The sequence below is a fragment of the Methylomonas defluvii genome (genome assembly GCF_033949435.1).
GTDB classification, from domain to species: Bacteria; Pseudomonadota; Gammaproteobacteria; order Methylococcales; family Methylomonadaceae; genus Methylomonas; species Methylomonas defluvii.
The window spans coordinates 114,414-171,194 of the sequence record NZ_JAXARY010000009.1; the positions used below are offsets into that span (position 1 = coordinate 114,414).

Sequence of the window (56,781 nt, forward strand, 5' to 3'; positions counted from 1 at the left end):
GTAATCGGCTTTTTTCAAGCGCTGCAGCACTTTCAGGGCGTTTTCGCTGATTTGTGCACGAGAAATGCAATGCTCTGATCGCGGATAAATCTTCACGGCACTCGACCCTGCCGATTCATTAACCGGTTCGGCAATTTGCTCAACCGGTGAAAAGATTTTTTTGAAGAAACTAAAAATGACTTTATCCCTTAATTTAGAATGACGTGTGCCAGCTTTTTCGAGGCTTCGGGCGCGAACGTCCTAGCGGTCTTATCATAACACCTCGCCAGATTTAAGCTCAATCCAGCACATTCTTTTACATTCCCTTGGGTTAAATGTAGAATTTCGCCATTCGCCGAATATTTTGGTGTAATAACATAAAAATTGGCTGTACTTGTCGCCCTTAGGCCGGTGACGGGGAATTTATATCGGAGAGTGGAGCGTATGTTTAAAAAAATTTTACTGGGTTTTGTAGACCAGCCTGTATTTACTAGTCTATTCGTCGCCGATTTCGCATTATTGGTTTTCCATAGACCGCCCTTTTTATTTTCAATTGTCATGATGGGCGCGCTGGTGGCCATGAGCATGTACATGGGGCAAAAACTGGCGATTTTCGACAAATAATTGCGACAATCCGCTAAAGCAAGCACTCCAAAACCCGGCGTGGATTTACCGTCCCCTCCGGGTTTTTTGCGTCGGCTGGCGGCTGCTGGTTACGATGCTTTCTTACTGCTGGCGATATGGTTTTTCGCCACGGCCATCGCTCTGCCTTTTAACGCCGGCCAAGCATTTGCCAGCGATCAGTTTTTTTATCCACTTTATCTGCTCGGCATCAGCTTTGTTTTCTATGGCTGGTTTTGGACCCACGGCGGCCAGACCCTGGGTTTGCGCGCCTGGAAAGTTAAAGTCAGCGCCTTGGATGGTCGCTCTCCCAATTGGCAGCAAGCCAGCGTCCGCTTCGTTGGCGGTTTATTATCCTGGGTTTGCTTGGGGCTAGGGTTTTTCTGGTGTCTATTCGATAGAAACGGCCAATGCTGGCACGATTACCTGTCAAAAACCCGGCTGGTTTTTCAGGAAGAAAAGCGCTGACGGCAAAAGCGGATATGCTATATTCCAGGCTCGATCAACCTACCAGCCGGGAATATACGATGAAAACAATAACAATACTTTTCTCCCTGTTTGCCGCCGTTGCCGCCGGCACCGCCAATGCCGAAGTCAAACTGGCGGATAACTCCAAATTACTGGGTAAATGGCAGGTCACTCACGAAGCCCTGGCTCTCGACCGCGAAAAGAAGCCCTTGCACGTCACTTGGGAATTTCAAAAAGACGGTACCTTGATAACCACCGGTGAAGATGCGCGTAGCGGCATCGGGGAAATGACCATCCCAATCAAATATAGCGTGGCCGACGGCGTGATAAAAAAGCAAGTCACACCTGGCCGGGAAAAATACGAAGATTGCGCGGTGGTGGAAATGGACGAAAAAGATGCGATTTTGAAATGTAAGTTTCTTTATTTGTTCATGACGCGCAAATAACCGCCGTCATAACGCTCCACGGAACGGAAGCAAGGGTTTTCCGTTCCGTGGAGAGGCAACTATGCCGCCTAGCTGACCCGCTTAACCGCGATCAGCGCGCCTAAAAACACCAAAGCACTCGGCAACATCGCCATCAACATCGGATTCATGTCGTAAACCAAACCGACATGGCCGGCAATCTTGTCGAAAATGTTAAATGTCATCCCGATCACGATGCCCATCATGATCCGCGCGCCGGTGCTGGTGCCGCGACCGATGCCAATCACAAACGGCGCCGACACCATCAACATCACAAAGGTCACAAACGGGTTGATTAAACGGCTCCAAAATGCCAACTCGTAACTTTGCGACTTTTGATTGTTCTGCTTCAGGAAATCGATGTACATGAACAAATCGTAAAGCGACAGGTTGTCGGATTTAACGACAGCCACTTTCAACAAATCCGAGTCGATGCTGGATTTCCAGCTTTGTTCTGCTTGAGTGCCGGCATAAATTTGCTGCCGATTGATTTCGGATTGTTTGACGCTTTCCAAGCGCCATTGTTTGTCGCCTAAAAACTGCGCATGCTCGGCCTGAGTGATGCGGTTGAGTTTATGTGCATCGTCGACATCGTAAATGCGTACATCGGCCAGCGAGCCGTCGTCGAGAATTTTGCGGACGTTGATAAAGCTATTGCCTTCTCTCAGCCACATCCCGTATTGCGAGCGCATCACCACGCCGTCGTGCAGCGCCGTGGTTTTCAGCACTTGTGCGGCGCGCTCGCAAGACGGCGCGACGAATTCGCCCACCAGCACGGCAACGCTTACCAACAGCAAGCCTGCCAGCATAATGGTTCTGATAATCCAGGCGATGGATAAACCGGCGCCGCGCATCGCCACAATCTCGCGGTTATTCGCCATCGAGCCCACGACGAACAAGCTACCCAGCAACGCCGCCGACGGTACCAATTCGTAAAATACCCGCGGCGAGGTTAAGGTCAAAAACCATAAAATCTGTTTCAAGCCGTAACCGCCTTGCCCCAAATCTTTTAACTCGTCGCTGAAGCTGAATAGATTGAACAGCGTCAATAACAATATCACCGCAATTAAGGAGCCCTTGACGACTTCTTTGACGATGTAAATGGTTAATACGTTGATCATGACAGCTTCTCCTTAAGACTTTGCGACAACCATTGCCAACCGTACAAACGCATCAACATTAACAAACCCAAGACCAGTAACAAGGCGTCCACCCAGAAATAGCCCAGCCAGGAGGGCAGCGCCCCGCTGATTACCCAACTGTGGTTGACCCGCTGCAAATTGCCGTAAACGAAATAAATCCCAAAAGCTACCAGCATACTGCCGTATATACCGCCGCGCGGCGACAGCTTAGCTAAGGGCACTGCCAGAAAAGCCAATAAAATAACCCCTAACGGCGTGCTGAAACGATCCTGCAACTCGGCGACATCGCGCAGTTCCGGAGACAGCCATAAATTCTCGGTAGTAGTAGCCTCGCGGCCCAAATTCAAAATGGTGACCTTTTTTTCGATCAGCACGGCATATTCTTTAAATGTCTCAATGGTGAAGTCCTTGTTGCCTGGTACGCCTTGAATCCGTTCGCCATTTTCCAACACCAGATACAAGCCGCCGGGCAAATTTTTCAACCAACCGTATTCGGCGTTTACCACGCCGGCTTTGTCGCCTTGTTTGTTTTGCACGAACACCTTGTGCATGCGGCCTTCGTCATCGACGTTTTCGGTGTAAAAAATCAACTCGCCGTCGCTGTACTCGCTGAAGCGGCCGGCAGCGATGCCGCGAATATCGGCATTTTGTTTATCCTGATGCATCAACTGCTCGGTTTTGGCCTCCGCCCACGGCGAAGCCAGCATGGATAGCGCCATACCCGCCAGACTTAACGGTATGACCAGCATAAATATCGCCCGATAAATGGTAAACACGCTGCCGCCGGCCGAGGAAATTGCCGCCATCTCCTGCTCGCGGTACATGCGGCCCAATACCATCAATACCGCCATGAACAGCGCGGCGGGCAGGAAGGTGGTCGTGGCGACGACGATTTTCAAACCCAGTAAGGTCATCACCGTATCGTTGGCGATATTGCCTTCGATGGCCTGCGCCAATACCTTGATAAATTTGCGGCTGACGATGATCACCACCAACACGACCAACACGGCGGTGACGGTGTGAAACAGCTCCTTGATTATCATTTTATCCAGCACCGTCAACAGCCGGAAAGGCCGGCCCGCGCTGGGTAATCCTCGCTCAATGCTCAACAACTCACTCCTAATTTCTAAGGTATAATCGAACCACAGACCGCTGCATCCGGCGCAAACCCTCAATCCCAGATACTTACAGACTACTCTCATGGACTATTCTATAGAAAGCTCACCCTTAGACAAACTGCAAAGCGACTGTCTGCTGGTCGGAATCTACGAAAATCAACAACTCAGCCCGGCGGCAACCCAATTGGACAGCCAATTCGGCGGTTTGTTGACCAAGCTAATCGGCCGCGGCGACATCAGGGGCAAAAACGCCGAAACCTTATTGATCAATAACCTGCCCGACGGCAATATCGCCCGCATCGTGCTGCTCGGGTTTGGCGAGCGCGGCAAAGTCACGCGCAAGCAATACCGTAAAGCTTTGGCGGCTGCGATTAAAATCGTCAAGGACAGCAAAGTCAGTGCCGCCAGCTGCGCACTGCTGGATATAGACGTCAACGGTGCGGATAGCCAATGGAAAGCCCGCCAAGTGGTGGAAGTATTCAACGATGGTCTGTACCAATATAGCGCCACCAAAAAAGTCGACGACAAAAATCCGCTGCAAAAGCTGGCTGTAGTGGCCGACGATAGTCAACAAGGTTTGGCCGAATCGGGCCTGCAACAAGGTATCGCCATCGCCAGAGGCATGGAATTGGCCAAACACTTGGCCGACCTGCCCGGTAATATCTGTACGCCTACTCACTTGGCCGAACAAGCCCTAGCTCTGGCCGGCGAGCACGACAAACTCACCTGCGAGATTTTGGAAGAAAGCGACATGGAAGCCCTGGGCATGGGCTCCTTTCTGTCGGTATCGCGCGGCAGCCGCCAGCCTGCTAAATTGATTTGTCTGGATTACCAAGGCGGCGACAGCAACGCCAAACCCATTGTCTTGATCGGTAAGGGCTTAACTTTCGATGCCGGCGGCATTTCCTTGAAACCCGGCCTGGGCATGGACGAAATGAAATACGACATGTGCGGCGGCGCCAGCGTGTTGGGTCTGGTGCGCATGGCGACATTGTTGAATCTAAAATTAAACATCGTCGGCTTGATTCCGGCCTCGGAAAACCTGCCGGATGGCGCGGCCAACAAACCAGGCGACATCTGGACCAGCATGTCCGGCAAAACCATCGAAATCCTGAACACCGATGCCGAAGGCCGCTTGATTTTGTGCGACACGCTCACCTACGCAAAGAAATATAACCCGGATGTGGTCATTGATATGGCGACCTTGACCGGCGCCTGTATCGTCGCCTTGGGCCGGGTACCGAGCGGCTTGTTCGGCAACGACGACAAACTCTGCAACGATTTGCTGAGCGCCGGCGATGCCGCCTGCGACTTGGTTTGGCGCATGCCGATCTGGGAAGAATATCAGGAGCAACTAAAATCCAACTTCGCCGATCTGGCCAACATCGGCGGCCCGGACGGCGGCAGCATCACGGCAGCGGTGTTTTTATCCAAATTTGCTGAAGAATACCGCTGGGCGCATATCGACATCGCAGGCACCGCTTGGCGCACCGGCGCCAACAAAGGCGCCACTGGCCGGCCGGTCCCGCTGGTAAGCCAGTATTTGCTAAACCGCGCCTCGGCTTAAGGCCGAGCGTAACAGAGGCTTTCGCGGTGATCCGGTGTCGCGAAAGCCTCTGCTACTTTCCGCAGGCTTAAAACGACATGACCGACCCCAGTCATTCGCCATCCCTCCCCGAAGTCAGCTTCTACGTGCTGGCGACCCACGACCAGCAACAACGCCAGGATTTTGCCTGCAAGCTGATCGAGAAAATCTACCGCAGCGGCCATTTTCCCTATGTGCTGACCGACTCGGCGGAGCAAGCCGAGCAAATCGATAAAGCCTTGTGGACCTTCCGGGCCGGCAGTTTTATTCCGCACCAAACCTATCGCGGAGAAATCCCGGCATTTACCGGCACCATCCTAATTGGTGGCGAAAACATTCCTGAGGGCTGGCAGAATATTGTCGTCAACCTATCCGGTTTGTACCCGCCGACCACCGCCCCGACCGAGCGCATCCTGGAAATATTGGACAACAGCGAAACGTGCAAACAGGCCGGCCGCCAGCGTTACCGGCATTACCAGCAAGCCCAACTGGCGATTACTACCCACAAAATGTAGGGTGGTCACGTGGCGAACTAGAAAATGCAACGAGGACTTCGCCCCGGTTATCGCCAGCCAAAGCAAAGCTCAGAAAAGTGGAATCCCAATTTGCACAACGCATCCGCCCTCTCGCGCCATGAAAAGTAAAACGCTGATTGTTGCCGCCTTGCTTATAGCTGTCACCGCACTATTTCTCTATAGCCGCCGCCCGCAGCCGGTGGCAGTGGAGGCTTACACTTTGGCGGAAGGCGAGGTGCGGGCGACGGTAGCGAATACCCGGGTGGGTACGGTCAAAGCGTGTCGGCGGGCCTATCTGGCGCCGGCGACCGGCGGGCAAGTGGCGCAGCTGCGGGTTAAGGAGGGCGACAAAGTCAAGCAGGGTCAGGTGTTATTGGAGGTTTGGAACCAGGACTTAAAAGCTCAGGTTGAACTGCAAAAAGCCCAGATCAATGCCAGCCGAGCCAGCGCCGAACAAGCTTGCCAATTGGCCGGTGGCGCGGAGCGGGAAGCGGCCAGGATGACGCAATTGCAAAAACACAAAAACGTGGTGTCTGTGGAGCAAGTCGATAAATCAGTGACGGGTGGCAAGTCGCAGCGCGCGGCATGCCGGGCCGCGCTGCAAGCCATTGAGGTGGCAGAGGCGCAATTGGGCGTGGCGGAAGCGGCGGTGCTGCGTACCTTGGTGAAAGCGCCGTTTGACGGCACGGTGGCGGAAGTGAATGCCGAATTGGGTGAATTTGTTACACCGTCGCCGCCGGGGATTCCAACCTTGCCGCCCATTGACTTGCTGGATGTCAGCTGTTTGACCGTTTCCGCGCCTATCGATGAAGTGGACGCAGCCAGCATCAAGACCGGCATGAGTGCTTGTGTGTCGCTGGATGCGTTTCCGGATAAGCGTTGTTCCGGCATTGTCACCCGCGTCGCGCCCTACGTGTTGGAAAAGGAAAAACAGGCGCGCACGGTGGAAGTGGAAGTGACCTTGCGCGATCCCAAAGATCTCGCGGAGCTGTTGCCGGGTTACAGCGCCGACATTGAAGTGTTGCTCAGTCAAAAAGAACGCACGCTGCGTTTGCCGGCCGAGGCGATTCTGGAGAATCATCGCGTATTGTTGATAGACGCAGACCATGTATTGCATGAACAGAGCTTCCAGCCCGGTTTATCCAACTGGAGTTTCACCGAAGTACTGTCCGGGCTGAAAGCGGGCGACCAAGTAGTAACGTCAGTTGGCAAGGAAGGCGTGGCGGCCGGCGTAACGGTCAGCGTCAAGCCATGATTCAGCTCAGTGGCATTCGCCGGGTATTTCAGGTTGGCGAGCAGACCGTACAGGCTTTGAACGGTATAGACCTGTCTATCGGGCCCGGCGAATATGTGTCGGTGATGGGGCCGTCCGGATCGGGCAAATCGACGCTGTTAAACATTGTCGCGCTGCTTGATCAGCCCTCGGCCGGCCAATACTTATTAAACGGCACCGATGTCACCCGGCAAAGCGATGACGAGCTGGCGCGGATTCGCCGCGACAATATCGGCTTTGTGTTTCAGTTTTTTCATTTGATTCCCAGGCTCACCGCAGCGGAAAACATCGAAATGCCGATGATTCTGGCTGGGGTCGATAGTAAGCAGCGCAAGCGGCGGGTGTTACAGGCGCTGACGTCCGTGAGTTTGCTGGAGCGTGCCGAACACAAGCCCAATCAATTGTCCGGCGGCCAGTTGCAGCGCATTGCCATTGCCAGGGCGATGATCATGCAACCTGGTATTTTGCTGGCCGACGAGCCAACCGGCAATCTGGACAGCAAATCCGGTCGAGACATCATCGAGCTGCTGGAGAATTTAAATCAGCAAGGTGTGACGTTAATCATCATCACTCATGATCAAAATATCGGCGGTAGAGCCAAGCGGCAGTTGCGCATTGTGGACGGCCGTTTGGCGGACGGCGCGGTTTAGTTTTTCATTTAGAACGGTGCTAAAAAAGCTTGGCGGCCATAACTTTGTCGTTAGAGTTTTCCTGGTTGTGCGATACTGTCAACAGAGTTGACACGCCAGTAGGCTGAGGAGGGATGATGGAGCGATATAGATTAAGTTTTTGTAATGCCATCAAGCTGGATGATGACTTGGCGGAGTTTATTGTCGATGAGGGAGTGGAACTCAATTTGGCGCTTGTCGACGAATATCATGCTTGGATCGTGGCGCATTTGCAGAGGCCCTATCTGCTGCTGGTGCACAAAGTAAACGCCTACCACTATGACTTCGCCTCGCAAACTGCTATGGGTACTTTGCTGGGTATTAAAGCGGCGGCATTTGTGGTGTATACCCATATTAGTCAGCTAACCACCCAAGTTATGTTGTCAATGCCGCGGGATGCCGATTGGGTTTATCGGATTTTCAATAATCGTGACGATGCGTTGATGTGGTTGGGAATGCAGCGGGAATCGAACGATCACGACGGAAAAACTTTAAAATCTACCTCTAAGTCATTAATTCGTTAGAATCTGTGTTTTCAGCCACAGATTGGGAAGTTTTTTGTGACTCAGCTCAAATATCGTTCTATTTTTACGCCAGCCAGCGACGAGCAACGGCAGGAAAATTTTGCTGATTATTGGCTGTTTACCCAACAACACGGCGGTGAGTTATTGGAAGCGGACCGGGATTTGGCTAAAAAGCGCGAACGATTGGCGTATTTTCAAAATAATCCGGTGCGCTTGCACAAGCCCTTAGAGGACCCGGAAGCATTTTATCGCAATTATGTGCAGATGGTGGACGATCCAAAATCCTTGGACAGGCTGACCTTGTTACTCTGCGGTATCTATAAATTTGCTCGCCACGAGTGGGTAGGTATCAAAGGCGCTTGGGATGTGGTGCCGGATATGGCTAATTCGCATAGCGTGGAAGACAAAATTTCCCGAGTGCATCTGGCCGAAGAGTTTTGCCATTGGCGTTTGTTTGATGAAATGCTGAAAACCTGCGGCTTAGAGCGGGTGGTATGGGAACCGTTGACCCCGTTTAAGGAAATGATCTACGAACAATTTCCCAAGTTGCCGGGGGTATTGATGGATACGCCGGCCTTCGTCACCGAGTTAATGGGCGTCAGCTTCTATTGTCATTTGTATCCGTTATTCGACGAGTTATTGGCCGACGAGCTGGAAGTTAGAGATCGTCTGAAAGCCTTGCTGGACGAAATCACCATCGACGAAGTCGCGCACGTCGGGCAACGCCGTAATTTCATCGGGCCGTTGGGCATTAAGATTGCCCGCTACCTGGTTAAGCCGTTTTACATACTGTTTTATCAGGACATTCCGGAAGTGGGCGAATTATTCGATGTCAAGCAAATGATCGCTCACGGCGAAGCGTTTGATTTTAATCAATTGCCGGACTACATGGTCGCCCGCAGTTGGGTTCCTTCTTATTGCAAGGTTGCCGCTTAAAATCTGGTCTCGAAAGCGACTGCCAATTCAGCAATGACATACCTTTGGTCAGGCGTTGCAAGCAACCCGGTATCTGAAGAACAGGCGTTTAGCCAGTTTGGCTTAACGCAGAAACGGCAACATCACCCCAAACACCAAAATCAGCGTAGTGCCGATCAGGGCGGTTTGGCCGGGAATTTGTTCGAATAGCAAGACGCTCCAGGCTAGGCTTAATACCGGGGCCAAATACCCTATGGAGCTCACCAAGGCTGCTGGCGCGGCTTGATAAGCCCGAGTCATATAATGTTGGGCACCGCTGCCCGACACGCCTACCAGGAGCAATAAGCCCCAACTTTCCGCCGAGCCCGGCAGGCGATAGCCATACCGCGCAAAATAAATGCCGTGTAACGCCAAGCCCACCAGGCAAAAATAGAAAATTACCGTTTGCGGTGTATTGCTGCGCCCGGCACGCGCCACCATCAAATAGGCCAGCGCCGACAACAGGCCGGCCAGCAAGGCCATGGCTTGTCCGAATAAGTTGTGGCTATTTTCGAAATCAAATAGCAGCGATACCCCACTGAACGAGCCGATAATGGCCAGCCAAACCAATAGCGAGTTTTTTTGGCCCAAAACCAGTGGCCCTAACAACATGACGAACACACCGCTGCTGGCGGTAAGAAACGCGCTTTCGCCGGGACCGATGCGGACGATGGCCGCGAATGACAGCATCAAGGCCGTGCTACCGAACAAGCCGCGCAACCACAGCGAGGGGCGGGCGTCGCCGAACAGGCCGAGCAGTCGGCCGCCGATCAGCGCCGGAATTGTCAGGATCAAGAAATTGGCCAGGATGCGGATAAAGCTGATCATGCTGGGCGGCAAGCCGGTATCGAATAGGCCGATGGCGTATGCGCCGGCGTTCATCACCGAAAACAACACACAAGCGACCAGCATATAACTCAGACCGAGGCGGCTGTTAGGCAGCGGCAAGATAGGCGTGGGAGTTTGGATGGTTTGCGGCTGATTAGTGTCGGCGGGCACTGGTGGCTTGGCTTAAGAGCGTCGGTAAGGGCGAATAGGTTGAGGATAGGGCCGTATCGGTTCGGCCTGACGGCTTGCGAGTCCAAAATGCACATCATTGCGCCGGCTACCGACGCACGGATTTGGTCAGCGTCGCAGGTATATTAACCTCTTAAGGTTTGGATGTGTGGTTTTTGGCGATATTGCCGGGGGATATTCCGAAATATTTGCTAAAAGCAGTGCTGAAATTGCTGGCGTGATTGTAGCCGACATAGGCGGCGGCAACATCGATTTGACAGCGGCTGGATTCTAATAACTGATAGGCGGTTTTCATGCGAATCTCTAATAATAAGCCGTACGGCGTCGTATTAAAAAAGTGATGAAACAATTGTTTTAATTTAAATTGATTGGTGCCGACACGTCTGGATAATTCGGCAACCGATGGCGGGTTTTTATATTCATTTAACAGAATGTTATGCGCGGCTTGGGCAATGGATTGGTCTTTTTTTGAAAATACCGGCGATGTCTTTCGATTATCTTGCCATAGATGGGTCATTTCCGCGGCTAATATCGACAAGGCTTGACCGTGCATAAATACATGTCTTGCCGGATTATTCGGGTCGCAATTTAATAGCTGTCGCGTGGCTATTAATGCCGTATTTGAAATGGGTTTATAACTTATTAAACTAATGCCGTTCTTATTAAAAAATCGCGTTGCGGTATTTTCGCCGAAGTATCGACTCAACCAAGATTTACTCATCGAGAACCGCACTTGGGCCATTGGATTATTGGCTTGATATTGGCGCTCGCCAATACTGGAGCTGAATGCGGTGATCGACGTATAGCCTTCATTAAAAGTAATTTCCTGGCCCTGCGCATCAACGAATCGCGATTGCCCTTGCATGCCCAAAGTCACCACCAGGCGAGGGTTATGCTGATCCATTCGGGTCAGAATGGCTAAATCCTGACTGGGCTGATAATGGGTTTCGATATAGTTCAAGTCTGGGTCGAGCGGAAATAATGTCGAGTAGCCTTTGCCTATGTCATCCGGCAGATACTCAGTCAGGCAATTGCCTTGCTGGCGGGATTGCAATTCGTCGTTTTTGATGCGCCAGCGTCCCGCCGTTTTCTTCGTCATGGCAATCCCTGTGTTGGTGCTAATAAGCAATTTTTATTTAAACTATGTTATTTGGCTTAATTAATAGTTGCTAAATAGGCCGCTGAGTTTTTTTGGATGAGGTAGTCGAAAATTCGGATATTACCGGCTGCTACTTATAGCATAAAAAATATTACTTTTAGCATATGAAAGTAACTCAGGCGGTTGCGAGTGATTCGTTAAAATCAGCATTGTGATAAACGCTTTCCATATTCGAACATTCAGCGATAAATGTTCGGTGGATAGGGTTTTATTTTTGCCGAATGTTGACTGGAATGATCATGAAATACGCCGTGCTGCCCTTACTGAATTTACCCAAATCCTTGCTGGTTTTTTTTGCGCTACTGCAAGCCGGTACTGCCGTCCTGGCAGAGGAAAAGACTGACCAGCTCGATTCCACCGAGGTAGTCGCCAACCCTGTTATCGAAGAAAATCATGTGGACGAGTTCTCCGGCGTATCTGCGGTCGTCACTGAAGAACAAATCCGCGACCAAAATGCATTGGATCTGGCGTCGGTCCTGAAACGAACGCCGGGCGTGCAGATCTCGCGTTACAACCCCGTCGGTGCGTTCGGCGGCGACCAGGGCGGTGCGGTGGCGATTCGTGGCCAGGGTGCCGGCCGGCCTGGTAGCGAGATCAAGACCTATATCGACGATATTCCTATGTATATGGCTACCTGGAACCATCCTTTGCTGGATTTGTTGCCCGTCAACGGCATGCAATCGATTACGGTTTACAAGGGCCCGCAGCCGGCTATCAACGGCAACAATTTCGGTTCGATCAATCTGCAAACCAAGGCTGCGGCGGAGGACGGTTTGCACGGTAGCGGCCGATTGTCTGGCGGCTTTTTCGGCACGATTACCGAGCAAGCCGATGTGCAAGGCAAGTACGGTGATTTCGATTTCTCGTTGGCACAAGGCTACGCCAAATCAGACGGCCATCGCCAAAATGGCTATGGCGAATTACGCAATGTGCTGGGAAAAGCCGGCTATCAGCTAAATCCGCAATGGCGTTCGGACGTGACGTTTCTCTACGCGGATAACCGAGCGGGCGACCCCGGACAATATGGGGTAACCCCGCCTATCGGCGAGTACGATACGGTTGCGGGTATGGTCGCCGCCAGCGTCAGCCACGCGCACGGCGATTGGCAGGGCAAATTTACTCTCTACCATAACGGCGGCGACGGTAATTGGTTGAGTCAAAATACCTACTTCACCGGCTTCGCTGACAACCGCTCGAATCTGCTCAGCCAATACAGCATGGACGGCTTTCGCTGGAAAGAACAGTTTTCGCCCTGGCAGGGCGGCACCTTAACGGCTGGGATAGATAACGAGTGGCTGAACGGTAAAGTGACTAACCTGGGTGCTCAAACCGGCAATCAAGTCTATCAATTCGCCACCCCCACGTTTAGACTCACCAGTCCTTACCTGGCCTTGAGTCACGATCTGGTGCTGAACAAAGAGTGGGTGATGGTCCCGTCTGTGGGCGTCCGTTTTTACGACCATAGCCACTACCAGTCCAAAGCCTCGCCGCATGCCGGTTTGTCATTTGTCTCCGACGATTTAACCGTGTTCGGCAACGTCTCAAACGGCGTCAACTATCCCGGCATTGACGCGGCGGCTAACTCAGGCGCCTTGTCGAACGTGCCGTTAAATCTATTTTCCGGCGGCTTTTTACCGAATTTTTCAGCCGACGGCTGGCAAAACTTGTCGCCTGAAAACGTCGATCATGCTGAAGTGGGTTTGAAAGCTTCGCCGTTCAAAAGTACGCAAATCGATCTGAGCTTTTTCATCGATAACGTCAAGAATCGCTACGTATTCGACTTAACCCAGGGTGCTTATATCAATTACGGCTCGTACTGGATGCGTGGCTTGGAAGCGTCGGTAAAACAAGACTTGATCGCCGACTGGAGTCTATTTGCCGGATTGACGCTACTCAACCCCAGCATCCCGAATTTGCCCTACACCCCGGAACAAGCGGTGACCGCCGGCATCAACGGCCCCATCGGTCCGCTGCGCTTTTCTTTCGATCTGCAATACCAATCAAGAACTTGGGCGTTGAATCGCGCCCGGAATGTCGGCGAGGTGAATAACCAACGTGTCGAAGCCTTTACTGTGGCGAATACCCGGCTGGCCTATCCGATTGCCGAGTTAGGCAAAAAAGGCGAAGTGTTTGTCAGCGTGGAAAACCTGTTCGACAAACGCTATGTCTATCGCCCTGGTTATCAAATGCCGGGTATTTGGGGGCAAATCGGTATTGCCGCCAGCTTCTAGGCGAGTTAATCCATATCCACTCGACAGCGCCGGCTTTCGCCGGCGCTGCTTTTTTGAAATAGCCATGAAATCTCAATCTAGTTTAAACCGTTGCCTCCAATTGCTTTCGGTGCTGGCGCTGACCTTGCCGGGCTGCGCCGCATTTGCCCAAGACCAAGCGTTGCTAATCTCGGCCGCGCGGGTTTTCGATGGCTATACGCTCAGAAACGATGCAGCGGTGCTGATAAGCGACGGCAAGGTCGCCAGGATAGACAGCCGGGATGCATTTAACGATAGCGATGCGCCTCGGCTTGAGCTAGGCGATGCCACCTTATTGCCGGGCTTTATCGAATTGCACGCGCATCTTAGCTACCAACACGTACCGGCTGATACCGTGCTGCGCCATGGCATCACCACGGTGCGCGATGTCGGCGGGCCGCTGCATCAGCCTTACGGTGGCGACGGCAGTTTAAGGCTGATGACGTCCGGGCCGATTATCACCGCGCCGGCAGGCTATCCGATCCCTAACCTGGGCGAAACTGACATAGCCATGCCGGTAGCCGACGCGCAGCAAGCGCGGCAAGCGGTGCGTAAACTGGTGGCCGGCGGCGCGGTAGTGATTAAAGTGGCGCTGGAGCCCGGCGGCGAAGCGGGCGCGCCTTGGTCTGGCGGACACACGCATGCACATTCCCACGCCTCTCACAGCAAAACCCACGATAAGCCCCGTAGTTGGCCGATGTTGGCACCAGCGGTGTTGGCGGCCATTGTCGATGAAGCCCATCTACTCGGTCGCCGGGTGGCGGCGCATCTTGCCGAGCCCAAAGGCGCACAATTGGCCCTGGATGCCGGTGTCGATGAATGGGCGCACACGCCTTGCGACAGCTTGCCGGACGCGCAATTGCAACGGGCCGCGGCACAGCAAGTCAGAATCGTCAGTACCATCGATACCCTGTCCAAATGTCCGGGCGTGAGCAGCAATGTCAGGCGCTTGGCCGAGTTGGGCGCGGAGTTTTTATATGGCGCGGAAATCGCTCACCCCGAAATTCCCTGGGGCATAGATGGGCAGGAATTGCTGTACCTGCAACATCTGGCCGGCATGACGCCGTTGGACGTGCTGCGGACCGCAACCTCCAAAGCGGGCCAATACCTGAATATGCCCTTGCTTGGCTCCTTATTGCCTGGCGCGCCGGCCGATCTGATCGCGGTAAAAGGTGATCCGACGCAAAAGCTTAAGTTGTTGGAATACCCTGATTTGGTGATGTCCGGCGGCAAGCTGATAATCAATTACTTCGAAAATTGATCGGTCCCGGTTCTATAGGGGCTCTGCTCAGCCTCTGGAAAACCTAAGCTCAAGGCTCTAATCCCGAGGTCTATGGAGTGCGTGCGTTTTAGCTGGGTATTTGTTGGCGGTTCCGGCTAAACTGCCGGCTAAGCTTGTTACCCAATCGCCATGCTCAGTAAAGACTTACTTCTTCAGGCCGGCAAAGCCATACAGACTCAACCCCTGCGCGCCGCACTGATTATTTTGGCGATGAGTATAGGCGTGGCTGCCGTGAATGTGTTGACTGCATTGGGCGACAGCGCTCGCAATTATGTGGTCCACGAATTCGAATCGTTGGGTACCCATCTGGTTATCGTCTTGCCCGGCCGCACCGAAACCACTGGCGGCCACCCACCCCTGTTCGGCGAAACCCCGCGCGATTTGACCTTGGATGATGCTGCTGCCTTATTCCGCAGCAAACACGTCGCGGCGATTGCCCCGGTCAGTATCGGCTCCGCGCCGGTATCGGTTGGCGGTCTGGAGCGGGAAACCAATATCATGGGCTCCACGCATGCCTTGCTGCGCGTGCGGCATCTCACCATGGCCCAAGGCCAGTTTCTGCCGGAGGCCGACGCCGATAAGGAAATCTCGGTGTGCGTGATCGGCAAAAAAATCAGCGAGGAACTGTTTGCGCATCAGCAAGCAGTCGGGCAATGGCTGCGCATCAACGACCGGCGCTTTCGCGTTATCGGCGTGCTGGCTAAAGAAGGTCAATCGATAGGCACCGGTTTCGACGAACTAATCATTGTGCCGGTGGCTTCCGCGCAAGCCTTGTTCGACAGCCATTCCTTGTTTCGGATTTTAATTGAAGCCCACTCTGAAGCGGCCATGTATAAGGCCGTCGACGAGGTCCGCAATATCATCAAGTTACGCCACGAAGGCGAGGACGATGTGACGGTGATTACCCAGGATAGCGTGGTGAATACCTTCGATAAAATCCTCGCCGCGCTGACTTTTACAGTGGCCGGTATTGCCGCGGTCAGTCTGGCGGTGGCTGGGGTGTTGGTGATGAATGTGATGTTGGTCAGCGTTAGCCAACGCACTGCCGAAATTGGTTTGCTGAAAGCCTTGGGTGCTACGCAAGGCCAGTTACAACGCTGGTTTTTATGCGAAGCGGCCTTGTTGTCGCTGGCCGGCGCGCTGGTCGGCAGCGTACTCGGTCAGTTCGGTATTTTGATCTTGCAGTGGTTGTATCCGAATTTTCCGGTTGCTCTGCCGATTTGGGCCAGAGTGTCGGCCTTGGCCGTCGCTTTAGTGACGGGGCTGGTTTTTGGGGTGTTGCCGGCCCGCAAGGCGGCGCGACTCGACCCGGTCGCGGCATTGGCGAGACGCTAAGATGAACTGGCTGGATTTAGCCAAACTGGCGTTACGCAGCATCAGCAGCCACAAGCAGCGCTCGTTGTTGACCGCCCTGGGCCTGATCATTGGTATCGCCGCGGTGGTGATTTTGACCTCCATAGGCCGCGGTATTCATAGTTTCGTGTTGGCGGAATTTACCCAGTTCGGCACGCATCTGATCGCGGTTTATCCCGGGAAAACCACCACCTTTGGCTTGTCCGGCGCCACCATCAGCACCGTGCTGCCTTTATCCACTGCCGATGCCGCCAGCCTGGAAAATCTGGATCACGTTTTGGCTGCCATGCCCATGGTACAGGGCAATGCTCGGATCGAGGCCGGCAACAAACAGCGCCGGGCCAATGTGTTTGGCGTCGGTGCCGCATTGCCGCAAGTATGGCAATTAAAAGTCGATAGCGGCCGCTTTTTACCCGACGATGGTCTGGATAATCCGCGCGCGTTCGCGGTGTTGGGCAGTAAGATGCGCACGGAATTATTCGGCAATACCCATCCCCTGGGGCAACGGATTCGCATCGGCAGCGACCGATTTCGGGTGATTGGGGTGATGCAGGCTAAAGGCCAGATGTTGGGTTTTGACCTGGACGATACGGTGTTCGTTGCCAGCGGCAAGGCCATGGAGATGTTTGATCGGCAGAGTTTGATGGAAATCGATTTGCTATACAGCAGTGAGACCAGCGCGGAAACGGTGGAGCAAGCCATCAAACGCCGCTTGATAGCGCGGCACGGTGCCGAGGATTTTACGATCGTTACCCAAAACCAGATGCTGGAAAAAATGGATTCGGTATTGAGTGTATTGACCTTGGCGGTGGCGGCGCTGGGTAGTATCTCGTTACTGGTGGGCTCGGTCGGTATTCTCACCATCATGACCATCGCCGTGTCGGAACGGGTATCGGAGATTGGTTTGTTGCGGGCTATTGGTGCCGAGCGTGGCATGGTGTTTAAGCTGTTTCTCGGCGAAGCGATGTTGTTGAGTCTGGTCGGCGGTTCCGGCGGCGTTTTATTGGGCGTGGCACTGGTAAAGCTCGCCGCTGCTTTCGTGCCGGCATTACCGGTGCAATTGGCCTGGAATTACATCGTCGCCGCTTTTGCAATTTCCCTATTTATCGGCATTGCGGCCGGTGTGGCGCCGGCCATCAAGGCCGCTAGATTGAACCCGCTGGAAGCGTTGCGGGCGGAATGAGCTATGCCCGCCGTAAAAAATGAGGGTAACCAGGGCCTCTGTCAGCGTGGCGAATGGCTTCGGCCAAGTCGGATTCTGGGCTATGCTTATCAACATTGGTAGCCAATGTTTTTTAAGAGGCGTTTATGCTGAATATTTGTAATTATTACGAGCGATTGGTGATAGACCGGCTTTGGAAGCTTGCTGAGCAGGCTGACGAGCCTTTCAGTCAAGCGTTTCAGGAAGACGTGGCCTGTCTGGCGCTGAACCAATTACCGCCGTGTTATGTGCGGAACACCATCGATAAGGGTATTAATGTCAGCGAGCAGCAATATCAGGAGATGGCCGGTGCTGTCGATATGGCGGTGGAGCAGGCGATAAAGCAGGTTTTGCGCCGTCCTCGCGAGCACCGCAATGATTGAGTTTTTGTCATTAACCTTTGACGTCGCCGATTCGGTAAAGCCATGAAAAACGCTTTGATTTTTTTACTAATAGCTGGCAGTTTGCCGGCTTGCGATTCTTCACCGCCAGACAAGGCGAATCCGCCAGTGGTGCCGCAGCCGCTGGCGGATGCAATCAAGCAACCCATGGATCAGGCCAGGGATGCGGAAAAGCAAATTTTTGAAAGCGCGGATCGGCAGAAACAGCAGGCAGACGAGATGTAAGGTGGGGCAGAGATTCGATAACCGATGTTATTGAATCTCTGCCGCCAAGTACCCTGCCGCTGGCGCGAGCAGGGTGGGTTGGGCTTACTTAAATTTAGGGCAGTCGAGATAGTCAGGATGCGCGGAAATAACCACGGCAACGCGATGATTCTGATCCGCCGTGTTATCGGGGCCACCCGCTTCGCCGATAGCTTTGGAGACCAGTTGCGAGGCTCTGGCACCGTTTTTAATCAGCAGTTCGGTAACGGATTTAGCCCTTCTTTCCGATAAGGCTTGGTTAGCCGCAGGTTTGCCCACTGTGTCGGTGGAAGCAGTGACAGTCGCTGTCGCATCGGGATGGTCGTGTAAAAAGTGACCGATATGGCTGATGGTGTCTTCCTTGGTTTTAAACGGCACATGGCTGCCGGTTTTAAAGTAGGCCACGGTTTCGTGAATGGTTTCCACGTGATGGTGGTTTTGCGAATGGACTTCGGTCAGCCATTGGCAATACTCTTTTTCCGAGGCCAAAACGTGTGCCGCAGCTGATTTTGCCGCCTCTTGCGCTTTCAGAGTCTCGTCGATGTTCCAGTAATAATCGTTTTGCCAATGTTTCAACACATGATTGGCGGTTTTCAAGTCCTGTTCAGCCGCTGAAGCATGCAGCAAAGCTTGGCCGTAATGACCTTTGGATGCAGCATCAATCTCAGCGCTGAGCCCGGCCACATCCTTTTTCGGAGTGGAACAGGCGGCCAGCGACAGAGCCATAACGGCAAGCGGGATGTATACGTATTTTTTTGTCATGATCTTATCCTCAATATCGAGCGGTATCGTCCGCGTTACTTGCCATGATCCAGCGTGTCGGTATAGCCGTGATCCAGCGGGCCGAAATGAGTCCAGTAGCCGGGGTAATGCAGACCGAAGTAACGGGTATCTTCGCTAAAACGATCCCAGACGTAGGGCGGAGAGATAAATTCATCGGTGGGAATCGGCGAGGCAATCAGCTCCGCTACGCCTATTACAGTGCGGCTGACGGTGTGAGCTACGCCACGCAGCAGACCCCAACTTGAACCCAGCAGAATGTTTTGGTCGTGAGTGATGTTGACCACGTTTTTAGGGATTTCGATAAAACTGAAGGCGGTGTTAGCAAAGCCTTGGCTAACTCTGGAAGTGAAACCTGCCAGATAACCCGGATGGTTTTCGTCTGCATTTGCCATTTGGCTGGCCAATAATGCACCTGACAGCAAACAGGTGGTGAGGAATTTATTTTTATTCATGTTAGATACTCCCGTGGTGTTACAAATTTAATTCTACGTAGCATGCCTAAGCATAGCAGCAGAACGCCGAAAACACTGGAAGTTGGACAGTAACGCACGGCGCGGATAAATGCAAATACCTTATGAAGCCAGGTGTTTGTATTGGCCGGCTGGCAAGCTAAAGTTATCGGGCGTCGATTTCTACGCGATTTCGGCCGTTTTTCTTGGCGCGGTAAAGGGCGTCGTCGGCTGCTTGAATAATGGCTTCCAGGGAGGTGTCGGCCATTATCCGGCACGAGCAGACGCCAATCGACAGGGTGGTCGGTATGGGCTGATTTTGGTATTGAAACGCATGCCGCATCACCGTCAGTCTGATGCGCTCCGCCAACGTGGTTGCGGCATCGCTGGAAATGTCACGCAACAACATGATGAATTCTTCGCCGCCGTAGCGGGCCAGGAAATCCTCCTGGCGCATTTCCGCATTCAGGATTTTCGCCAGTTCTTTAAGGACCTGATCGCCGGCGAGGTGGCCGAAATTGTCGTTGGTGCGCTTGAAATGGTCGGCGTCGCACATCATCACCGTTAATCGGGTTTCGTTGCGTTTACAAAAAGACAATTCCTGTTGCGCGCGCAGCATGAAGGCGTTGCGGTTCAGAATGTTGGTCATCGCATCCAGATTCGCCGCCGCGTATAGCGCCTGTTCGGATTTGGCTTCGTTGGCGCGTTTGTAATCGATTTTTAAGTAAGTGTCGCCCAACAGGATTCGGTCGAGTAATTCGAGTTTATGTTTTGCGACCCGCTTGCCGTTGACGTAAGTGCCGTTGGTGGAGTTTAAGTCTTCCAGCAGGATATGCTGGTTTTGTACCCAAAGTCTGCCGTGGCGCCGGGAGACCTTAGGGTCGGGAATCAGAATGTCCACGGCCGGTTCGCGGCCCAACACATGCTGATGATGGTGCAATTTGTATTGCTTGCCTTGATCGCTACCGGATAACACCACCAAATACGGCTCCAGCTCCGAAGTGTCACGACTGTTTTCGGATAATTTGCCGATTAAGGTGTTGGACAAGATTAACTGAGTTTTGTCGGGAGGCGTGGTCATCGGGCGAGTCCTAATCATCTCCTGGCTTGGGTAATGAAATATGCTTTTGGGGCGTTATTCGGGCAGTTGCGAGATTATCTTGTCGATCAGGCGCGCTGTAAGAAACCTCCTACAGAGCCCAGTGTCGCAGATAGGCGGATGGCTAGCAAGGGATGTAAGCATGTGGCCAAACGATTTGAGGCCATGTTCAGCGTGGCGCGGTAAGAACTGCTCAGCGGAGCCGAAGCGCGTGGCTTCGGCTCGAGCAATGGTTAAGCGAAGGCTTTTTTGAAAAACTCCGGCATCGCCAGACTGGCTTTGTGGATGTCGCTGTTGTAATAAACGGTTTCGAAGCCTTTGTTGGCTGCGTCCTGCTCGCGGAATGCGGACAAGTCGGATTTGCTGGCCATCGTCGCGCTCCACCAGCCGGATGGATAAATGCATTGCGGGAAGAATACGGTTTGGAAGTTTGCAAATCCGCCTGCTTTCATTTCATCGCGCATTTCCTTGAGAATTTTCATATGCAGCAGGGCTGATTCGCTTTGTTGCACGACGATACCGTTCTCACTCAACGCTCTGAAACAATCTTTATAAAAATCGGCGCAGAACAAGCCCTCAGCAGGGCCGACAGGATCGGTGCTGTCGACGATGATGATGTCCACGCTATTCGGCGCGGCTTCCTTTACCCATTTGATGCCGTCGATGAATTTCAGGTCGGCGCGCGGATCGTTGTTGGATTCGCACAACTCCGGAAAATAGATTTCCGCCAAGCGGGTGACGCGCTCGTCGATGTCGATTTGCACGGCCTTTTCGACGCCTGGGTGTTTCAATACCTCACGCAAAGTACCGCAGTCGCCGCCACCGATGATCAATACATTTTTCGGATTGGGATGGGTGAACAATACCGGATGGCTGATCATTTCGTGATAAAAGAAATTATCCCGAGTCGAGACCATGGTGCAGCCGTCGATCACCATTAGATTACCGAACTGTTCGGTTTCGTAGATTTCCAGAAACTGAAATTTGGATTGCTCCTCGTGCAGTTTGCGTTTGATTTTTAACGAGAAGGCCGAACCGGAAGGCTCTTGGGCTTCGCTAAACCATTGATCGTCGAGCATGGGAAAGTCCTGTAAAAAGTCATATAACGTTCATCATTATACTTTAGAATTTCTACCTCTTTATGACAGTTAGGATACCGCGCGTGCCGACACAACCCTGGTCGATTGAACAATCCAAGCAGCTTTACGCTATTCAGCAATGGGGTAACGGTTATTTTTCAATTAACGACCAGGGCCATGTCTGCGTGAAGCCGCAAGCCGATTGCGCGACCGAAATCGATCTGTTCGACATTGCCCAGGCCTTGCGGGGCAAGGGCTTGAACTTCCCGGTGCTGGTGCGGTTTACCGATATTTTGTGCGACCGCATCCGCCAGCTGCAGCAGGCCTTCGACCAAGCCAGAGCCGCGAACCATTACAGCGGCCATTACACGCCGGTCTATCCGATCAAGGTTAATCAGCAAGGCAATGTGGTGGAAAGCATTGTTGCCGCCGAGCATATCGGCCTGGAAGCTGGCAGCAAACCGGAATTGTTGGCGATTTTGGGATTGGCCAAACCTGGTGGCACCATCGTCTGCAACGGTTACAAGGACCGGGCTTATATCCGCATGGCTTTGATGGGCCAGTTAATGGGCTTGTCGGTATTCATCGTCATCGAAAAGCCCTCCGAGCTGGAGATGATCATCGAAGAAGCCGCCAAGTTACAGGTGACGCCGTTGATCGGTTTGCGGGTGCGTTTATCGACTATCAGCGCCGGCAAATGGCAGAACAGCGGCGGCGAGAAATCCAAGTTTGGTTTGCACGCCAGTGAAGTGTTGCAACTGATTGCCCGTTTGCAACAAGTGGACATGCTGCACTGTTTGCAGTTGATGCACTTTCATATGGGTTCACAAATCGCCAATATCCACGACATCAAACTGGCCTTAAAAGAAGCCGGCCAGTTTTACCTGCAATTGCATCAATTGGGTGCCAACATTACCACGGTCGATGCCGGTGGCGGTTTGGGCGTGGATTACGACGGCAGCGGTTCGCGACGGGAATGTTCGATCAACTACAGCGTCAACGAGTACGCGGAAAACATCGTCCGCGCCTTTGCGGACGTGGCTCAGCAGCACGGTCTGCCGCAGCCCAATATCATCACCGAATCCGGCCGGGCCATCACCGCGCATCATGCGGTGTTGATTACTAATGTTACCGAAGTTGAAAGCCTGCAAGGCGCGGCGACGGCGGTGGCGATTAGCGGGCAAAATATCGCCGAGGCTTATCACAATGCCCAATTCAACATGGCTGAAGCCCGTGCCCAGTTCGTGCAAGGCGATTTGTCTTTGACCGATCTGGCCGAAGCCGAAAAGCACTATGTCAGTTTGTGTCAGCAAATTCAGCGCGAGCTGAATCTGGATAACCACCATCACCGGGAAATTTTGCAGGAACTGGATGAAAAACTGGCGGACAAGGTGTTCTGCAATTTCTCCTTGTTTCAATCAATGCCGGACATTTGGGGCATTGACCAGATTTTTCCGATCATGCCGATTCATAATCTGCAGCAGCAACCCAACCGGCGCGCGGTCCTGCAAGACTTAACCTGCGATTCGGATGGCCGTATCGATCAATACGTCGATCATCAGAACATCGCCAATACCATGCCGCTGCATACCATTACCGAAGATCAGGACTATCTGATCGGCTTTTTCATGGTCGGCGCGTATCAGGAAATTTTGGGTGATATGCACAATCTATTCGGCGACACGCATTCGATTAACGTCGAGTTGGACGAGCAAGGCTATCGTTTCGGCGATTTCATGGAAGGCGAGGATGTCAGCGAACTGCTGGATTATGTGCATATCAATACCGAAGCGTTAAAAACCGCCTACCGGCAAAAGTTGAGCGTCAGCGGATTAACGGCTGCGCAAAAGCAGGCTTTCGAGCAGGAGCTGTTGGCCGGACTGAATGCTTATACCTACCTGGAAAAATAGCTAAGGCGATAGAAGGATAGATAAGGGTGCTGCGCCCCAGGCGCTTAAAGGATCGAGGGCGAGCATGAAAATAGTTCTGATGGTTGTGGCATTGCTATTCGGTGGTATGGCTTGTAATAAATCAAAGCCAGCCTTAAGCAAGCTGCCGGATAACGCCGTCATTCTGGCCTTTGGCGATAGCTTGACTTATGGAACCGGTGCTTCGGCCCAGCATGATTACCCCAGCATACTCACGCAACTGACCGGCCGCGAGGTCATTAATGAAGGTGTTCCTGGAGAAATCAGCAGTGCAGGCCGGCAGCGCTTACCGGCATTGCTGGATGAATACAGGCCCGATCTATTAATTTTGATACACGGCGGCAACGATATTTTGCAACAAATCGCGGCGGAACAAACCCGCGACAATCTGAAAGCCATGATAGCCGAAGCCAGGCAACGCAATATCCCGGTAGTGATCTTCGGTGTGCCGGCGTTTGGGATCGTGTTTTTACATAGCGCGAAAATTTATGAAGAGCTGGCTGCATCTGAAGGCGTGCCGAGCGATCTGGATAGTTTGCCTAAGATTCTGGCAAATAACGAGCTTAAGTCGGATACGGTCCATCCTAATGATAGGGGGTATCGGCTTTTGGCGGAAAATGTTGTCGCGTTATTGCAAAAACACGGCGCGTTGTAATCGTCCGCGCGGTCTGTTAGTACCCAACTAAGACGCTATAATGGTCCAGACAATATTTCGGGGGATATAACATGCGGGTAGGCTTGATCGGATTGGGGGCAATGGGCCAGGGCATGGCGCGTAATCTTGCCAAGGCCGGCTACTTAACCGCGGTTTACAATCGGACCTTTAGTAAAGCCGAGGCATTGGCGGCGGAATTGCAAATCCAGGCTTGCGAGACTATCGAACAACTGGCCGGTCAAGTCGATGTCGTGTTGATCTGTGTGTCGGCGGATAAAGACGTATTGATGGTGGTGGATGCAGTCGCTAAAACCGTTCGCCCTGGTAGTGTGGTGGTGGATATGTCCACTGTCAGCAGTGAAACAGCGATTGTCGCGGCGCAAAAACTTGCGGAGAAGAATGCCGCATTTCTGGATGCGCCAGTGTCCGGCGGCGTGGAAGGCGCCAACAAAGGCACGTTGGCCATGATGGTCGGTGGCAGTGCGCAAACCTTGGAGCGGATTCGGCCCGTGTTGGCGGCCATGACCGCACGTATCGAACACCTGGGCGATGTCGGTGCCGGGCAAGCCTGCAAGGCAGTGAACCAGATTATGTGTGCGGGGATTAACCAAGCGGTGACCGAAGCTTTGGCGTTTGCGGAAGCGCAAGGTTTGCCGATGGACAAAGTCATCGAGGTCGTCAGCGGCGGGGCGGCCGGTAACTGGTTTTTACAGCATCGCGGCAAGACCATGACGCAACACCAATTTCCCCCCGGATTTAAACTGGCGCTTCATCATAAAGACTTAAAAATAGCCCAGCATATGGCGCAGCATGCCGGCGTAGGTTGTCCGCTAACCATCGCCACGCTGGCGGATTATGCCAAACTGATGGCCAAGGGTTATGGCGACGAGGATATTTCCGCGTTGTATCGATTAAAACAGAAACGATCTTCCAATTAGTTTACAAGGTGTAACGATGAAAATTACGGTGTTTGGCAGTGGATATGTGGGTTTGGTGACGGGCGCCTGTTTGGCCGAAGTGGGCAATCAAGTGCTGTGTATGGATGTGGACCAGCGCAAAATCGACCAACTTAAACAAGGCATCATCCCGATTTACGAACCGGGTTTGGATGAAATGGTCAAGGATAATGTCGCCGCCGGCCGCTTGAGCTTTACCACCGACGTCAAAGAAGCCGTGGATTTTGGCTTGTTTCAATTCATCGCCGTCGGTACGCCACCGGACGAGGACGGTTCGGCCGACTTGAAATATGTGTTGGCAGTGGCGAAAAGCATCGCCGAACACATGAGCGATTACAAAATCGTCGTCGATAAATCCACTGTGCCGGTCGGCACCGCTGACAAAGTTAAACAGGCCATCAAGGACGTTTTGTCCGAGCGCAGTCAGGAATTGGAGTTTGACGTCGTCTCCAATCCCGAGTTTTTGAAAGAAGGTTCGGCGCTGGACGATTTCATGAAGCCGGACCGCATCATCATCGGCACCGACAACCCCAGAACTGCCGAATTGTTGAAAGCGCTTTACGCGCCATTCAACCGTAGCCGCGAGCGGGTGATCACGATGGACATTCGTTCCGCCGAACTGACCAAATACGCCGCCAACGCCATGCTGGCGACCAAAATCAGTTTCATGAACGAATTAGCCAACCTTGCGGAACGATTGGGTGCGGATATTGAAAATGTCCGGCACGGCATAGGCTCCGACAGTCGTATCGGTTATAGCTTTATTTATCCCGGCTGCGGCTATGGCGGCTCCTGCTTCCCGAAAGACGTGAAAGCCCTGGAACGCACCGCGCGCGATTACGGTTATCAAGCCGAATTGCTCAGTGCGGTGGAAAACGTCAATGACCGGCAAAAGCACCGCTTATTCGAGAAAGTTTCCACGCATTATCCAAACGGCGTGAAAGGCAAAACCTTTGCGTTGTGGGGCCTGGCGTTTAAACCCAACACCGACGACATGCGCGAAGCCCCAAGCCGGGTGTTGCTGGAAGCCTTGATTGATGCCGGTGCCACAGTGCGAGCCTACGACCCGGAAGCAATGGAAGAAGCGCACCGTATCTACGGCGATAAAGCCGGATTGGTGTACTGCGCCAAGCAGGCGGACACTCTAAGCGACGTGGATGCATTGATTATCGTCACCGAATGGAAACAGTTCCGCAGCCCGGATTTCGACGATTTGGGTCGCTTGTTGAAAGACAAGGTGATCTTTGATGGGCGGAATATGTATGAGCCTAGGTTGGTTAAGCAGTTTGGGTTGCAGTATTACGCGATCGGGCGCTAATACTCCCTCTCTTGCTGGAGAGGGGCGGGGTGAGGAGATTTTGGTGTCGCTAGCGCGACGGTTTATTTAATGTCGGTTCGCGGACCGACAACCGCGATACTTTCTTTTGCTTGACCAAAAGAAAGTATCCAAAGAAAAGGCCACCCGGATGCCGCTTATTCCCTGCGCTCCGAAGCTTTCGCCGGGGGTTGACGAAAGGGGCTTCCTGCCCCTTCGTCAACGTGCGGCATCCCTGCCGCACCCCTTCGGGCTATTCCCGCCGAAAGCTCCGGTGCTCGGCGCGGCATACGGGAGAACCCCTGCCCCAAATCCGCAGCTTATTGTTTACGAGTTTTTTTGGGCGCATTAGCGATAGCGTAATGCGCCGAATGCTTTAAGGCCAACATACGGCGCAATACGGCTGCGCCTATTGACGCCCTACGAATTGCGCCTTACGGCCTTCCGACGGTTATTAAGTTTTGGGCGAGTTGGGTTTTGCATTGCTCTGCCCAGCCCAGCCTAGGAACCCATGGTTTGGCAGGATTGGATTATAATGAAAATCTGCAATATTTAAACTGAAGTTTGGCTTTACTTAACCAAACGTTTAAAAGAGCCCTTATTTGGAAATTTCAAGGAAAATAATGTTGGATTCAAATCATATTAAACATGATATACGTGATGAAATCCTAGAGGACTTCACAAAAGATTTTATAAAAGTTATGTCAGAAGATTATGGAGTTGACAAAAATTACTCTCTGAGAGCCGCAAGCGTTATTGTAAATATGCTTAAAAATATCGATAAGATACAAGTACCTTGTATAGATATATTGGATTACATGGCAGTGCTTCATGGTAAGGATTTGGATGTTTTTGAACATATTGATATTAAAGAATTTTTTTATTGGTTGAATGGGGTAATAGCTAATTGGTTTTGCAAGACAACCAAACAAGAAATGTTTTGTTATTTATACGAAAATTTGATTTATATTATGGACCCAACTCAGGAAGCTGAATATCATCCAGCATCAAATATAAATGATTGGTGGGATAGTTTACGCTATTGCAATTCTTTTGGAGAATCCCCTTTTTTCCTCGCACTTATCAAGGATTTTTAAAGTCCGTAAGATACTCTGCTCCAAGTCAAAAAAATGCCATCACTTTTTGATCTCTTTCCCACGCGGTGAGTGGGAAAGAGATATTGCGGCAATCAACTTTCAAATTACGGGATGGTTTTCTCCCGTATGCCGCGCCGAGCACCGGAGCTTTTGAACGGATTAGCCCGTTAGGGGTGCCGCAGGGATGCGGCGCGTTGCCGAAGGGGCAGGAAGCCCCTTTCGGCGACCCCGTTCAAAAGCGAGGAGCGCAGGGAACAAGCGGCATCTGGGCCGCCTTTTCTTTGGATACTTTCTTTTGGCGGAGCAAAAGAAAGTATCTCGGCCGTCGGGCCGAGACTCGACATTAAAATCAGCCGTCGCGCCAGCGACACATTAATTTGGAGATTTAAGCCCGCTATCCATGGCTCTGGATGCCCGCATCCCGGCGGGCATGACGCCATCCAAAGCTAAGAAGACCGCAACTGACTATGCTTCACCCCATACCCAAAATAAATCAAAAACCCAATCACCAGCCAAACGAATAACCGAATCCACGTATCAATCGGCAAGCCCGCCATCAAACTCAAACACACCAAGATCCCGCCAATCGGCACGTAAGGCACGGCCGGGCATTTGAAGTGGCGTTCCATTTCCGGATGGCTGTTGCGCAGGATCCAGACGCCGCCGCACACCAGTACGAACGCGAACAAGGTGCCGATACTAACTAGTTCGCCGAGTTTTTCGATAGGCATGAAGCCAGCCAGCAAAGACACGGCTACGCCGACCAGTATGGTCGATAAATGCGGTGTTTGATATTTGGGATGCACCTGCGCGAATAGCGGTGGTAACAATTGATCCTTAGCCATCGAGAAGAAAATCCGGCTCTGGCCCATCAACAACACCAACATGACCGAAGTCAAACCGGCGATGGCGGCTATTTTAATGATCGGTGACAGCCAGCCCATGCCGACATGATCGACCGCCAGCGCAATGGGTGCCGGGACGTTGAGTTCGGTGTAGGAAATGATGCCGGTCAATACACCTGCCACCAGAATGTATAGCAAGGTGCAGACCGCCAATGAGCCGATGATGCCGATCGGCACGTCGCGTTGCGGGTTGATGGCTTCCTGGGCGGCGGTGGAAACCGCATCGAAGCCGATATAGGCAAAGAAAATTACTCCGGCTCCGGTCAAGACGCCGCCAAACCCGAATGGCATGAAGTTGGACCAATTCTCCCCGGTTTCGATGTGTTGGGAGCCGGCGACGATGAATACGATGATCACCGACAATTTGATCAGTACCATGACGAAATTGAAAATGGCTGATTGGCGGATGCCGATCACCAACAGGCCGGTCAGCAATAAAATAATTGCCACCGCTGGCAGATTGATGAAGCCGGCCGCGGGGTTGGCCAGATAGGCCGTGGTGAGATAAGTGGGTAAATGTACGCCAAAATTTTCCAGAAAGCTGGTGAGGTAGCCGGCCCAGCCTATTGCCACCGTGCTGCTGGCCAGGGCGTATTCCAGGATTAAATCCCAGCCTATGATCCAGGCCATCAGTTCGCCCATCGTCGCGTAAGCGTAACTGTAGGCACTGCCGGAAACCGGAATCATCGCCGCCAGTTCGCTGTAACACATGGCCGCCAGGCCGCAGGCGATGCCGGCCAGAATGAACGATACTACGATGGCAGGACCGGCATATTTAGCGGCGGCGATGCCGGTCAACACGAAGATGCCGGCGCCGATCACCGCGCCTATGCCCAGGATGGTCAAGTCTTTGGCTGTCAGTGTTTGCTTTAAGCCGTGCTGAACATCGGTCAAGGCTTCGACGGATTTGCGTTGCAGTAATTGCTTGGGGATTTGCATGAATTGGTCTCGATTATTTGGAAGAGGTGGGCTTGACGGAATCGGGCAGGTTTTGGGCGCCATCGAAGCGGGTTCCGGTCGTCACGGCCTCGGTAAAAATCGCGTCATGCAATTTGGCTTGCGAGAAATTGGCGTTGGTCAGATTGGCCCCGGTCAGATTGGCGCCGTCCATTTCGGCGGAATACAGATCGGCGTTTTGTAAGTTGGCGTTATTCAGTTTGGCGTGCTTCAACATGGCTCGGCCGAGTTGGGCGTTGCTGAGATTGGCGCCGGTCAAATTGGCGCCTTTCAAGCTGGCGCGCATCAAGCCCATGGATTGATTTTTCATGTCCGCCGCCCATTGCACATTGCTGAGATTGGCGTGGCTTAAATTCGCGCCGTCCATGATCGCCACCACCCGGCTACCGCTCATATCGGCGTTGCTGAGGTCGGCGTGCATCAGGCTGACGCCGAAGATGCTGGTGTTGGCTAGATTAGCGGCGCTGAGCTTGATATTGGTCATCACCGTCAAATCCAGCGTCAGGCCTTGCAGATTGCTTTTATTCAGATTGGAGCGTCGCAGGTCGGCGCCCCATAAGTCGGCATTCCGAAAATCCAGATTCGACAAGTCCAGGTCGGTTAGATCCTTACGGCGCAGGTCGGCGGGGTGTTGCTTGTCGGCCTTGGCCAGCATTTGCTCGACTTGGGCGCGGGTGAGATCGGCGGCATGGGCTATGCTTTGACTCGCCAGAAATAGCGCTAGAAATGTTTTGATCGATAAGTTTGTCATTAAAACCTCCGCAATATTGTCATTGTTGATTCGGATAATCCGCTTGGCAGGACCGTATTGTCGTTGATAGTAACAGGGTCACAGACAGACTCAACGAGAAAAATGCTGCCCGGATTGTACTTGGATTTTTCTGGGGATTAAGCGGGACGCGGCCAAGGGAGGTTGTGGGTGGCCGCGCGGGCCCAGTTAAACGTAGCTTGCGGAATTGCTGTTACATTACAATGCCTTCGATGAGCCAGATATTTTCGATTTTTTCAGCGTTGCATCAATCACTCTAAAAGAAACATAACATGACAGAAACTTCGCTAGCCGCGCTTGTCGTTGATTTGGATGGCACGCTGACGCCCTCCGACACCTTGGTCGAATCGGTATTACAGGTCTGTAAACGGCAGCCGCACGCTATATTCAAATTGCCGTTTTGGTTAGCGAAGGGGCGAGCGGCGTTTAAAGCGCGCGTGGCGCAAGCAGCGGCCCTTGATGTCGAGAGTTTGCCTTATCGGACTGATTTGCTGGAGTATTTGCGCGCGGAAAAACGCAAAGGTAGACAGTTGGTGTTGGCTACCGCTGCGCATACCAATATTGCCGATGCGGTTGCCAAGCATCTGGATTTGTTCGATAAAGTGTTAGGCAGCGACGAAAGCCGAAATTTAAAAGGTGTCAACAAGCTGGAGGCCATCCGCGAGGCGGTGGGGCCGAATTTTGTCTATGCGGGTGACAGCAAGGCCGATTTGCCGATTTGGCGAGCCGCGCAAGCCGCAATCCTGGTTAATACCTCAAAGCCGGTCGCGAAATTCGTGCGGGAACATACACCGATAGAACAGGAATTTACCGCCAACCTGAATCAAATCCGGTCGTGGTTGCGCGCGCTGCGGGTGCACCAATGGCTGAAAAATTTGTTGATATTCGTGCCGCTGCTAACGGCTTTTTCGTTTGACGACTTGGATAAGTTGGGTACCGTTGTACTGGGCTTCTTCGGGTTTTCCTTGGCCGCGTCCGCCACGTATATGGGTAACGATTTGTGGGACCTGGACAGCGACCGTAATCATCCGCGTAAGAAATTTAGGCCGTTTGCCAGCGCTGAATTGCCCATTCTGAAAGGTCTGGCAGCCGCTTGCGGGCTATTGCTGACCGGCCTGGTGTTAGCGCTCGCCGTGTCGCAGGCCTTTTTGGGTATGTTGCTGCTGTATTTATTCGTCACCACTACTTATACATGGCTATTGAAATCCTATGTATTGATCGATGTAATGGTGCTATCTCTCCTGTATACGCTCAGGATTATTGCCGGTTCCGTGGCCGCGTCGGTAGCGACCAGTTCCTGGCTGTTGGCTTTTTCGGTGTTTATCTTTTTCAGTCTGGCTTTAGTCAAGCGTTGTTCCGAACTGGTCGCTTTGCAACAAAAAGGCCGGGAAACCACACACGGCCGCGATTATCGGGCGGTGGATCTGGTCGTGCTCTGGCCCTTGGGTGTCAGTTCCGCGTTGTGCGCGGTGGTGGTGTTTGGTTTATTTATTACCTCGGCGGAGACTCAGATACGTTACCTAAATCCGCAGCTGTTATGGTTTGTGGCGATAGGCCTGATTTATTGGTTAGCACGCCTGTGGATTAAAACCGCTCGCGGGGAAATGCACGATGACCCGCTGGTGTTTGCGGTTCGCGACTTCGGTAGCCGGATCACAGTTCTGTTGATGCTGTTCGCCACATTAGCCGCTCATTTTTCACATTGGGAATAAGCCATGCAAATTCTACTGATCGCTATTTTTAGCATCGTCCTGTCTGTTGCCGCGCAGTTTATGCTGAAACTCGGCATGTCCAGTGTGGATGTCAAGCAGGCGATGGCCGGGCCGCTGACACCACGCCTGCCTTGGATCGTATTTACCAACAAATTTGTGTTTGCCGGGTTTACCTTATACGGTGTCGGCGCCATAGTTTGGTTGAAGGTTTTGGCATCCTGGGATGTCAGTAAAGCCTATCCCTTGGTAGGCCTGGGTTTCGCATTAACCGTGCTGATCGGCATGCTGCTCGGCGAGACTGTCACTGCTTTCCGCGTCTTGGGCATTTTGCTGATTTGCGAGGGCGTTTGGCTCGTTGCCAATTCCTGACCCTGTTACGAGATAACTAATAAGTATGACTTGGCAATTCAGAGCTCTTTTACATCAATTATGCATTCTGTCAGCGATATCGCTAGTGATGATGGTGCATATGCACTACCGGTCGCCGAGTTTTCCGTTTACGCCTGACAGCGCCAGCTATATCGAACAAGCCAGAAATTTTCTCAATTCAGGCAGCTTGCTGATTACTCCGTATGGCTTGGCGCCGGGAGATCAGGATCAGGTCGAGAATCGTTTGTTTCCCGTGGGTTTTGCTGTCGTTCTGGCGGCCGTTTCCAGTTTCGGTATCGATGCGAAAGATGCCGCGATAGGTTTGGCGCATTTTTCTGCCATTACATTGCCGTGGTTATTATTTTTCAGTTTTCGGCAGAGCCTTGGACCACTTTATGCTTTGCTGCTGGCCGGATTAGCAGCGTTATCACCCGGTGTGCTCAAGCATTCGCTGATGGGGCTGACCGATGTATTCGGTTTATGGTTAGCGGTGGCTGTTATTGGGTTGACGCTTAACTCGCGGTCCATCGTCGGCTTTATCTTCGCTGGTTTGCTTGCCGGTATAGCTTACGCAATCAGAAATGCGCATTTAGCGCTGCTGGCTAGCGTTATTTGTTATTTTTGCTACTGCTGGTTAAGCAGCGCCGCTGGGGAACGGCGCGTTGTTTTGCTGCGCGCTGTTGCGGCGATGTTTGGCATGGCCGTGGTCGTAGCGCCGCTGCTGCTCAGAAATATAGTGATGTTTGGGTCGCTGAATCCCTATGTGATGGGGCCAAGCACGATAGGTTTTGTCGAGAATTTACGCACCTATATCGAGGCTTTGCTAAAGGATGCAACGGCTTGTAGCGAATGTGCCCGGTATGTGGCTTGGTCGCTGCCTGGTTTACTGGGATTCGGGGTTTTGATTATTGCCTCTGCCTACGCGGCTTATAAATACCGTTGCTCCAATCTACCGACTTTCGGTAAAAAAACCTTGGCTATTTCAACTATTTATCTGGTCATGGGGTCCTGTGTGGTCGTTGCTGCCCGTACCCGCTATCAATGGGGCGAGGTGATTAATCTTCGCCACACCCTGCAATATTCGCCTTTTTTATGGGCTGGAATGTTTGCGCTGTTGGCTGATCATGGCAGGCAGCCCGCTATTATTGCCTGGAAGCAGGCCAAATTGGCGATTTCTGTTTGCTTGGTGTTTTTCCATGCTAGCTATGCGGTCAATTCGGAGAGTTTCCGCAACAGCGATAACGACTACCCGAAATTGGCGCAGGCATTTTCAATTGGAAAAGCCTATTTGTGCGGCAATCAGGCAGATACTTACTTGGTATCGAACTGGGCGCATGTGTTTCGGATAGAGTGCGGCGCACGAGTCCGCCAGATTGAAGCCATTGCCGCAGGGACAAAGGGTGGTGAAATGCGAGCGTTCATGTCCGCAGGTGATGGGTATATGTCAGTGCTCGAAGCTGTCAGTGACATAAAACAGCAAGCCGGCAGCAGACCAATTCGCGTCGGTTTATTTCCGGGCCGATTCGGTGTGGAATCCGAAAATTTGCCTTTGTCAGCCGTTGATGAACGGCAAATAGTGGCAAATGGCTGGCATATTATTAAAAACGATCAACAGGGCCTGATTCTGGAATATCCAAAAGTCGGCTCAGAGCAAATGAATTTGCAATGACTCGTTATCGCAAAAATGTGTTTAAGACCGCGCTGGATTTTGACAACAAGCAGTTGAATCTGTGTGTGGCCAAAATTAACGCGCAACAGGCCTTGCTGACCATTGTCAGGACGGCGTTACCGGCTGAGATTGCTCCGCACGCTCAACATTGCGTGGCGTCAGGGGCGCAGATACTGTTGTACTGCGATTCGGCCAGCTGGGCATCGCAAATTCGGTTTTTCAATCGCGCGATTTTAGATAAATTGCATGGTGCGGGGCATCCCTATATTGTCCGCTTGCAAGTACGGATTGTCCCGCCGACAGGCGAGCCGATTCGGCCAAAACGCACACCGCGCTTGCCGTCAGCGGAAAATGTCGGTCTGATTGCACAGCAGTTTAAGCCAGCGGATGAACAGGATGTGTTGGCCGCGGCTTTGGCGCGTTTGGGTGCTACGTTGGCGAAACGCTTGCGGGAAGATTAGAAGGTTTTGGAAGGATTGTGGCCGATCAAGTTGACCGGCCACGGCACAGCTTAATGTCTGTGTGATGCGGGATTAGCCTGTCGCGCGTGCTGATGTTTGCGCGGAATGCATAAAGGAAATCGGTGCGTCCTCGGCATTTTCGAAAGTCACCATTTCCCAGGCGTCTTTGTCGTTCATCAGGCTCAGCAGCAACTTGTTGTTCAGCGCGTGGCCGGATTTAAAACCCTGGTATTCGCCAATCAGGCTGTAACCCAGCAAATACAAGTCGCCGATGGCGTCGAGAATTTTGTGTTTCACAAATTCGTCGGCATAACGCAGACCGTCTTCGTTCAACACTTTATCGTCGTCCACCACGATGGCGTTATCCAGGCTGCCGCCCAGGGCCAGATTGTTCTCGCGTAAAAACTCGATGTCCTTCATAAAACCGAAAGTGCGGGCCCGGCTGACTTCTTTCACAAACGTAGTCGAAGAGAAATCCATCACCGCCGTTTTCAAATGCTCGGAAAACGCCGGATGTTCGAAATCGATGGTAAAGGTGACTTTAAAACCATCGAACGGTTCGAATGCGGCCCATTTATCGCCGTCTTCCACGCGGATTGCGCGTTTGATACGGATATATTGTTTGGGTACGTCCTGCTCGACCACGCCAGCCGATTGCAACAAAAACACAAACGGTCCGGCGCTGCCGTCCATGATCGGTACTTCCGCGGCGCTGACATCGACAATCGCGTTGTCTATGCCTAAGCCGGCCAAAGCCGACAGCAAATGTTCGACCGTGGAAACTTTTACGCCGTCACGAACCAGCGTGGTGGATAGCTTGGTTTCGCCGACATTTTCAGGGCGCGCGGCTATCATCACCGGGGTTTCCAAATCCACGCGGCGAAAACGGATGCCGGTATCGGGCTCGGAGGGGTGCAGGGTCAGATACACTTTATCGCCGGTATGCAAACCAACGCCGGTGGCTCTGATGGTGTTTTTTAAAGTACGCTGTTTAATCATGAAATGCCGACAAATAGGTAAAACAAAGCCGGGGAGTCTATCACAGATTATGCGATAGCTCCCCCCGAACTTGGTTGTGCAGCCTCATAAGGACTCGTCGCAAGCGGACCTTAGTCTGCTTGACGTCTCAAGAAAGCCGGTACATCCAAGTAATCCAAATCGACGTCGTTTCTAGGTTGCGCGCCGAAGCGGGATTCCCGAGTCGATTCCTGTTTTTGCTGGCGGACGATGGTCGGTTTGTCCAATTGATCGTAATTGATCTCGCCGGCCGCGACTTTTTTCACCAGACTGATAGGCGAAGCCGCTTGCTTGGCTTTTTCACCCATACCGGTGGCGACGACGGTGACTTTAATTTCCTGCCCCATCGCTGGATTAACTGCCATACCGATTTTCATGTCGGCGTCTTCGGAAGCGAAGGCGTGCATGATGCTGCCGATTTCGTCGAATTCGTTCAAGCCCAAGTCGCCGTTGGAGGTGACGTTCACCAGAATGCCGCGCGCGCCTTGCAGATTGTTGTCGTCCAACAATGGGCAGGCAATGGCTTTTTCCGCTGCCAAACGCGCGCGATTTTCGCCGCTGGCGACGCCGGTGCCCATGATGGCGCTGCCCATATTGGACATCACAGTCTTGACGTCGGCAAAGTCGACGTTCATCAAGCCAGGGTGAGTAATCAGCTCGGTGATACCTTGTACCGCGTCGCGCAACACGTCGTTAGCGGCGCGGAATGCTTCTACCAGTGATTTATTGTTGCCCAAAGTCGGCAGTAATTTTTGGTTAGGAATGATGATCAATGAATCGACCAGTTTTTCCAGTTCGCGTAAACCGGCATCGGCCACGCCTTTTTTCTTGGAGCCTTCAAAATCAAAAGGTTTGGATACGACAGCGACTGTCAACACGCCCAGTTCTTTGGCTACTTCGGCAAATACCGCGATGGCACCGGTACCTGTACCGCCGCCCATACCGGCGGTCAGAAACACCATGTCGGCGCCGGCAATGACTTCGCGGATGCGGTCACGATTTTCTTCCGCTGCGGCTCTACCGACTTCAGGGCGAGTGCCCGCTCCCAGGCCTTTGGTGAGTTCAACACCCAATTGCACGATGGACTCTACGTTCATTTCCCGCAGGGCTTGGGCATCGGTGTTGGCGCAGATAAATTGCACGCCGTCGATACCGTCTTCCACCATGTGGTTAACCGCGTTGCCGCCACCGCCACCCACGCCGATGACTTTGATAACCGCGGTGCCGCTACTATCCAATAATTCATATTTCATTTTCACACCCTCCAGACAAAAAATTAAAAATTTCCTTGAAACCAGCTTTTGATTTTTGACAACAGATCCGCGCCATCATCGTTCATGCCCAACGCCCGGCCGTGATGATCCTTGCCGTACAGCAACAAACCCACCGCGGTCGAATAAATCGGGTTTTCCGCTACATCGGTCAATCCGGATACATGCAGCGGTACCCCCATGCGAACCGGCATATGGAATATTTCCTCCGCCAATTCGACCAATCCCCTCACTTGCGAACTGCCGCCGGTAATCACCATGCCGGCGGCAATTAAATCTTCATAGCCACTTCTTCTTAACTCTGCTTGCACCAACAGCATCAATTCTTCATAACGCGGCTCGACGATTTCCGCCAGATTCTGCGCGGAAATTTTGCGCGGTTCGCGGTCGCCGATGCTGGGCACGGCGATGGTTTGTTGCGGATCGGCCAATTGCGTCAACGCGCAAGCGTATTGGCGTTTGATTTCCTCCGCGTTTTTGGTCGGCGTGCGCAGCGCTACGGCGATGTCGTTGGTGACTTGGTCGCCGGCGATGGGAATCACCGCTGTATGCTTGATAGCACCTTCCGAGAAAATCGCGATGTCGGTGGTGCCGCCGCCGATGTCGATCAGGCACACGCCCAGATCTTTTTCATCGTCAGTCAATACCGCCGCGCAGGAAGCCAGTTGCTCCAACACGATGTCGTCCACATCCAGCCCGCATTTACGGATGCATTTGACGATGTTTTGTTCGGCACTGACGCTGCTGGTGACCATATGCACCTTGGCTTCCAAACGAATGCCGGACATGCCGATGGGCTCCTTGATGCCTTCCTGCTGGTCGATCACAAACTCCTGCGGCAGGATGTGCAGGATTTTCTGATCGGCCGGAATCGCCACTGCCCGCGCCGAATCGATCACTCTATCGATGTCGTGCTGGGTCACTTCCTTTTCTTTGATCGCCACGATGCCATGCGAATTCAGGCTTTTGATGTGGCTACCCGCTATGCCGGCAAATACCGACTTGATCTGGCAACCCGCCATCAATTCGGCTTCCTCAATCGCCCGTTGGATGGAGTGCACGGTCGATTCCAGATTGACTACGATGCCTTTCTTCAGCCCCTTGGACGGTGCGGTGCCGATGCCGATCACTTCGATTTCGTCGCCACCGCGGTATTCACCAACGATAGCAGCGACTTTCGACGTGCCTATATCCAGCCCCACTAATAAATTTCGATCTGTCTTTTTGGCCATTGTTTATGCTCGGTAAGCGTTTAAATCAGGTTTTTATTTTTTCCACGATTGCTTTCCAATCGATGTTAGTGACTTCCGGTTTCCAGGTCACTGCAAAGCCGTTCGGGTATCGGGTATCCACGCTGGCTATTTGCGCCAGCTGTTCCTCGCCCAATAAATCCATGGTTTTTAAAAAGCGTTGCATATTTTCCAGCGGTGCTTTTCTGCCCAATTGCATTTCCATGCCGCTGGCTAACTTAATCCGCCAGGCCCGACGTTCGTTGACATGAAATTCCGCAAGCTGCATCGATTTATCCTTCAGCACGATGTAGACGCCTTTCATGATCTCCAGCAGTTTCTTTTCCTGGCCATCCGGGCCGGTAATCAGTGGTAAATTTTTAAATTCGTCGATATTGTCCGGCACCAACAAATCGCCTTGTTTGTTCAACAGCGCCGATTTGCCCCAGCGCACCACCGGCTTCTGCTCGGTAATCTTTATATGCACCGCATCCGGCCACACCCGCTTCACATCGACCTTATCCACCAAGGGCAGGGCTTTAATCGCTTGATGAATCGCGTTCATGTCGGCCTGGTAATAGCCCTGTTTCATTTGCGGCGCCAATACTTCTTTTAGCCTATCCTTGCTGGTGTATTGGAACGCGCCTTCAATCTTGACGTAGCGGATCGGTTTACTGCTCAGTGCGCCGGCACCGAATTGCTGCCAAGCCCACCAGCCGCCGCTGATCAACAGCGCGGTCATCAAGATCACACTAAACCGGCTCACCTGCACCCGCCATGCTGGTTTCCAAAATGCGCCAGACCAATTCCTCGAAACTGATGCCTACGGCTTTCGCCGCCATCGGCACCAAACTGTGGTCGGTCATGCCGGGTACGGTATTCACTTCGATCAGTTGCGATTGACCGTTGGCGTCGATAAACACATCCACCCGCGCCCAACCTTTCACGTCCAATGCCTGGCAAGCTTGTACCGCAAGCGCTTGCAATTGTTGTTCGCGCTCCGCGCTCAAGCCGCATGGGCAGTGGTATTTCGTGGTATTGGCCCGATACTTGGCGTCGAAATCGTAAAAGGTATTCGGTGTTTCCAAACGGATAGCCGGCAGCGCTTCGCCGTCCAGCACGCCGACAGTGTATTCCTGACCCTGCACCCACTGCTCGGCATAAACGTCGCATAGGTATTGCTTGGCCAATTGCAGTGCGGCGACCAGTTCGTCTCGGTTAGTGGCTTTGCTCATCCCAATGCTGGAACCTTCCTGCGCCGGTTTCACGATCACCGGAAATCCCAGTTTGGCGATGCAAGGATCGATGTCAGCGGCACTTTTCAGCACGTACCAAAGCGGCGTGCTCAAACCCAAACCTTGCCAGCACAGCTTGGTGCGCAATTTGTCCATGGTCAATGCCGAGGCCATGACGCCGGAACCGGTGTAGGGCAAGCCCATGACTTGCAATACTGCTTGCAACACGCCGTCTTCGCCGCCGCGGCCGTGGATCACGTTGAATACTCTGTCGACTTTGAGATTGGTTAAAGCCTCAATCGGGCTGCCGGTCACGTCTATCGCTACGGCGTCGATGCCTTGCGCTTTCAAGGCTTGATATACCGCGTTGCCGCTGTTCAAAGATATTTCGCGTTCGGCAGCGGAGCCGCCCAACAGCACGGCGACTTTGCCGAAATCGGCGGCATTTTTGATGCGTAATGGCTTCATGCTTTTTCACCTACCCGGCAGACTTCAGTTTGCAGACTGATGCCGAATTGCGTTTGTACTTGGGTTTGAATATGTTCGATCAAGGCTTCTATGTCTTCCGAGCTGGCGTTGCCGCGATTTTCGATAAAATTGGCGTGTTTTTCCGACACCACCGCGCCGCCGATGGCAAAGCCTTTCAGGCCGCAGGCTTCGATCAAGCGCGCCGCGTAATCGCCGGGCGGATTCTTGAATACCGAGCCGCAAGTCGGCTTATTGGTCGGTTGCGAGGCGTTACGTTTTTCCAACAGCGCTTTGATGTGTTGTTGGCTGGCTTCGCTGTTGCCTTTGCTCAATTTCAACTGGGCTGACAAAAACCATTCGTCAGCCAGACCTTTGACTGAACGGTAGGCCACTTCAAATTCGTGATGGTCGCGCAGAATGACTTCACCGCGCGGGTTGATCATTTCAACCCGTTCCACAATGCTCCAGGTCTCGCCGCCAAACGCGCCGGCATTCATTTTCAGTGCGCCGCCCATCGTGCCGGGGATGCCGGCTAAAAACTCGGCGCCGGTCAAGCCTAAGTCCGCGCAAAAGCGGGCGACATGGGCGCAAGGTACGCCGGCTTCCACGTAAACCCGTTCGGAGTCGGCGAGATACATTTCTTTCAGTCGGCCGCGGGTGTTGATCACAGTGCCGCGAATGCCGCCGTCGCGCACCAATAAATTGCTACCCAAACCCATCCAGTACAGCGGTTCGCCGGCCGGCAGGCTGGCGATAAATTCGATCAGATCGGCCTTGTTTTCCGGGATGTACAGGTGCTGGGCCGGACCGCCGACCCGCCAGCTGGTGTATTTCGCCAGTGGCTCGTTATTTAATAAAGTGCCTCTAGCCACCATCACTTTAGGGCCTCGGCCAATTGTTGCGGCAATTCGGCAGCGATCTGGCCGACGTTGCCGGCGCCCATGGTCAATACCACGTCGTCTTTTTCGACGATGCCGGCCAGGATGGTCGCCAAGTCTTCACGGTTTTGCACGAATACCGGGTCAACCTGGCCGCGCACGCGAATTGAGCGGCTCAAGGCTTTGCCATCAGCACCGGTAATCGGCGCTTCGCCGGCCGAATACACGTCCAGCAAAATCAGTACATCGACGCTGGACAATACTTCCACGAAATCTTCGAATAAGTCGCGGGTGCGGGTGTAGCGGTGCGGTTGAAACACGACGACTTTACGGCGCGTCGGCCAGGCTTGGCGCAAGGCTTCCAGCGTGGCGGCCAGTTCGCGCGGATGGTGGCCATAATCGTCAACCAAGGTCAGCTTGCCGCCTTGGAAATCCACGTCGCCGTTGATTTGAAAACGCCTGCCCACACCTTTGAATTCGGCCAGACTCTTTACAATAGCCGCATCGTCCACACCCAGGGCGGTGGCGATAGTCGTGGCCGCCAAGGCGTTCAGCATGTTGTGCCAGCCGGGCAGGTTCAGCGTGACTTGCAAGGGCGGTAAATCACCCCAGCGCAACACCGTGAAATGAGTGCGTAAGCCGTCCTGGCGAATATCCACAGCGCGTACGTCGGCGTAACTACTGACGCCGTAGGTCTTCACCGGCTTGGATACATTAGGTAGCACGTCGCAGACGCCCGGATCGTCTATGCACATCACCGCCAAACCGTAGAACGGCAATTGATGCAGGAATTTCAGGAAAGTGTCCTTGAGTTTGCTGTAGCTGCCGCCATAGGTCTCCATATGGTCTTGGTCGATGTTGGTGACAATGGCCATCATTGGCTGCAGGAATAAGAACGACGCATCGCTTTCGTCGGCTTCGGCGACCAAATATTTACCCAAACCCAATTTGGCGTTGGCGCCGGCGCTATTCAAACGGCCGCCGATCACAAAAGTGGGATCCAAGCCGCCCTCGGCCAGCATCATTGTGGTCAGGCTGGTAGTGGTGGTTTTGCCGTGCGTGCCGGCGACGGCGATGCCGAATCTGAAGCGCATCAATTCCGCCAGCATTTCCGCGCGCGGAATTACCGGAATACGGTTTTCGTAGGCGGTGACGATTTCCGGGTTGGTTCTATCGACAGCGGTGGATGTGACGACGACATCGACATCGGTCACGTTGTCGGCGTGATGGCCAAAATAGACTTTCACGCCCATGGCTTGCAGGCGGTCGGTGACTGCCGAGCCCTTAATATCGGAGCCGGACACGGTATAGCCCAAGTTGGACAGTACTTCGGCGATGCCGCTCATACCGGTGCCGCCGATGCCGACAAAATGGATTTTGTCGATGTCGCCCAGCGCTTGGTTGTCGATGTTGGGGCGGTTCATACGGCAGCCTCCGCAACGCAAATATCCGCTACGGTCTGAGTGGCGGCGAGTCTGGCCTTGGCTTTGGCGGCCCGGCTCATGGAAGTTAATGATGTCATGGCTTGTTCTAGGGTTTTACGCAGATTGTCCGCGTTTAATTCGGGTTGCGGCAGCAAGATGGCGGCACCGGCTTCGCTTAAATATTTGGCATTGGCGGTTTGATGATCGTCGATGGCGTGCAGCAAGGGCACGAAAATCGCCGGCAAACCGCAGGCGGCGACTTCGCTGACCGTCATCGCGCCGGCCCGGCAGATGATCAAATCGGCCCATTGGTAAGCCCCGGCCATATCCTCGATAAAAGCCAAAGCTTCGGCGTTCAGTCCCAGCATGCGGTAGCGCTCGGTCACTTCAGCTTGCATGGCGCTGCCGGTCTGGTGCTTTACGTCCACATTGCTCAATCCGGCCAATGCCTCGGGCACAGTGTCGTTTAGGACTTTTGCGCCCTGGCTACCGCCCAGAATCAAAATCCTTAAATTGCGTCCGGCTTGCGGGTGCCATTCGGATTTTTCCGGCAGATTAATGAACGCATCTCTTAACGGGTTGCCGGTGCAGACGGCGTGTACCGATTGGGCGAAGCTGTCCGGAAACGCTTCCAATACTTTGCTGGCAGCGAGCTTTACCAACAAGCGGTTAGTGGTGCCGGGTACCCGGTTTTGCTCGTGTATCACCAGCGGGATGCCCAGCCATTTGGACATCAATCCACCCGGTCCGGCCACAAAACCGCCCATGCCCAATACCACGTTAGGTTGGCGTTGCTTCAGAATGCGCCTGGCCTGCAGGCAGGCTTGGATCAATTTAAAACCGGCGCCGAGTTTGGACAGCAAGCCCTTGCCGCGCATGCCGGCTACCGCCAGCCAGTCGATGTCTATGTTGTTGGCGGGCACCACGCGGCTTTCTAAGCCTTTCTCGGTGCCAAGCCAGCTGACTTGCCAGCCGCGTGTGCGCATTTCCTGGGCGACCGCTAGTGCCGGAAACACGTGTCCGCCGGTGCCGCCCGCCATGATGACGATGCGGCCGCTCATGCGTGTTTCCCCTTCACATTGCTTTTATTGTGTTCGGTCACTTCGTAGTGAATCCGAAACAATACGGCCATTGCGCCGCACATCACGATCATACTGCCGCCACCGTAGCTCATCAGCGGCAAGGTCAAACCTTTGGTGGGCAGCATGCCCATGTTGACGCCCATATTCACGAAGGATTGGAAGCCAAACCAGATACCTAAGCCGTAAGCCGCCAAGGCAGAAAATTTCAGACCGGCTTGCTCGGCTTGTTCGCCAATCGCAAAGGCGCGAACGACCAGGGCGGCGAATAGGCCGATGATCAGTAGCACGCCGAGCAGGCCGAGTTCTTCACCCAATACGGAGAACAAAAAGTCGGTATGCGCTTCCGGCAGGTAAAACAGTTTTTGCAGGCCGTTGCCCAAGCCAACGCCGAAAAATTCGCCGCGACCGAAAGAAATCAAGGCCTGGGTGAGCTGAAAGCCGGTATCTCTGGCATCGGCCCACGGGTCCATGAAGCTGGTGACCCGCGCCAGTCGATAGGGCGATTCAATAACCAAGATCACCGCTAAACTGGCGACCAAACCCAATAAAATAATGAATTGAGAAATTCTGGCGCCGCCCAGAAACATCATGCCCATGGCAATGATCAGAATCACCACCGCCGAGCCGAAGTCGGGCTCGAGCAATAACAGTACGCACGCCACCGAAAACAGCATCAACGGCTTGACCAAGCCGAATGCGGAGCGGCGGACGTGGTCGGCATGGCGGGTGACGTAACCGGCCATATAAATCACTGAAATGAATTTCACGACTTCCGATACCTGGATCCGTAAGCCCAGAATCGATAGCCAGCGGATACTGCCGTTAACCCTGATGCCTACACCGGGAATCAATACCACCAGCAGCAAGGCCAGGCCGGCGATGAACAGGGTTTGCCCCATTCTTTCCCAGCTTTGCATCGGTATGTTCAAAATAATCGCGGAAAAGCCCAAGCCAAACGCAATATGAATGAGTTGCTTGAAGGGATAGTGCGAAATGTCGTCGGCCATTTTGACGCCCAAATGCAAAGAGGACGAGGTGACCAGCATAAAACCGATGCCCAGCAGACTGAAGCACGCCAACATCAACACCGGGTCGACGTGCAGGCGGTTTTGCGCGCGGGGCTTGGGCGTCGGTTTCAACATAAGGGCAGACTCATCACGGCTTCGGCGAACTTATTGCCGCGGTCAACATAGCTGCGGTATTGATCCAGGCTGGCGCAGGCCGGTGATAGCAGGACGCTGTCGCCTTCGCTGGCCAAACTGGCGGCGATGGTGACCGCTTCTTTCATATTGCCGGCGAAATGGACAGGCACACAGTTATTCAAAGCTTGTGCGATCAATGGTGCATCTTTGCCTATCAGGACTACGGCCTTGGTTTTTTCGGTGACGGCAGGCACTAGTTCAGTCATGTCTGCGCCTTTAGTTTCGCCGCCGGCAATTAAAACAACTTTATGCTCGTAGCCGTTTAACGCGGCGATACACGCACCGATGTTGGTGGCTTTGGAATCGTTAACCCAATTAATGCCGCCTTTTTCCGCGACTTTTTGCATGCGATGCGGCAGGCCTTTGAATTTTCTGAGCGCATCGCACATTTTGGTGATGCTTAGACCGGCAGCCGTGCCCAGGGCCAGCGCCGCCAACGCATTGGCGATGTTGTGGCTACCTTCCAGGCGCAATTTACTGGCTGCCATCAAGGCTTGTTCGCCTTGCATTAAAGTATCGATTTCGCCGCGACGCAGATAAAAATCGGCTTGAGTTTGGGTGGAAAAAGTCAATGTTTGCCGGGCGGGATCGCGCATGGCCATGACCATCGGGTCGTCGGCATTCAAGATCATCACGCCGTCGCCCCGGAACACCCGTTGCTTTTCCGCCGCATAACCGGCCATGCCGTCATGGCGATCCAGATGATCCGGACTGACGTTTAACACCGTGGCGACTTTGGCGTTCAAAGCCGTGGTGCGTTCCAGCTGGAAGCTGGACAGTTCCAACACGTAAAGTTCGGCGTCCTGTTGCAGCAAATCCAGCGCGGGTGTGCCGAGGTTGCCGCCGATGGCGGTTTTGACGCCAGCGGCGTTAGCCATTTCGCCCAGCATGGTGGTAACCGTGCTTTTACCGTTGGAGCCGGTGATGGCGATAACCGGTTTGTCGGTGGCGCAAGCGAATAAGTCGATGTCGCTTAGTACGGTTACGCCCGCCTGCACGGCCTTTTGGATGGCTGCTTCGTGTAAAGATACGCCAGGGCTGACCAGCAAATGAGTGGCGACATCCAGTGCGGATTGGTCGAAACCGCCGGAAAATACCGGTACGTCCGGCATTTGTTCCCGCAAATTATCGATTAGCGGCGGATTTTTCCGGCTATCGATCACGGCGAATTTAATCGGGGTCTTTTGCAAAAATTGTGCGGCTGAATAGCCGGTAGCGCCCAGACCGACGATCAATAGGCGAGCGTTATCCGGATTTAAGTTGAAATGGGTTTCCAGATTGCTGAGTAGGGCGGTGGTGTTCATGCTTATCTCAGTTTCAAAGTGGCCAGGCCGATCAACACCAAGATGACCGAGATAATCCAGAAACGCACGATGATGCGCGGCTCCGGCCAGCCTTTCAATTCGTAATGATGGTGAATCGGCGCCATCAGAAACACCCGCTTTTTACGGGTTTTGAACGACGCTACCTGGATAATCACCGAGATGGTTTCCATCACGAAGATGCCGCCCATGATCACCAAAACGATTTCTTGTCTAACCAGCACTGCGACGATGCCCAACGCGGCACCCAGGGCCAGTGCGCCGACGTCGCCCATGAACACCATGGCAGGATAGGTGTTGAACCACAAAAAGCCCAGGCCCGAGCCGACCAGGGCTGCGCAAAATACCACCAATTCGCCGGCTTTGGGGATGTGCGGGATAGCCAGATATTGCGAGAAATTCACGTGGCCGGACAAATAGGCAAAAATCGCCAAGGCGGCGGCGATCATCACGGTCGGCATGATGGCTAGGCCATCCAGGCCGTCAGTCAAGTTGACGGCATTGCTGGAGCCGACGATGACGAAATAGGTCAGTACGACGTAGCCCCAGCCGATGTCGACGGTGACGTTTTTGAAAAACGGCACGATGAATTGGGTTTCCGCCGCTACTTGAGCGGTGTTGTATAAGTATAAGGCGGCGCTCAGTGCCACCAGCGATTGCCAGAAATATTTGGCGCGGGCGGATAGGCCGTCGCTATTGCCGAGCAGGACTTTTTTATAGTCGTCGATAAAGCCGATTACGCCATGTGCCAGTGTTACCAGCAACACCACCCAGACATAACGATTGCTCAAATCCGCGCAGAGCAGGGTGCTGATCGCTACGGCGAACAGAATCATCGCGCCGCCCATGGTTGGTGTGCCGGATTTGGAAAAATGGCTTTGCGGGCCGTCGTCGCGCACGCTTTGGCCGATTTTTTTACGAGTCAATTTTTCGATCATGGCCGGGCCGACCATCAGGGAAATAATGAGCGCGGTCAGCACGCCCAAGATGGCGCGAAAGGTCAGGTAATGTAGCACCCTGAAGCCGCTGTCGATATTGCTTAAATAATCCGCGAGTAAAAGTAACATTAGGCTGCTCTGAAATTGTTGACCATCGCCGCCACCACGTTTTCCATTTTCTGGGCGCGCGAGCCTTTAACCAATAGGGTTTCCTTACCTGTGACGGCTGTTGTCAGTGTGTCTATTAATTGTTCCTGATCGTCGAAAAACTGGCCGCCGTCGCCAAAGGCTTCAACGGCATGTTTTGCCAATGCGCCGGTCGCGAACAAACGCTTCACTGATTTTGCTTTGATTAATTCGCCCATTTCCCGGTGTATCGCCGGGCTGTCCGGGCCGAGCTCGCCGAAAGCGCCCAATGCTACCCACGCTTCGCTGCCGCAATCGGTCAGTACGTCCAGCGCGGCTTTCAAGGAGTTGGGGTTAGCGTTATAGGTATCGTCGATGATGATATTGCCCTTACGGCCTGTTAAGGGTTGCATGCGGCCGGTGACGGGCTGGAGTTGTTCCAGGCCTTGTTTAATGTCTGTCAGGCTAATGCCGAATTGCAGTGCAACTGCCGCTGCGGCCAAAGCGTTTTTCACATTGTGAGCGCCGGCCAGATGCAAGCGGATTGGTAAGGTGTCGGTCGCCGTTTTTAATTCGAAATATGTATTAAAGCCTTGTGCGTCCAAAGCTGTGGCAATATTTAACGCCGTGACGTCGGCTGCGGGGTGCAAGCCGAAGGATACGCTGCGATGGTTGCCGGCCATGGTCAGCAAGAAATTGTAAAAAACGTCGTCGCGATTTAATACCGCCACGCCGTCTTCACCGAGGCTTTCGACGATTTCGCCCTTGGTTTTGGCGACGCCTTCGATGCTGCCGAAACCTTCGATATGGGCGGCGCCAATATTGGTGATGACGCTGACATCGGCTTGCGCATAACGGCTGGTATAAGCAATTTCGCCAGGGTGGTTGGCGCCCATTTCAATCACCGCGTAGCGATGAGAGTCATCCAGTTTCAGCAGCGTCAGCGGCACGCCGATGTCGTTGTTCAGATTGCCTTGAGTCGATAAGGTATGGCCTTGGGTGGCGAAAATCGCCGCAATCATTTCCTTGACCGTGGTTTTGCCGTTGCTGCCGGTGACGCCGGCTACTTTGACCGACAAGGTTTTGCGCCAGTATCCGGCCAGTTCCGCCAGTGCCAGATGGGTGTCTGCGACGATGATTTGCGCTAAAGTGGATGGCGCGGCTCGCTCGAGTAACAGCGCTGCCGCACCGGCTTGCTCGGCTTTATCGATAAAGCTGTGGCCGTCGAAATTCTTGCCGTTTATCGCGATGTATAGCGCGCCGGCTTGTAAGGTGCGGGTATCGATGCCGGTGGCGCGAATTTCTCTGTCTTCGCCGATTAGCTTGCCGTTGACGGCTTGGGCTATTTCGCTGAGTTGCAGCTTCATGGCTTGCTCCACGCCGCCAGTGCTTGCTTGACGATAGCGCTATCGCTGAACGGCTGCTTTACGCCGCCGATTTCTTGGTAGTCCTCGTGGCCCTTGCCGGCTATCACCACGCAATCGTCTGGGTCTGCTTGTCGTATCACTGTGTTTATGGCCGTGGTTCTATCGTTAATGACCGTTATTTTTTGGCTTTGGCAGCCGCTCAAAATGTCTTTAATAATCGCTGCCGATGCTTCGCTGCGCGGATTGTCGTCGGTGACGATGACTTGATCCGCCCAGGTTTCGGCAATTTTGCCCATCTGCGGACGCTTGCCCTTGTCCCGGTCGCCGCCGCAGCCGAATACGACTCTCAGTCGGTTCCCGCCTTTGGCGGCTTTCAGCACTTTTTCCAGCGCGTCCGGGCTATGCGCATAATCCACAAATATCGTGGGTTTGCCGTTGCCGCCGAATTTTTCCATGCGGCCGGCAATGGCGTTTAATTTGGCCAGTTGCGCGACGGCGGCGTCGAATTCGCTGCCGGTCGCCAGCAGCACACAAAGCACGGCTAGCACGTTATCCAGGTTAAAGCCGCCAACCAGCGTTGTCGTTGCCCGGCGTCTTTGCTCGCGCCATATCACATCGAATTCGATGCCGGCGGCGCTATGTTTTACTTGCTCGGCACTTACGGCTTCCCTAGCAGTACCGCGTTGGCCGGTCGCGCTGTAGGTCCAGCGTTGCACGGTGTCCGGCAGGCTTTGCAATACCTCGGCGCTGCTGGCGTCGTCCAGGTTGACCACGGCAAACTGCAGGCCCGGTGTTTTAAACAAGGCCAGTTTGGCTTGCAGGTATTCCGCCATACTGCCGTGATAATCCAAGTGGTCCCTGCTCAAATTGGTAAAAACTGCGCCTTTAAAGCTAACCCCGTTAACCCGGCCTTGGTGTAAGCCGTGCGAGGACACTTCCATGGCCGCGTTACGTTTATCCTGCTTTACAAATTCGTGCAGCATTCGCTGCACGGCCAACGCATCCGGGGTGGTGTTGGCGGTCGGCTGCAAGCTGCCGACGTCTCCCCAGCCCAGCGTGCCTATCACGCCGCAAGCCGGCAAAGCCTGCGCGATTAACTGGCTACAGGTGGTCTTGCCGTTGGTGCCTGTTACGCCGATTACATCCAATAGTTGCGACGGGTTGCCGTAAAATCTTGCGGCGATTTCGCCCAGCTTTTGCGCTAAATCGGTTACTGCCAAGCTTGGTACTTTTACTTCGCTGACGATCTGCGTCTCCACGCCGCTTGGATCGTAAATCACCGCGACCGCGCCGTTCGCAACAGCTTGCTCCGCATGCGCAATGCCATGCTGGGTTGCGCCGTTCAACGCAATAAACGCATCGCCGGCTTGGATGTTTCGGCTGTCCAAACACAATCCGCTGATTGCCAAATCCGGCGGATTTACTGTCAGTCCGTTTAGCAATTGGGCTAGCTTCATTGTTTGCTCAACAATAAATGCATGTTATCCATGCCGTCCGGCTCAACGCCGTATACCCGTAATGCGCCCGCCATCACTTTCGAGAAAGCCGGTGCCGCCACCAGGCCGCCGTAATATTGGCCGGTGGTAGGTTCGTCCACCACAATCGCGATAATGAAGCGCGGGTTGCTGGCCGGCGCCATGCCCACAAATACCGATAAATATTTGTCTTCGCTGTAACCGCCGGCCCCGGCCTTTTTCACGGTACCGGTTTTACCTGCTACCCGATAACCCTCGACTCTGGCTTGGTATGCCGTGCCTTCCTTGCTGATCACGTGCTCCAGCATTTCTCGGACCTTTCTGGCGGTTTCGGGTTTGAAAATCCGTTGGGCATCGGGATCTTCATCGCGCTTCAGTAAAGTCACGGAATGAATGATGCCGTCGTCCGCCAAAGCGGTATACGCTCTGGCCAACTGTAAAATCGAGGTGGAAACCCCGTAACCGAACGATAAAATCGCCTGGTCGAATTCGTGCCAGCCTTGATAATCCAGCAAAGAGCCGATGGCTTCTCCCGGAAAGCCAACACCGGCGGAGGTGCCGAATCCCAGCCTGCTGTATACGCCCCAAAAATACTCCGGCGGCATGCTCATCGCGATTTGCGTGACCGCGATATTGCTGGATTTTTGCAGTACGTGGGTCAAATCCATCGTGCCGTAGTTATGCACGTCCTTAACGACGTTACGACCCAAGTGATAGACACCATGGGTTTCTATCAATACGTTGGGTTTGATATAGCCACCATCCAGTGCCGCCGCTACCACGAAGGGTTTGACTGTCGAGCCGGGTTCGAAGCTATCCACCATGGCCCGGTTGCGATAGCGGTTACTGCTCAATTCTTTACGGTTGTTGGGATTGAAAGCTGGTTGGCTGACCGTCGCCAATACATCACCGTTTTTGGCATCCAGCACCACCAGCGATGCCGAATGCGCTTTATTCTGGATCATCGCATTCTGCAATTCCCGGTAAGCCAGGTATTGCAGGCGCTCGTCGATAGTCAACACCAGGTCGCGGCCTGGGATGGCTTCTTCAATATTTTCCACGTCCTTGATGATCTGACCTTTGCCGTCCTTAATCACGCGCTTTTTGCCGGGCTGGCCGCGTAGAATGTGCTCGTAGCCGTGCTCTATGCCTTCCTGGCCGATGTCGTCGATATTGGTAAAACCCAATAGATGCCCGGATACTGCGCCAGCCGGATAGTAACGCTTGAACTCTCGCTCGAAATACACACCGGTAATTTCCAGCGCTTTGACCTTTTCGGCTATATCCGGGTTAATCTGCCGGCGCAAATAGACGAAACGCTTATTGGCGTCTTTTTCCTTTTTTAACAGCGAACGCAGTTCCTTTTCCGGAAAACCGAGGATTTTCGCCATCGGTGTTAATTTGTCCTGTTCCGCATCCCTTAGTTGGCGCGGATTGACCCAAATCGATTGTACCGGGGTACTAATCGCCAAAGGCTCACCGTTGCGATCCTTGATCTGCCCACGATAAGCCGATACCGACACTACGCCGACGTGCTGCATATCGCCTTTGTCCTGCAGAAATTCTTTATCGAGAATTTGCAGGTATACCGCGCGCGCAACCAATCCGAGCATGGCCAACAACATTGCCGACAGCAGCACTCTGCGGCGGATCACAAAATCTGTATTGTGGCGCGGTATCGTTCCCGCGCCGGAGGCAATTCGCATTTACGGCTTTATATAAATAATTTTGTCTTGGGCCGGCAAAGTCAGCATCAGCCGCGTTCTTGCTTCGATTTCAACCCGGTTTTCTTCGGTGAGCGTGGTCAATTCGAGTTGTAATCGGCCCCATTCCACTTCGTAGTCGTCGAGCTCTTTTTCTTTTTTCTGAATGTCGATAAACAGCAAGCGCGATTGGTATTTGCTGTAGATCACGGCAATGCCGGAGATCATCAGCATCGCCACCAACAGTGTCAGCAGGATATTTCTTGCAATCGCCATTAACGTTTCTCCCCAACTCGCATTACCGCGCTACGTGCGCGTGGGTTCTGTTGCAACTCCTGTTGTTGTGCCCGTATCGACTTGCCTATTTTGCGTAACTGACCTTGTTCTATGTCTTGCTCTTTAATCGGCAGTTTGCCGGGATTGGTTTTCGGGCCTGCTTGGTCGCGAATGAAGCGCTTGACGATGCGGTCTTCCAATGAGTGGAAAGCGATCACGACTAAACGTCCACCTGGCGCCAATACCTCCACAGCTTGTTTCAATCCGGTTTTAATCTGTTCGAGTTCTTGGTTAATCTCTATCCTGATCGCCTGAAAACTGCGAGTTGCAGGATGTTTGTGCTTGTCGCGAAACGGCACACTGTTTTCGATCAATTTTGCCAATTGCAGAGTGGTCTGCAGAGGCTGCTGTTGGCGTTGGCAGATAACCGCGTTGGCAATTCGCCTGGCAAAACGCTCTTCGCCATATTCAAACAATACGCGAACCAATTCTTTTTCGTCGACTTGCGCCAAATACTCTGCAGCCGACAGGCCGTGATTGCTATCCATGCGCATGTCCAAAGGACCGTCACGCAAAAAACTGAAGCCACGCTCCGCATTGTCTAGTTGCGGGGACGATACGCCCAGGTCCATCAGAATGCCGTCGACTTTACCCTTATAGCCTTGTTGTTCAATAATGGCTCTCAGTTCCAAAAAACTGGCGTGATGCAAACTAAAACGGCTGTCTTCCAGCAAGCGCTTGGCTTCGTTGCTAGCAATCGCATCCATGTCTCTGTCAAGCGCCAGCAATCTGCCGGTGCTATTCAGTGCTTTCAGAATGCCGCTGCTGTGTCCGCCACGCCCGAAGGTGCAGTCCAGATAAATACCGTTCGGTTTTATGTCGAGCTGCTCTAAGGCCTCTTCGTACAAAACCGTCTGATGGGCGGTCATCTCCGTCAAAACGACAGCGAGCCAAGTTCTTCAAGGCCCTCTGTGTCGTTACCGTCCATCCATTCCTGTTCTTTGGCCTTCCAGGCCGCTTCATTCCATATTTCAAATTTGTTGAGCTGACCAACCAGCATGATGTGTTTTTCCATGCCGGCAAACTCCCGAAGGGTTTCCGGAAGCAGCAGGCGCCCTTGGTTATCCATTTCACATTCCGAGGCATTGCCGATCACAAAACGTCGTAACTTGCCGGCCATTTTGTTTAATGTCGGCAGTTTGCTGATGGTTTGTTCGAGCTTTTCCCATTCGGGTAAGGGGTATAGCCATAGGCAACCCGGTTCGCCGACACATTTGTCGTCAACTGCAACGGTCACAACCATTTGTCGGTCGCAGGACTCCTGTAACTCCTCCCGATAGCGGGTAGGAATTGCAATGCGCCCTTTCGCATCCAAACTGATTGAACTTATGCCTCGAAACAAGATGAACCTCAAAAATTCCAAAAAAATCCATTTTTGACCACTTTACATCACTTTTGCACCACTATAGTTTTCAACGGGTGCTTAGTCAAGAGGCATTTAAATTAAATTCTTTCTTTTTCTACAAGGACTTACGCAGGATTGGTGCGTATTAGGCGGTATATGCGAGGGTTTCGAGTAAAAATGATTTGTATCAAAAAGTTAATGATGGTTTTTGATGTGAATTGCAATTATTAGGTGCTAATTCTCACTTTTTGCACGCGGTTTGCTGTAGCAAGCTGTTTGGACGGTTAGCGGTAAGGCTGGTTTTTCTGAGCAAAAGATTGGCGGCTGTGGTTTGGGATAAATAGTGGTAGAGCCCTTAGATTGAGTTCGTTGGGCTATTTCAGACGAGATTTACAAACTTTCCGGCTTTTGATCGCGTGTCAGCAGGTTTTGGACGGCTTGTTTGGGGGAGAGTTGTTCGAATAAGACTTTGTAAACTTGTTCGGTGATTGGCATTTCGACACCGTATTTTTGCGATAAACGGTGCGCTTCTCGGGCTGCGGATACGCCTTCGACTTCCTGATTGATTTCGCTTAATGCGTACCTTTGGTCTTTGCCTTGGCCTAATGCCAAGCCAAAGCGGCGGTTTCTGGATTGATTGTCGGTACAAGTCAAAATCAGGTCGCCCAGACCGGCTAGGCCCATAAAAGTGTCGGCTTGGCCGCCAAGTTTGATGCCGAGGCGCATGATTTCGGTTAGGCCGCGAGTGATCAGTGCGGCTCGGGTATTGGCGCCAAAGCCAAGGCCGTCGGCTATGCCTGCCGCGATTGCCAAAACATTTTTGCAGGCTCCGCCTACCTGAACGCCAATAATATCGTTGCTGGTGTAGATCCTAAATCGTTGGTTGTGCAATCGTTCGCTAAGTTGGGTGGCGAAGCCTTCCGAGTTAGAGGCGATGGTGAGTGCGGTTGGTAGGTCGGCAGCTACTTCTTGGGCAAATGTGGGGCCGGAGAGTGCGGCGCATTCGATATTCGCCCCCAGTATTTGCGTCGCCACCTCGCTTAACAAGGCGCCGTTTTGGGAATCGAAACCCTTGGTGGCCCATGCGATGCGGGAGCTTTCACTGAGCGTGGGTTTGATTTGCGCTAATAAGTCTCTAAAGGCGTGGCTGGGGACCGAAATAAGCAATACCGCGCTGAACCCCACGGCTTCCGCAAGATTGTCGGTGAATTGCAGGTTTTCTGGAAAATGGACGCCGGGTAAATAGCGTGCATTTTCGCCGGTTTGCTTTAATGCGGCTATGTGTTTGGGATTATGGCCCCACAACAGGGTGTTGCAGCCATTTCTGGCTGCCTGTACCGCTAAAGCGGTTCCCCATGAGCCGGCGCCAAGGATACTGATAGATGGTGGCATCCCGCTTAATTTAGCGTCTTCGCTTCAGGTTCCTGTTGAGTTTGCGCTTGTTGCAAGTGCTGCATATACAATGCGTCGAAATTGACTGGCGCCAAGATTAACTGTGGAAAACCGCCTTTATTCACTAGGTCGGAAATGACCTCTCTCGCATAAGGGAACAAGACGTTGGGGCAAAAGCTGCCTAGCATTGGTCCCATTTCTTGTTCGCTGAAACCGGCTATTGAAAAAATTCCGGATTGATTGACTTCAACTAAATAGGCCGTTGTGTCTGCAATTTTTACGGTGACGGTTAATGTCAGCGATACTTCGTACATCGAGTTTTCGATAGGTTGAACGTGCGTGCCGAGATTAAGATCCAGCGCGGGTTCCCACTTTTGCGTGAATATTTTTGGAGCATTGGGGGTTTCAAAAGAAATGTCTTTGGTATAGATCTTTTGAATCGCGAACTGCTTTTCGCTGGATGCGTTGATTTCGGCCATGATGATTACTTGTTAAGGTGGTTGATTAATCTTTAGTTTTTACTGCTGACTTTGATGGGGAGCTTGTTATCTTCCCAGGATTGCATGCCGCCCGTCATGTTAAATACATGCTCAAATCCGGCTTTGGTCAGTGTTTTGCAAGCGGCTACCGAGCGGGCGCCAGTCTGGCAGGTCACGATCATAGGGTGATTTTTATGCTTTTCCAGAGAGCCTAGTTGTTCTTCTACTTTGCCTAAGGGAATGTTGATCGCGTTTTCGATGTGGCTTTTGGCGAATTCGTTGGTTTCTCGCACGTCAAGCACAACGACATCGTCACTGTTCATTTTGGTGACTGCAATCAACGGAGAAATGCTTTCGTACTTATTGAATGAGTTCGCGAGCAAATCCTGGATTAGCAAAAAAATAATGCATACCAGCGAGAATGCTAGTAAATAGTGATTGGTGGCAAATTCTATATATTGGTCCATTGCGTGGGTTTATTTTAGTGGTTATTGAATGCTGTTTACGTGCCGCAAAAAACGCTGCGCATCATTTGAATCAGGTGTGTTACACGCTCATCGTCGATAAAATAGTAAACCCGATTGGCTTCTTTTTTGTAATCGAGAATGCCCTTGTCTCGCAGTATTGCCAAGTGCTGGGAAATATTGCTTTGACTCGTGCCAACTTGCTCAACGATCTCTTGTACGCTAATCGAGTTATTGCCGAGTACGCAAAGGATTTTCAGGCGCAACGGATGAGACATCGCTTTCAAGCAGCGCGCGGCCCGATTAATATCGTTGTCGTCGTAGAGAATGGTATCGTTTTTGTCTTCCATTTAATAACGATGATCGTGGCAAAAGTTAAGAGCAGTGAGAGAGCAATGGTACTTTTCGAACTATGACGACATCCTTGTGCTGGTATAATGTCGCCACGGCGCAAGTGGGTTTAATCGCTTGCGCTAACGCAATAAAAAGTGAGCAAATCTAACAGAGTGGGCTTTATTGTTCAATACCCTCGGCTAGAGGCTTGGGAAAATAGCTCGGAGCTGCTTGGGTTGGCTCGTTTTTTGACTAGGCCAAATTTTATCTGCCTTAACGCCCGCAAAACTAATCTTTGGAGTCTGTAACACATGGTCAGTCCAGCAAAGCCGTTATTGCTGCTCTCTGCGTCAATGATTGGACGGTTATTGCTGGTTGCCTAATCGATGCATGTTTACCGATATTTTTTGATCGCTTGGATTGCGATTGTCTGCGCATTGCCGGCTCAGGGCTATCCCGTAAATGCCCGTAGCTTGGTAGAAGTGCAATCGCAAATCCAGCAAGTTGGCGATGACGTCAAAAGCCTGGGGGTTGAAAAGTCTCGGTTGTTAGAACAGTTGCAAAAGCTGGAGCGGCAATACGGGGAGCTTGCGAATAGTCTGCGAGCTATCAAAGCTGAAATCAGGCAGCAAGAACAGGCATTGCAGGAAGTTCGGAATAAAAGCGTTGCCACGCAAAAGGACATGCGTAGTCAGGAGAAGGAGCTTGAGGGGCTGATTAAGTCGGTTTATGCGATGGGTGGCGATAAGGAAGGGCTGAAAGTTATCCTTAACCAGCGTAATCCCGCGGTATCGAGTCGCATGTTGGTTTACTACGATTACATTAGTAAGGCCCGCTTACAAAAGCTTCAGGCCATGGCTGAGGATTTCAAGGTTTTGCGGCAGTTGGAGGCGCAAAAAGACACGGAAACTCAGTTATTGCAAGTGTCTCTCGACAAGAAACAACAAGAAACCGAGGCGATGCAGGCGCTGAAAAAACAGCGAGAAGCCTTGCTTGCCGACATTCAGCAAGATTATGCGTCAAAAAGCGCCCTGCTGGCTGGCTTGATGCGTGACGAGAAAAAATTGCAAGCCTTGGTAGCATCATTGCAGAAAACTGATGATAATGAACCTGCGGTTGCACCGGAGCGCGTGCTTGATAAGCACGAAAAGCCTGTCGAACAACCCGAACCGCCCAAAAAATCCGAAGCCAATCCTGTTCGCGAACCGGCGGGTCTTTCTTTTTCCGAGTTGCAAGGAAAGCTGCCTTGGCCGGTGCAAGGGGCGATAACGGATCG

At 52.8% G+C, this 56,781-nt stretch carries 57 protein-coding genes (2 of these 57 running past the window's edge); 25 read left to right on the forward strand and 32 right to left on the reverse strand.

What is annotated here, in order from left to right; all coding sequences use genetic code 11:
* On the reverse strand, nt 1–96 hold the 5' portion of the coding sequence (gene pcnB, locus QLH52_RS11430) for a polynucleotide adenylyltransferase PcnB (protein WP_319961627.1). 1,215 nt of this gene lie to the left of the window's left edge; only the first 96 of its 1,311 coding nucleotides appear in the window; its start codon is at nt 94–96; its stop codon lies beyond the left edge, outside the window.
* 327 nt (nt 97–423) lie between these two features.
* On the opposite strand from pcnB, the gene QLH52_RS11435 reads away from it, so the two are divergent.
* The 3 genes from QLH52_RS11435 to QLH52_RS11445 are packed head-to-tail and all read left to right on the forward strand — an operon-like array spanning nt 424 to nt 1,514.
* Nucleotides 424–603, forward strand: a complete 180-nt coding sequence (locus tag QLH52_RS11435) for a hypothetical protein (protein WP_171697246.1) — start codon at nt 424–426, stop codon at nt 601–603.
* A complete protein-coding gene (locus QLH52_RS11440; RefSeq protein WP_319961628.1) occupies nt 604–1,068 on the forward strand; it encodes an RDD family protein in 465 nt (154 codons plus the stop codon).
* A gap of 59 nt (nt 1,069–1,127) precedes the next feature.
* Nucleotides 1,128–1,514, forward strand: coding sequence for a hypothetical protein (locus QLH52_RS11445; RefSeq protein ID WP_033156821.1), 387 nt, complete (start codon nt 1,128–1,130; stop codon nt 1,512–1,514).
* 68 nt (nt 1,515–1,582) lie between these two features.
* Here QLH52_RS11445 and lptG read toward each other — a convergent pair whose 3' ends face one another.
* Both lptG and lptF read right to left on the reverse strand, forming a co-directional pair.
* The gene (gene lptG, locus QLH52_RS11450) at nt 1,583–2,650 is read right to left on the reverse strand and encodes an LPS export ABC transporter permease LptG (RefSeq protein WP_319961674.1); all 1,068 of its coding nucleotides are present in this window, start codon (nt 2,648–2,650) and stop codon (nt 1,583–1,585) included.
* On the reverse strand, nt 2,650–3,783 hold the full coding sequence (gene lptF, locus QLH52_RS11455) for an LPS export ABC transporter permease LptF (protein ID WP_319961629.1): 1,134 nt from the start codon (nt 3,781–3,783) through the stop codon (nt 2,650–2,652). Before lptF ends, lptG begins: the two co-directional genes overlap by 1 nt.
* Nucleotides 3,784–3,874: 91 nt before the next feature.
* Between lptF and QLH52_RS11460 the strand changes: the two genes are divergently transcribed.
* From QLH52_RS11460 to QLH52_RS11485, 6 genes are all read left to right on the forward strand, one after another.
* A complete protein-coding gene (locus tag QLH52_RS11460; RefSeq protein ID WP_319961630.1) occupies nt 3,875–5,359 on the forward strand; it encodes a leucyl aminopeptidase in 1,485 nt (494 codons plus the stop codon).
* Between the two features lie 77 nt (nt 5,360–5,436).
* Nucleotides 5,437–5,892, forward strand: a complete 456-nt coding sequence (locus tag QLH52_RS11465) for a DNA polymerase III subunit chi (protein ID WP_319961631.1) — start codon at nt 5,437–5,439, stop codon at nt 5,890–5,892.
* 118 nt (nt 5,893–6,010) lie between these two features.
* Nucleotides 6,011–7,147 (forward strand): efflux RND transporter periplasmic adaptor subunit, encoded by a 1,137-nt coding sequence (locus QLH52_RS11470; protein WP_101052689.1) that lies wholly within the window; start codon nt 6,011–6,013, stop codon nt 7,145–7,147.
* The gene (locus tag QLH52_RS11475) at nt 7,144–7,815 is read left to right on the forward strand and encodes an ABC transporter ATP-binding protein (protein ID WP_319961632.1); all 672 of its coding nucleotides are present in this window, start codon (nt 7,144–7,146) and stop codon (nt 7,813–7,815) included. Before QLH52_RS11470 ends, QLH52_RS11475 begins: the two co-directional genes overlap by 4 nt.
* Before the next feature lie 113 nt (nt 7,816–7,928).
* Nucleotides 7,929–8,357 carry a hypothetical protein gene (locus QLH52_RS11480; protein WP_319961633.1) on the forward strand — a complete coding sequence of 143 codons (429 nt, stop codon included), beginning with the start codon at nt 7,929–7,931 and terminating at the stop codon, nt 8,355–8,357.
* A 36-nt stretch (nt 8,358–8,393) separates the two neighbouring features.
* The gene (locus QLH52_RS11485; protein WP_319961634.1) at nt 8,394–9,293 is read left to right on the forward strand and encodes a hypothetical protein; all 900 of its coding nucleotides are present in this window, start codon (nt 8,394–8,396) and stop codon (nt 9,291–9,293) included.
* Between the two features lie 102 nt (nt 9,294–9,395).
* On the opposite strand, the gene QLH52_RS11490 is transcribed toward QLH52_RS11485, so the two are convergent.
* Nucleotides 9,396–10,310, reverse strand: a complete 915-nt coding sequence (locus QLH52_RS11490) for a DMT family transporter (RefSeq protein WP_319961635.1) — start codon at nt 10,308–10,310, stop codon at nt 9,396–9,398.
* 151 nt (nt 10,311–10,461) lie between these two features.
* Nucleotides 10,462–11,427 carry a helix-turn-helix domain-containing protein gene (locus QLH52_RS11495; RefSeq protein ID WP_319961636.1) on the reverse strand — a complete coding sequence of 322 codons (966 nt, stop codon included), beginning with the start codon at nt 11,425–11,427 and terminating at the stop codon, nt 10,462–10,464.
* A gap of 299 nt (nt 11,428–11,726) precedes the next feature.
* Here QLH52_RS11495 and QLH52_RS11500 point away from each other — a divergent pair, with 299 nt between their 5' ends.
* The 6 genes from QLH52_RS11500 to QLH52_RS11525 all read left to right on the forward strand — a co-directional run bounded on the left by QLH52_RS11500 (nt 11,727) and on the right by QLH52_RS11525 (nt 18,198).
* Nucleotides 11,727–13,718: a TonB-dependent receptor gene (locus QLH52_RS11500; protein WP_319961637.1), complete on the forward strand. Its 1,992-nt coding sequence runs from the start codon at nt 11,727–11,729 to the stop codon at nt 13,716–13,718.
* Nucleotides 13,719–13,782: 64 nt separating this feature from the next.
* Nucleotides 13,783–14,997 carry an amidohydrolase family protein gene (locus tag QLH52_RS11505; protein WP_319961638.1) on the forward strand — a complete coding sequence of 405 codons (1,215 nt, stop codon included), beginning with the start codon at nt 13,783–13,785 and terminating at the stop codon, nt 14,995–14,997.
* Nucleotides 14,998–15,147: 150 nt separating this feature from the next.
* Entirely contained in the window at nt 15,148–16,353 is a 1,206-nt protein-coding gene (locus QLH52_RS11510; RefSeq protein WP_319961639.1) for an ABC transporter permease, read from the forward strand.
* Nucleotide 16,354: 1 nt separating this feature from the next.
* A complete protein-coding gene (locus QLH52_RS11515; RefSeq protein WP_319961640.1) occupies nt 16,355–17,554 on the forward strand; it encodes an ABC transporter permease in 1,200 nt (399 codons plus the stop codon).
* Nucleotides 17,555–17,679: 125 nt separating this feature from the next.
* On the forward strand, nt 17,680–17,955 hold the full coding sequence (locus QLH52_RS11520; protein WP_319961641.1) for a late competence development ComFB family protein: 276 nt from the start codon (nt 17,680–17,682) through the stop codon (nt 17,953–17,955).
* 42 nt (nt 17,956–17,997) lie between these two features.
* The gene (locus tag QLH52_RS11525; RefSeq protein ID WP_319961642.1) at nt 17,998–18,198 is read left to right on the forward strand and encodes a hypothetical protein; all 201 of its coding nucleotides are present in this window, start codon (nt 17,998–18,000) and stop codon (nt 18,196–18,198) included.
* A gap of 84 nt (nt 18,199–18,282) precedes the next feature.
* Here the strand turns inward: QLH52_RS11525 and QLH52_RS11530 are convergent, their stop codons facing one another.
* The 4 genes from QLH52_RS11530 to speE form a co-directional block, all read right to left on the reverse strand.
* Complete coding sequence (locus tag QLH52_RS11530; protein WP_171697263.1) at nt 18,283–18,978, reverse strand: OmpA family protein; 696 nt, start codon at nt 18,976–18,978, stop codon at nt 18,283–18,285.
* Between the two features lie 35 nt (nt 18,979–19,013).
* Entirely contained in the window at nt 19,014–19,451 is a 438-nt protein-coding gene (locus QLH52_RS11535) for an exosortase system-associated protein, TIGR04073 family (protein WP_319961643.1), read from the reverse strand.
* Between the two features lie 163 nt (nt 19,452–19,614).
* Complete coding sequence (locus QLH52_RS11540; RefSeq protein ID WP_319961644.1) at nt 19,615–20,529, reverse strand: GGDEF domain-containing protein; 915 nt, start codon at nt 20,527–20,529, stop codon at nt 19,615–19,617.
* A gap of 251 nt (nt 20,530–20,780) precedes the next feature.
* On the reverse strand, nt 20,781–21,626 hold the full coding sequence (speE, locus tag QLH52_RS11545; RefSeq protein ID WP_319961645.1) for a polyamine aminopropyltransferase: 846 nt from the start codon (nt 21,624–21,626) through the stop codon (nt 20,781–20,783).
* An 83-nt stretch (nt 21,627–21,709) separates the two neighbouring features.
* Between speE and speA the strand changes: the two genes are divergently transcribed.
* The 5 genes from speA to QLH52_RS11570 all read left to right on the forward strand — a co-directional run bounded on the left by speA (nt 21,710) and on the right by QLH52_RS11570 (nt 27,577).
* Nucleotides 21,710–23,536 carry a biosynthetic arginine decarboxylase gene (gene speA, locus QLH52_RS11550; RefSeq protein ID WP_482194190.1) on the forward strand — a complete coding sequence of 609 codons (1,827 nt, stop codon included), beginning with the start codon at nt 21,710–21,712 and terminating at the stop codon, nt 23,534–23,536.
* Between the two features lie 64 nt (nt 23,537–23,600).
* Nucleotides 23,601–24,209, forward strand: coding sequence for a GDSL-type esterase/lipase family protein (locus QLH52_RS11555; RefSeq protein ID WP_319961647.1), 609 nt, complete (start codon nt 23,601–23,603; stop codon nt 24,207–24,209).
* Between the two features lie 71 nt (nt 24,210–24,280).
* Nucleotides 24,281–25,147 carry an NAD(P)-dependent oxidoreductase gene (locus QLH52_RS11560; protein WP_319961648.1) on the forward strand — a complete coding sequence of 289 codons (867 nt, stop codon included), beginning with the start codon at nt 24,281–24,283 and terminating at the stop codon, nt 25,145–25,147.
* 16 nt (nt 25,148–25,163) lie between these two features.
* Nucleotides 25,164–26,483 (forward strand): UDP-glucose dehydrogenase family protein, encoded by a 1,320-nt coding sequence (locus tag QLH52_RS11565; RefSeq protein ID WP_319961649.1) that lies wholly within the window; start codon nt 25,164–25,166, stop codon nt 26,481–26,483.
* A gap of 620 nt (nt 26,484–27,103) precedes the next feature.
* Nucleotides 27,104–27,577: a hypothetical protein gene (locus QLH52_RS11570; protein ID WP_319961650.1), complete on the forward strand. Its 474-nt coding sequence runs from the start codon at nt 27,104–27,106 to the stop codon at nt 27,575–27,577.
* Between the two features lie 446 nt (nt 27,578–28,023).
* Here QLH52_RS11570 and QLH52_RS11575 read toward each other — a convergent pair whose 3' ends face one another.
* Complete coding sequence (locus QLH52_RS11575; protein WP_319961651.1) at nt 28,024–29,421, reverse strand: amino acid permease; 1,398 nt, start codon at nt 29,419–29,421, stop codon at nt 28,024–28,026.
* A 13-nt stretch (nt 29,422–29,434) separates the two neighbouring features.
* A complete protein-coding gene (locus QLH52_RS11580) occupies nt 29,435–30,190 on the reverse strand; it encodes a pentapeptide repeat-containing protein (RefSeq protein WP_253734560.1) in 756 nt (251 codons plus the stop codon).
* 290 nt (nt 30,191–30,480) lie between these two features.
* Between QLH52_RS11580 and QLH52_RS11585 the strand changes: the two genes are divergently transcribed.
* From QLH52_RS11585 to QLH52_RS11600, 4 genes are all read left to right on the forward strand, one after another.
* Nucleotides 30,481–31,920 carry a UbiA family prenyltransferase gene (locus tag QLH52_RS11585; RefSeq protein ID WP_319961652.1) on the forward strand — a complete coding sequence of 480 codons (1,440 nt, stop codon included), beginning with the start codon at nt 30,481–30,483 and terminating at the stop codon, nt 31,918–31,920.
* Nucleotides 31,921–31,923: 3 nt separating this feature from the next.
* Nucleotides 31,924–32,289, forward strand: coding sequence for a DMT family transporter (locus QLH52_RS11590; RefSeq protein ID WP_033156796.1), 366 nt, complete (start codon nt 31,924–31,926; stop codon nt 32,287–32,289).
* Nucleotides 32,290–32,389: 100 nt separating this feature from the next.
* Complete coding sequence (locus tag QLH52_RS11595) at nt 32,390–33,958, forward strand: hypothetical protein (RefSeq protein WP_319961653.1); 1,569 nt, start codon at nt 32,390–32,392, stop codon at nt 33,956–33,958.
* Nucleotides 33,955–34,419, forward strand: a complete 465-nt coding sequence (locus QLH52_RS11600) for a DciA family protein (protein WP_319961654.1) — start codon at nt 33,955–33,957, stop codon at nt 34,417–34,419. Before QLH52_RS11595 ends, QLH52_RS11600 begins: the two co-directional genes overlap by 4 nt.
* 72 nt (nt 34,420–34,491) lie before the next feature.
* On the opposite strand, the gene lpxC is transcribed toward QLH52_RS11600, so the two are convergent.
* The 21 genes from lpxC to QLH52_RS11705 all read right to left on the reverse strand — a co-directional run bounded on the left by lpxC (nt 34,492) and on the right by QLH52_RS11705 (nt 55,522).
* The gene (gene lpxC / locus QLH52_RS11605) at nt 34,492–35,418 is read right to left on the reverse strand and encodes a UDP-3-O-acyl-N-acetylglucosamine deacetylase (protein ID WP_192392174.1); all 927 of its coding nucleotides are present in this window, start codon (nt 35,416–35,418) and stop codon (nt 34,492–34,494) included.
* Between the two features lie 110 nt (nt 35,419–35,528).
* Nucleotides 35,529–36,689: a cell division protein FtsZ gene (ftsZ, locus tag QLH52_RS11610; protein ID WP_033156793.1), complete on the reverse strand. Its 1,161-nt coding sequence runs from the start codon at nt 36,687–36,689 to the stop codon at nt 35,529–35,531.
* A gap of 23 nt (nt 36,690–36,712) precedes the next feature.
* Nucleotides 36,713–37,939 carry a cell division protein FtsA gene (gene ftsA, locus QLH52_RS11615; RefSeq protein WP_020483769.1) on the reverse strand — a complete coding sequence of 409 codons (1,227 nt, stop codon included), beginning with the start codon at nt 37,937–37,939 and terminating at the stop codon, nt 36,713–36,715.
* Nucleotides 37,940–37,964: 25 nt separating this feature from the next.
* Nucleotides 37,965–38,702: a cell division protein FtsQ/DivIB gene (locus QLH52_RS11620; RefSeq protein WP_319961655.1), complete on the reverse strand. Its 738-nt coding sequence runs from the start codon at nt 38,700–38,702 to the stop codon at nt 37,965–37,967.
* Nucleotides 38,689–39,639 carry a D-alanine--D-alanine ligase gene (locus tag QLH52_RS11625; RefSeq protein WP_319961656.1) on the reverse strand — a complete coding sequence of 317 codons (951 nt, stop codon included), beginning with the start codon at nt 39,637–39,639 and terminating at the stop codon, nt 38,689–38,691. Before QLH52_RS11625 ends, QLH52_RS11620 begins: the two co-directional genes overlap by 14 nt.
* A complete protein-coding gene (gene murB, locus QLH52_RS11630) occupies nt 39,636–40,514 on the reverse strand; it encodes a UDP-N-acetylmuramate dehydrogenase (RefSeq protein WP_033156791.1) in 879 nt (292 codons plus the stop codon). Before murB ends, QLH52_RS11625 begins: the two co-directional genes overlap by 4 nt.
* Nucleotides 40,514–41,941, reverse strand: a complete 1,428-nt coding sequence (murC, locus tag QLH52_RS11635; RefSeq protein ID WP_319961657.1) for a UDP-N-acetylmuramate--L-alanine ligase — start codon at nt 41,939–41,941, stop codon at nt 40,514–40,516. The genes murB and murC overlap by 1 nt, the downstream gene beginning before the upstream one ends.
* Nucleotides 41,938–43,002 (reverse strand): undecaprenyldiphospho-muramoylpentapeptide beta-N-acetylglucosaminyltransferase, encoded by a 1,065-nt coding sequence (gene murG, locus QLH52_RS11640; protein ID WP_319961658.1) that lies wholly within the window; start codon nt 43,000–43,002, stop codon nt 41,938–41,940. Before murG ends, murC begins: the two co-directional genes overlap by 4 nt.
* Nucleotides 42,999–44,165, reverse strand: coding sequence for a putative lipid II flippase FtsW (gene ftsW / locus QLH52_RS11645; protein ID WP_051669999.1), 1,167 nt, complete (start codon nt 44,163–44,165; stop codon nt 42,999–43,001). The genes murG and ftsW overlap by 4 nt, the downstream gene beginning before the upstream one ends.
* Entirely contained in the window at nt 44,159–45,529 is a 1,371-nt protein-coding gene (gene murD / locus QLH52_RS11650; RefSeq protein WP_319961659.1) for a UDP-N-acetylmuramoyl-L-alanine--D-glutamate ligase, read from the reverse strand. The genes ftsW and murD overlap by 7 nt, the downstream gene beginning before the upstream one ends.
* A gap of 2 nt (nt 45,530–45,531) precedes the next feature.
* A complete protein-coding gene (gene mraY, locus QLH52_RS11655; RefSeq protein WP_033156788.1) occupies nt 45,532–46,614 on the reverse strand; it encodes a phospho-N-acetylmuramoyl-pentapeptide-transferase in 1,083 nt (360 codons plus the stop codon).
* Nucleotides 46,614–47,978, reverse strand: a complete 1,365-nt coding sequence (locus tag QLH52_RS11660; protein WP_319961660.1) for a UDP-N-acetylmuramoyl-tripeptide--D-alanyl-D-alanine ligase — start codon at nt 47,976–47,978, stop codon at nt 46,614–46,616. Before QLH52_RS11660 ends, mraY begins: the two co-directional genes overlap by 1 nt.
* Nucleotides 47,975–49,435 (reverse strand): UDP-N-acetylmuramoyl-L-alanyl-D-glutamate--2,6-diaminopimelate ligase, encoded by a 1,461-nt coding sequence (locus QLH52_RS11665; RefSeq protein WP_319961661.1) that lies wholly within the window; start codon nt 49,433–49,435, stop codon nt 47,975–47,977. Before QLH52_RS11665 ends, QLH52_RS11660 begins: the two co-directional genes overlap by 4 nt.
* Nucleotides 49,432–51,159 carry a peptidoglycan D,D-transpeptidase FtsI family protein gene (locus tag QLH52_RS11670; RefSeq protein ID WP_319961662.1) on the reverse strand — a complete coding sequence of 576 codons (1,728 nt, stop codon included), beginning with the start codon at nt 51,157–51,159 and terminating at the stop codon, nt 49,432–49,434. The genes QLH52_RS11665 and QLH52_RS11670 overlap by 4 nt, the downstream gene beginning before the upstream one ends.
* Nucleotides 51,160–51,432 (reverse strand): cell division protein FtsL, encoded by a 273-nt coding sequence (gene ftsL, locus QLH52_RS11675; protein ID WP_020483757.1) that lies wholly within the window; start codon nt 51,430–51,432, stop codon nt 51,160–51,162.
* A complete protein-coding gene (gene rsmH / locus QLH52_RS11680; protein ID WP_319961676.1) occupies nt 51,432–52,361 on the reverse strand; it encodes a 16S rRNA (cytosine(1402)-N(4))-methyltransferase RsmH in 930 nt (309 codons plus the stop codon). The genes ftsL and rsmH overlap by 1 nt, the downstream gene beginning before the upstream one ends.
* Before the next feature lie 5 nt (nt 52,362–52,366).
* Nucleotides 52,367–52,834, reverse strand: coding sequence for a division/cell wall cluster transcriptional repressor MraZ (mraZ, locus tag QLH52_RS11685; protein ID WP_033156987.1), 468 nt, complete (start codon nt 52,832–52,834; stop codon nt 52,367–52,369).
* Between the two features lie 393 nt (nt 52,835–53,227).
* Nucleotides 53,228–54,229 carry an NAD(P)H-dependent glycerol-3-phosphate dehydrogenase gene (gpsA, locus tag QLH52_RS11690; RefSeq protein ID WP_319961663.1) on the reverse strand — a complete coding sequence of 334 codons (1,002 nt, stop codon included), beginning with the start codon at nt 54,227–54,229 and terminating at the stop codon, nt 53,228–53,230.
* A 5-nt stretch (nt 54,230–54,234) separates the two neighbouring features.
* Nucleotides 54,235–54,708, reverse strand: coding sequence for a protein-export chaperone SecB (gene secB, locus QLH52_RS11695; RefSeq protein ID WP_171697287.1), 474 nt, complete (start codon nt 54,706–54,708; stop codon nt 54,235–54,237).
* Nucleotides 54,709–54,740: 32 nt separating this feature from the next.
* Nucleotides 54,741–55,031, reverse strand: a complete 291-nt coding sequence (locus QLH52_RS11700) for a rhodanese-like domain-containing protein (protein ID WP_319961664.1) — start codon at nt 55,029–55,031, stop codon at nt 54,741–54,743.
* A gap of 179 nt (nt 55,032–55,210) precedes the next feature.
* The gene (locus QLH52_RS11705; protein WP_033156780.1) at nt 55,211–55,522 is read right to left on the reverse strand and encodes an ArsR/SmtB family transcription factor; all 312 of its coding nucleotides are present in this window, start codon (nt 55,520–55,522) and stop codon (nt 55,211–55,213) included.
* Between the two features lie 390 nt (nt 55,523–55,912).
* On the opposite strand from QLH52_RS11705, the gene QLH52_RS11710 reads away from it, so the two are divergent.
* Nucleotides 55,913–56,781, forward strand: the 5' portion of a protein-coding gene (locus tag QLH52_RS11710; protein WP_319961665.1) for a murein hydrolase activator EnvC family protein. The gene runs 343 nt beyond the window's last position; the window shows 869 of its 1,212 coding nt (coding positions 1–869); the start codon lies at nt 55,913–55,915; its stop codon lies beyond the right edge, outside the window.

What these genes read in the sequence shown, in the direction of transcription:
- QLH52_RS11540 (WP_319961644.1), bottom strand. Translation starts at nt 20,529, where the DNA reads ATGACCACGCCTCCCGACAAAACTCAGTTAATCTTGTCCAACACCTTA.
- murD (WP_319961659.1), bottom strand. Translation starts at nt 45,529, where the DNA reads ATGAACACCACCGCCCTACTCAGCAATCTGGAAACCCATTTCAACTTA.
- QLH52_RS11525 (WP_319961642.1), top strand. Translation starts at nt 17,998, where the DNA reads ATGAAAAACGCTTTGATTTTTTTACTAATAGCTGGCAGTTTGCCGGCT.
- QLH52_RS11560 (WP_319961648.1), top strand. Translation starts at nt 24,281, where the DNA reads ATGCGGGTAGGCTTGATCGGATTGGGGGCAATGGGCCAGGGCATGGCG.
- QLH52_RS11505 (WP_319961638.1), top strand. Translation starts at nt 13,783, where the DNA reads ATGAAATCTCAATCTAGTTTAAACCGTTGCCTCCAATTGCTTTCGGTG.
- murG (WP_319961658.1), bottom strand. Translation starts at nt 43,002, where the DNA reads ATGAGCGGCCGCATCGTCATCATGGCGGGCGGCACCGGCGGACACGTG.
- QLH52_RS11570 (WP_319961650.1), top strand. Translation starts at nt 27,104, where the DNA reads ATGTTGGATTCAAATCATATTAAACATGATATACGTGATGAAATCCTA.
- QLH52_RS11495 (WP_319961636.1), bottom strand. Translation starts at nt 11,427, where the DNA reads ATGACGAAGAAAACGGCGGGACGCTGGCGCATCAAAAACGACGAATTG.
- mraY (WP_033156788.1), bottom strand. Translation starts at nt 46,614, where the DNA reads ATGTTACTTTTACTCGCGGATTATTTAAGCAATATCGACAGCGGCTTC.
- QLH52_RS11445 (WP_033156821.1), top strand. Translation starts at nt 1,128, where the DNA reads ATGAAAACAATAACAATACTTTTCTCCCTGTTTGCCGCCGTTGCCGCC.
- QLH52_RS11480 (WP_319961633.1), top strand. Translation starts at nt 7,929, where the DNA reads ATGATGGAGCGATATAGATTAAGTTTTTGTAATGCCATCAAGCTGGAT.
- QLH52_RS11700 (WP_319961664.1), bottom strand. Translation starts at nt 55,031, where the DNA reads ATGAACAGTGACGATGTCGTTGTGCTTGACGTGCGAGAAACCAACGAA.
- QLH52_RS11520 (WP_319961641.1), top strand. Translation starts at nt 17,680, where the DNA reads ATGCTGAATATTTGTAATTATTACGAGCGATTGGTGATAGACCGGCTT.
- QLH52_RS11500 (WP_319961637.1), top strand. Translation starts at nt 11,727, where the DNA reads ATGAAATACGCCGTGCTGCCCTTACTGAATTTACCCAAATCCTTGCTG.
- QLH52_RS11595 (WP_319961653.1), top strand. Translation starts at nt 32,390, where the DNA reads ATGCACTACCGGTCGCCGAGTTTTCCGTTTACGCCTGACAGCGCCAGC.
- QLH52_RS11475 (WP_319961632.1), top strand. Translation starts at nt 7,144, where the DNA reads ATGATTCAGCTCAGTGGCATTCGCCGGGTATTTCAGGTTGGCGAGCAG.
- ftsA (WP_020483769.1), bottom strand. Translation starts at nt 37,939, where the DNA reads ATGGCCAAAAAGACAGATCGAAATTTATTAGTGGGGCTGGATATAGGC.
- gpsA (WP_319961663.1), bottom strand. Translation starts at nt 54,229, where the DNA reads ATGCCACCATCTATCAGTATCCTTGGCGCCGGCTCATGGGGAACCGCT.
- ftsW (WP_051669999.1), bottom strand. Translation starts at nt 44,165, where the DNA reads ATGTTGAAACCGACGCCCAAGCCCCGCGCGCAAAACCGCCTGCACGTC.
- QLH52_RS11585 (WP_319961652.1), top strand. Translation starts at nt 30,481, where the DNA reads ATGACAGAAACTTCGCTAGCCGCGCTTGTCGTTGATTTGGATGGCACG.
- QLH52_RS11460 (WP_319961630.1), top strand. Translation starts at nt 3,875, where the DNA reads ATGGACTATTCTATAGAAAGCTCACCCTTAGACAAACTGCAAAGCGAC.
- QLH52_RS11565 (WP_319961649.1), top strand. Translation starts at nt 25,164, where the DNA reads ATGAAAATTACGGTGTTTGGCAGTGGATATGTGGGTTTGGTGACGGGC.
- ftsL (WP_020483757.1), bottom strand. Translation starts at nt 51,432, where the DNA reads ATGGCGATTGCAAGAAATATCCTGCTGACACTGTTGGTGGCGATGCTG.
- QLH52_RS11660 (WP_319961660.1), bottom strand. Translation starts at nt 47,978, where the DNA reads ATGAAGCTGCAACTCAGCGAAATAGCCCAAGCCGTCAACGGCAAGCTA.
- QLH52_RS11435 (WP_171697246.1), top strand. Translation starts at nt 424, where the DNA reads ATGTTTAAAAAAATTTTACTGGGTTTTGTAGACCAGCCTGTATTTACT.
- QLH52_RS11470 (WP_101052689.1), top strand. Translation starts at nt 6,011, where the DNA reads ATGAAAAGTAAAACGCTGATTGTTGCCGCCTTGCTTATAGCTGTCACC.
- QLH52_RS11590 (WP_033156796.1), top strand. Translation starts at nt 31,924, where the DNA reads ATGCAAATTCTACTGATCGCTATTTTTAGCATCGTCCTGTCTGTTGCC.
- ftsZ (WP_033156793.1), bottom strand. Translation starts at nt 36,689, where the DNA reads ATGAAATATGAATTATTGGATAGTAGCGGCACCGCGGTTATCAAAGTC.
- QLH52_RS11515 (WP_319961640.1), top strand. Translation starts at nt 16,355, where the DNA reads ATGAACTGGCTGGATTTAGCCAAACTGGCGTTACGCAGCATCAGCAGC.
- QLH52_RS11600 (WP_319961654.1), top strand. Translation starts at nt 33,955, where the DNA reads ATGACTCGTTATCGCAAAAATGTGTTTAAGACCGCGCTGGATTTTGAC.
- lpxC (WP_192392174.1), bottom strand. Translation starts at nt 35,418, where the DNA reads ATGATTAAACAGCGTACTTTAAAAAACACCATCAGAGCCACCGGCGTT.
- QLH52_RS11575 (WP_319961651.1), bottom strand. Translation starts at nt 29,421, where the DNA reads ATGCAAATCCCCAAGCAATTACTGCAACGCAAATCCGTCGAAGCCTTG.
- QLH52_RS11530 (WP_171697263.1), bottom strand. Translation starts at nt 18,978, where the DNA reads ATGACAAAAAAATACGTATACATCCCGCTTGCCGTTATGGCTCTGTCG.
- QLH52_RS11555 (WP_319961647.1), top strand. Translation starts at nt 23,601, where the DNA reads ATGAAAATAGTTCTGATGGTTGTGGCATTGCTATTCGGTGGTATGGCT.
- QLH52_RS11580 (WP_253734560.1), bottom strand. Translation starts at nt 30,190, where the DNA reads ATGACAAACTTATCGATCAAAACATTTCTAGCGCTATTTCTGGCGAGT.
- secB (WP_171697287.1), bottom strand. Translation starts at nt 54,708, where the DNA reads ATGGCCGAAATCAACGCATCCAGCGAAAAGCAGTTCGCGATTCAAAAG.
- QLH52_RS11535 (WP_319961643.1), bottom strand. Translation starts at nt 19,451, where the DNA reads ATGAATAAAAATAAATTCCTCACCACCTGTTTGCTGTCAGGTGCATTA.
- murB (WP_033156791.1), bottom strand. Translation starts at nt 40,514, where the DNA reads ATGGTGGCTAGAGGCACTTTATTAAATAACGAGCCACTGGCGAAATAC.
- rsmH (WP_319961676.1), bottom strand. Translation starts at nt 52,361, where the DNA reads ATGACCGCCCATCAGACGGTTTTGTACGAAGAGGCCTTAGAGCAGCTC.
- QLH52_RS11665 (WP_319961661.1), bottom strand. Translation starts at nt 49,435, where the DNA reads ATGAAGCTAGCCCAATTGCTAAACGGACTGACAGTAAATCCGCCGGAT.
- QLH52_RS11670 (WP_319961662.1), bottom strand. Translation starts at nt 51,159, where the DNA reads ATGCGAATTGCCTCCGGCGCGGGAACGATACCGCGCCACAATACAGAT.
- murC (WP_319961657.1), bottom strand. Translation starts at nt 41,941, where the DNA reads ATGAACCGCCCCAACATCGACAACCAAGCGCTGGGCGACATCGACAAA.
- QLH52_RS11625 (WP_319961656.1), bottom strand. Translation starts at nt 39,639, where the DNA reads ATGAAGCCATTACGCATCAAAAATGCCGCCGATTTCGGCAAAGTCGCC.
- speE (WP_319961645.1), bottom strand. Translation starts at nt 21,626, where the DNA reads ATGCTCGACGATCAATGGTTTAGCGAAGCCCAAGAGCCTTCCGGTTCG.
- QLH52_RS11510 (WP_319961639.1), top strand. Translation starts at nt 15,148, where the DNA reads ATGCTCAGTAAAGACTTACTTCTTCAGGCCGGCAAAGCCATACAGACT.
- QLH52_RS11465 (WP_319961631.1), top strand. Translation starts at nt 5,437, where the DNA reads ATGACCGACCCCAGTCATTCGCCATCCCTCCCCGAAGTCAGCTTCTAC.
- QLH52_RS11705 (WP_033156780.1), bottom strand. Translation starts at nt 55,522, where the DNA reads ATGGAAGACAAAAACGATACCATTCTCTACGACGACAACGATATTAAT.